The 46,507-nt window shown below is 40.8% G+C and carries 73 protein-coding genes; all 73 read right to left on the reverse strand.

What is annotated here, in order from left to right:
* Positions 1-1,623, reverse strand: a 1,623-nt coding sequence (locus tag DWZ61_RS15195; protein WP_147354725.1) for a recombinase family protein, incomplete at its 3' end; no start/stop codon positions are given.
* A gap of 236 nt (positions 1,624-1,859) precedes the next feature.
* Positions 1,860-2,774, reverse strand: coding sequence for a LysM peptidoglycan-binding domain-containing protein (locus tag DWZ61_RS15200; protein ID WP_118539479.1), 915 nt, complete (start codon positions 2,772-2,774; stop codon positions 1,860-1,862).
* A gap of 74 nt (positions 2,775-2,848) precedes the next feature.
* Positions 2,849-3,112, reverse strand: coding sequence for a phage holin family protein (locus tag DWZ61_RS15205; protein WP_118351700.1), 264 nt, complete (start codon positions 3,110-3,112; stop codon positions 2,849-2,851).
* 78 nt (positions 3,113-3,190) lie between these two features.
* A complete protein-coding gene (locus DWZ61_RS15210) occupies positions 3,191-3,505 on the reverse strand; it encodes a hypothetical protein (RefSeq protein ID WP_015517589.1) in 315 nt (104 codons plus the stop codon).
* Positions 3,506-3,561: 56 nt separating this feature from the next.
* The gene (locus DWZ61_RS19955; RefSeq protein ID WP_330361641.1) at positions 3,562-3,687 is read right to left on the reverse strand and encodes a CD1375 family protein; all 126 of its coding nucleotides are present in this window, start codon (positions 3,685-3,687) and stop codon (positions 3,562-3,564) included.
* Between the two features lie 52 nt (positions 3,688-3,739).
* On the reverse strand, positions 3,740-3,850 hold the full coding sequence (locus DWZ61_RS20425; protein ID WP_015517587.1) for a CD1375 family protein: 111 nt from the start codon (positions 3,848-3,850) through the stop codon (positions 3,740-3,742).
* Between the two features lie 17 nt (positions 3,851-3,867).
* A complete protein-coding gene (locus DWZ61_RS15215; RefSeq protein ID WP_118539481.1) occupies positions 3,868-4,161 on the reverse strand; it encodes a hypothetical protein in 294 nt (97 codons plus the stop codon).
* The gene (locus tag DWZ61_RS15220) at positions 4,109-5,359 is read right to left on the reverse strand and encodes an RNA-directed DNA polymerase (protein ID WP_118539583.1); all 1,251 of its coding nucleotides are present in this window, start codon (positions 5,357-5,359) and stop codon (positions 4,109-4,111) included. The genes DWZ61_RS15215 and DWZ61_RS15220 overlap by 53 nt, the downstream gene beginning before the upstream one ends.
* A 500-nt stretch (positions 5,360-5,859) precedes the next feature.
* On the reverse strand, positions 5,860-7,665 hold the full coding sequence (locus DWZ61_RS15225; RefSeq protein ID WP_118539483.1) for a phage tail protein: 1,806 nt from the start codon (positions 7,663-7,665) through the stop codon (positions 5,860-5,862).
* A 19-nt stretch (positions 7,666-7,684) separates the two neighbouring features.
* A complete protein-coding gene (locus tag DWZ61_RS15230) occupies positions 7,685-8,557 on the reverse strand; it encodes a putative phage tail protein (protein WP_330413758.1) in 873 nt (290 codons plus the stop codon).
* Positions 8,550-9,614: a baseplate J/gp47 family protein gene (locus DWZ61_RS15235; protein ID WP_118351705.1), complete on the reverse strand. Its 1,065-nt coding sequence runs from the start codon at positions 9,612-9,614 to the stop codon at positions 8,550-8,552. Before DWZ61_RS15235 ends, DWZ61_RS15230 begins: the two co-directional genes overlap by 8 nt.
* Positions 9,607-10,023, reverse strand: coding sequence for a DUF2634 domain-containing protein (locus tag DWZ61_RS15240; RefSeq protein WP_012744431.1), 417 nt, complete (start codon positions 10,021-10,023; stop codon positions 9,607-9,609). The genes DWZ61_RS15235 and DWZ61_RS15240 overlap by 8 nt, the downstream gene beginning before the upstream one ends.
* On the reverse strand, positions 10,024-10,440 hold the full coding sequence (locus DWZ61_RS15245; RefSeq protein ID WP_118351706.1) for a DUF2577 domain-containing protein: 417 nt from the start codon (positions 10,438-10,440) through the stop codon (positions 10,024-10,026).
* A 1-nt stretch (position 10,441) separates the two neighbouring features.
* Positions 10,442-11,395 (reverse strand): hypothetical protein, encoded by a 954-nt coding sequence (locus DWZ61_RS15250; protein ID WP_243002174.1) that lies wholly within the window; start codon positions 11,393-11,395, stop codon positions 10,442-10,444.
* Between the two features lie 12 nt (positions 11,396-11,407).
* A complete protein-coding gene (locus tag DWZ61_RS15255; protein WP_118351707.1) occupies positions 11,408-12,031 on the reverse strand; it encodes a LysM peptidoglycan-binding domain-containing protein in 624 nt (207 codons plus the stop codon).
* Between the two features lie 18 nt (positions 12,032-12,049).
* Positions 12,050-15,220: a hypothetical protein gene (locus DWZ61_RS15260; RefSeq protein WP_118539485.1), complete on the reverse strand. Its 3,171-nt coding sequence runs from the start codon at positions 15,218-15,220 to the stop codon at positions 12,050-12,052.
* Positions 15,221-15,434: 214 nt separating this feature from the next.
* The gene (locus tag DWZ61_RS15270; protein ID WP_015517579.1) at positions 15,435-15,914 is read right to left on the reverse strand and encodes a hypothetical protein; all 480 of its coding nucleotides are present in this window, start codon (positions 15,912-15,914) and stop codon (positions 15,435-15,437) included.
* 78 nt (positions 15,915-15,992) lie between these two features.
* The gene (locus DWZ61_RS15275; protein ID WP_012744438.1) at positions 15,993-16,427 is read right to left on the reverse strand and encodes a phage tail tube protein; all 435 of its coding nucleotides are present in this window, start codon (positions 16,425-16,427) and stop codon (positions 15,993-15,995) included.
* Between the two features lie 14 nt (positions 16,428-16,441).
* Positions 16,442-17,545: a phage tail sheath subtilisin-like domain-containing protein gene (locus DWZ61_RS15280; RefSeq protein WP_118351710.1), complete on the reverse strand. Its 1,104-nt coding sequence runs from the start codon at positions 17,543-17,545 to the stop codon at positions 16,442-16,444.
* Positions 17,546-17,558: 13 nt separating this feature from the next.
* Positions 17,559-18,035 (reverse strand): DUF6838 family protein, encoded by a 477-nt coding sequence (locus tag DWZ61_RS15285; protein WP_118047225.1) that lies wholly within the window; start codon positions 18,033-18,035, stop codon positions 17,559-17,561.
* Complete coding sequence (locus DWZ61_RS15290) at positions 18,032-18,508, reverse strand: HK97 gp10 family phage protein (RefSeq protein WP_118044076.1); 477 nt, start codon at positions 18,506-18,508, stop codon at positions 18,032-18,034. The genes DWZ61_RS15285 and DWZ61_RS15290 overlap by 4 nt, the downstream gene beginning before the upstream one ends.
* Positions 18,508-18,855: a hypothetical protein gene (locus DWZ61_RS15295; RefSeq protein ID WP_118539487.1), complete on the reverse strand. Its 348-nt coding sequence runs from the start codon at positions 18,853-18,855 to the stop codon at positions 18,508-18,510. The genes DWZ61_RS15290 and DWZ61_RS15295 overlap by 1 nt, the downstream gene beginning before the upstream one ends.
* 3 nt (positions 18,856-18,858) lie before the next feature.
* Positions 18,859-19,257 carry a phage head-tail connector protein gene (locus tag DWZ61_RS15300; RefSeq protein WP_118539489.1) on the reverse strand — a complete coding sequence of 133 codons (399 nt, stop codon included), beginning with the start codon at positions 19,255-19,257 and terminating at the stop codon, positions 18,859-18,861.
* A gap of 13 nt (positions 19,258-19,270) precedes the next feature.
* Positions 19,271-19,588, reverse strand: coding sequence for a hypothetical protein (locus DWZ61_RS15305; RefSeq protein WP_118539491.1), 318 nt, complete (start codon positions 19,586-19,588; stop codon positions 19,271-19,273).
* Positions 19,589-19,612: 24 nt separating this feature from the next.
* Positions 19,613-20,527 carry a DUF5309 domain-containing protein gene (locus DWZ61_RS15310; RefSeq protein WP_118539493.1) on the reverse strand — a complete coding sequence of 305 codons (915 nt, stop codon included), beginning with the start codon at positions 20,525-20,527 and terminating at the stop codon, positions 19,613-19,615.
* 46 nt (positions 20,528-20,573) lie between these two features.
* Positions 20,574-21,248, reverse strand: a complete 675-nt coding sequence (locus DWZ61_RS15315; protein WP_118539495.1) for a hypothetical protein — start codon at positions 21,246-21,248, stop codon at positions 20,574-20,576.
* A gap of 273 nt (positions 21,249-21,521) precedes the next feature.
* Positions 21,522-21,728, reverse strand: a complete 207-nt coding sequence (locus DWZ61_RS15320) for a hypothetical protein (RefSeq protein WP_118539497.1) — start codon at positions 21,726-21,728, stop codon at positions 21,522-21,524.
* Positions 21,728-23,707: a minor capsid protein gene (locus tag DWZ61_RS15325; protein ID WP_118539499.1), complete on the reverse strand. Its 1,980-nt coding sequence runs from the start codon at positions 23,705-23,707 to the stop codon at positions 21,728-21,730. The genes DWZ61_RS15320 and DWZ61_RS15325 overlap by 1 nt, the downstream gene beginning before the upstream one ends.
* A 34-nt stretch (positions 23,708-23,741) precedes the next feature.
* Positions 23,742-25,301 carry a phage portal protein gene (locus DWZ61_RS15330; RefSeq protein WP_118539501.1) on the reverse strand — a complete coding sequence of 520 codons (1,560 nt, stop codon included), beginning with the start codon at positions 25,299-25,301 and terminating at the stop codon, positions 23,742-23,744.
* Positions 25,302-25,360: 59 nt separating this feature from the next.
* The gene (gene terL, locus DWZ61_RS15335) at positions 25,361-26,851 is read right to left on the reverse strand and encodes a phage terminase large subunit (RefSeq protein WP_118539503.1); all 1,491 of its coding nucleotides are present in this window, start codon (positions 26,849-26,851) and stop codon (positions 25,361-25,363) included.
* 51 nt (positions 26,852-26,902) lie between these two features.
* Positions 26,903-27,091: a hypothetical protein gene (locus DWZ61_RS15340; RefSeq protein ID WP_118539505.1), complete on the reverse strand. Its 189-nt coding sequence runs from the start codon at positions 27,089-27,091 to the stop codon at positions 26,903-26,905.
* Entirely contained in the window at positions 27,085-27,249 is a 165-nt protein-coding gene (locus DWZ61_RS19810) for a hypothetical protein (protein WP_012744452.1), read from the reverse strand. Before DWZ61_RS19810 ends, DWZ61_RS15340 begins: the two co-directional genes overlap by 7 nt.
* Positions 27,242-27,790 carry a hypothetical protein gene (locus DWZ61_RS15345; protein WP_118539507.1) on the reverse strand — a complete coding sequence of 183 codons (549 nt, stop codon included), beginning with the start codon at positions 27,788-27,790 and terminating at the stop codon, positions 27,242-27,244. Before DWZ61_RS15345 ends, DWZ61_RS19810 begins: the two co-directional genes overlap by 8 nt.
* Complete coding sequence (locus tag DWZ61_RS20430; RefSeq protein WP_012744454.1) at positions 27,790-27,921, reverse strand: hypothetical protein; 132 nt, start codon at positions 27,919-27,921, stop codon at positions 27,790-27,792. The genes DWZ61_RS15345 and DWZ61_RS20430 overlap by 1 nt, the downstream gene beginning before the upstream one ends.
* 59 nt (positions 27,922-27,980) lie before the next feature.
* A complete protein-coding gene (gene thyX / locus DWZ61_RS15350; RefSeq protein ID WP_118539509.1) occupies positions 27,981-28,625 on the reverse strand; it encodes an FAD-dependent thymidylate synthase in 645 nt (214 codons plus the stop codon).
* A gap of 63 nt (positions 28,626-28,688) precedes the next feature.
* A complete protein-coding gene (locus tag DWZ61_RS15355; RefSeq protein WP_118539511.1) occupies positions 28,689-29,198 on the reverse strand; it encodes a DUF3310 domain-containing protein in 510 nt (169 codons plus the stop codon).
* Between the two features lie 155 nt (positions 29,199-29,353).
* Positions 29,354-29,824 (reverse strand): hypothetical protein, encoded by a 471-nt coding sequence (locus DWZ61_RS15360; protein ID WP_118044088.1) that lies wholly within the window; start codon positions 29,822-29,824, stop codon positions 29,354-29,356.
* A gap of 329 nt (positions 29,825-30,153) precedes the next feature.
* Entirely contained in the window at positions 30,154-30,489 is a 336-nt protein-coding gene (locus DWZ61_RS15365) for a hypothetical protein (RefSeq protein WP_118539513.1), read from the reverse strand.
* Positions 30,465-31,058, reverse strand: a complete 594-nt coding sequence (locus tag DWZ61_RS15370) for a ParB N-terminal domain-containing protein (protein WP_118539515.1) — start codon at positions 31,056-31,058, stop codon at positions 30,465-30,467. Before DWZ61_RS15370 ends, DWZ61_RS15365 begins: the two co-directional genes overlap by 25 nt.
* A gap of 136 nt (positions 31,059-31,194) precedes the next feature.
* On the reverse strand, positions 31,195-31,416 hold the full coding sequence (locus DWZ61_RS15375; RefSeq protein WP_118539517.1) for a hypothetical protein: 222 nt from the start codon (positions 31,414-31,416) through the stop codon (positions 31,195-31,197).
* On the reverse strand, positions 31,403-31,654 hold the full coding sequence (locus DWZ61_RS15380) for a hypothetical protein (protein ID WP_118539519.1): 252 nt from the start codon (positions 31,652-31,654) through the stop codon (positions 31,403-31,405). Before DWZ61_RS15380 ends, DWZ61_RS15375 begins: the two co-directional genes overlap by 14 nt.
* Entirely contained in the window at positions 31,655-31,978 is a 324-nt protein-coding gene (locus DWZ61_RS15385) for a hypothetical protein (protein ID WP_118539521.1), read from the reverse strand.
* A gap of 25 nt (positions 31,979-32,003) precedes the next feature.
* Positions 32,004-32,240 (reverse strand): hypothetical protein, encoded by a 237-nt coding sequence (locus tag DWZ61_RS15390; protein ID WP_118539523.1) that lies wholly within the window; start codon positions 32,238-32,240, stop codon positions 32,004-32,006.
* 66 nt (positions 32,241-32,306) lie between these two features.
* Positions 32,307-33,068 carry a transglycosylase SLT domain-containing protein gene (locus tag DWZ61_RS15395; protein WP_118539525.1) on the reverse strand — a complete coding sequence of 254 codons (762 nt, stop codon included), beginning with the start codon at positions 33,066-33,068 and terminating at the stop codon, positions 32,307-32,309.
* Positions 33,049-33,363 carry a hypothetical protein gene (locus DWZ61_RS15400; RefSeq protein WP_118539527.1) on the reverse strand — a complete coding sequence of 105 codons (315 nt, stop codon included), beginning with the start codon at positions 33,361-33,363 and terminating at the stop codon, positions 33,049-33,051. Before DWZ61_RS15400 ends, DWZ61_RS15395 begins: the two co-directional genes overlap by 20 nt.
* 114 nt (positions 33,364-33,477) lie before the next feature.
* Positions 33,478-33,963 carry a hypothetical protein gene (locus DWZ61_RS15405; RefSeq protein WP_118539529.1) on the reverse strand — a complete coding sequence of 162 codons (486 nt, stop codon included), beginning with the start codon at positions 33,961-33,963 and terminating at the stop codon, positions 33,478-33,480.
* 286 nt (positions 33,964-34,249) lie between these two features.
* Positions 34,250-34,567 (reverse strand): hypothetical protein, encoded by a 318-nt coding sequence (locus DWZ61_RS15410; RefSeq protein WP_118539531.1) that lies wholly within the window; start codon positions 34,565-34,567, stop codon positions 34,250-34,252.
* A 223-nt stretch (positions 34,568-34,790) separates the two neighbouring features.
* Positions 34,791-35,222 carry a hypothetical protein gene (locus DWZ61_RS15415; RefSeq protein ID WP_243026432.1) on the reverse strand — a complete coding sequence of 144 codons (432 nt, stop codon included), beginning with the start codon at positions 35,220-35,222 and terminating at the stop codon, positions 34,791-34,793.
* A gap of 202 nt (positions 35,223-35,424) precedes the next feature.
* A complete protein-coding gene (locus tag DWZ61_RS15425) occupies positions 35,425-35,790 on the reverse strand; it encodes a hypothetical protein (protein WP_118539533.1) in 366 nt (121 codons plus the stop codon).
* A 16-nt stretch (positions 35,791-35,806) separates the two neighbouring features.
* Positions 35,807-36,088 carry a hypothetical protein gene (locus DWZ61_RS15430; RefSeq protein WP_118352184.1) on the reverse strand — a complete coding sequence of 94 codons (282 nt, stop codon included), beginning with the start codon at positions 36,086-36,088 and terminating at the stop codon, positions 35,807-35,809.
* Positions 36,075-36,284 carry a hypothetical protein gene (locus tag DWZ61_RS15435; RefSeq protein ID WP_118047151.1) on the reverse strand — a complete coding sequence of 70 codons (210 nt, stop codon included), beginning with the start codon at positions 36,282-36,284 and terminating at the stop codon, positions 36,075-36,077. The genes DWZ61_RS15430 and DWZ61_RS15435 overlap by 14 nt, the downstream gene beginning before the upstream one ends.
* On the reverse strand, positions 36,271-37,083 hold the full coding sequence (locus tag DWZ61_RS15440; RefSeq protein WP_182427132.1) for an MmcB family DNA repair protein: 813 nt from the start codon (positions 37,081-37,083) through the stop codon (positions 36,271-36,273). Before DWZ61_RS15440 ends, DWZ61_RS15435 begins: the two co-directional genes overlap by 14 nt.
* Positions 37,084-37,180: 97 nt before the next feature.
* The gene (locus DWZ61_RS19815) at positions 37,181-37,354 is read right to left on the reverse strand and encodes a hypothetical protein (RefSeq protein WP_012744474.1); all 174 of its coding nucleotides are present in this window, start codon (positions 37,352-37,354) and stop codon (positions 37,181-37,183) included.
* 10 nt (positions 37,355-37,364) lie between these two features.
* Positions 37,365-37,553 (reverse strand): hypothetical protein, encoded by a 189-nt coding sequence (locus tag DWZ61_RS15445; protein ID WP_118352182.1) that lies wholly within the window; start codon positions 37,551-37,553, stop codon positions 37,365-37,367.
* A gap of 8 nt (positions 37,554-37,561) precedes the next feature.
* On the reverse strand, positions 37,562-37,762 hold the full coding sequence (locus tag DWZ61_RS15450; protein WP_012744476.1) for a hypothetical protein: 201 nt from the start codon (positions 37,760-37,762) through the stop codon (positions 37,562-37,564).
* A gap of 12 nt (positions 37,763-37,774) precedes the next feature.
* Complete coding sequence (locus tag DWZ61_RS15455; protein ID WP_118539537.1) at positions 37,775-38,347, reverse strand: hypothetical protein; 573 nt, start codon at positions 38,345-38,347, stop codon at positions 37,775-37,777.
* Between the two features lie 43 nt (positions 38,348-38,390).
* Entirely contained in the window at positions 38,391-38,831 is a 441-nt protein-coding gene (locus DWZ61_RS15460) for a hypothetical protein (protein ID WP_118352180.1), read from the reverse strand.
* Between the two features lie 9 nt (positions 38,832-38,840).
* Positions 38,841-39,050, reverse strand: coding sequence for a helix-turn-helix domain-containing protein (locus tag DWZ61_RS15465; RefSeq protein ID WP_118352179.1), 210 nt, complete (start codon positions 39,048-39,050; stop codon positions 38,841-38,843).
* A gap of 46 nt (positions 39,051-39,096) precedes the next feature.
* A complete protein-coding gene (locus DWZ61_RS15470) occupies positions 39,097-39,936 on the reverse strand; it encodes a hypothetical protein (protein ID WP_118539539.1) in 840 nt (279 codons plus the stop codon).
* 2 nt (positions 39,937-39,938) lie between these two features.
* Positions 39,939-40,094 carry a hypothetical protein gene (locus tag DWZ61_RS19820; protein WP_012744481.1) on the reverse strand — a complete coding sequence of 52 codons (156 nt, stop codon included), beginning with the start codon at positions 40,092-40,094 and terminating at the stop codon, positions 39,939-39,941.
* A gap of 23 nt (positions 40,095-40,117) precedes the next feature.
* Positions 40,118-40,606, reverse strand: coding sequence for a hypothetical protein (locus DWZ61_RS19825; protein ID WP_182427134.1), 489 nt, complete (start codon positions 40,604-40,606; stop codon positions 40,118-40,120).
* 140 nt (positions 40,607-40,746) lie between these two features.
* Positions 40,747-40,956 (reverse strand): helix-turn-helix transcriptional regulator, encoded by a 210-nt coding sequence (locus DWZ61_RS15480; RefSeq protein WP_118047161.1) that lies wholly within the window; start codon positions 40,954-40,956, stop codon positions 40,747-40,749.
* Complete coding sequence (locus DWZ61_RS15485) at positions 40,953-41,963, reverse strand: recombinase RecA (RefSeq protein ID WP_118141845.1); 1,011 nt, start codon at positions 41,961-41,963, stop codon at positions 40,953-40,955. Before DWZ61_RS15485 ends, DWZ61_RS15480 begins: the two co-directional genes overlap by 4 nt.
* A complete protein-coding gene (locus DWZ61_RS15490) occupies positions 41,947-42,435 on the reverse strand; it encodes an ATP-binding protein (protein WP_118044109.1) in 489 nt (162 codons plus the stop codon). The genes DWZ61_RS15485 and DWZ61_RS15490 overlap by 17 nt, the downstream gene beginning before the upstream one ends.
* Positions 42,425-42,679: a hypothetical protein gene (locus tag DWZ61_RS15495; protein WP_118539541.1), complete on the reverse strand. Its 255-nt coding sequence runs from the start codon at positions 42,677-42,679 to the stop codon at positions 42,425-42,427. Before DWZ61_RS15495 ends, DWZ61_RS15490 begins: the two co-directional genes overlap by 11 nt.
* 2 nt (positions 42,680-42,681) lie before the next feature.
* Complete coding sequence (locus DWZ61_RS15500; RefSeq protein ID WP_118539543.1) at positions 42,682-42,945, reverse strand: hypothetical protein; 264 nt, start codon at positions 42,943-42,945, stop codon at positions 42,682-42,684.
* Positions 42,946-43,173: 228 nt separating this feature from the next.
* On the reverse strand, positions 43,174-43,725 hold the full coding sequence (locus tag DWZ61_RS15510; RefSeq protein ID WP_118539545.1) for a hypothetical protein: 552 nt from the start codon (positions 43,723-43,725) through the stop codon (positions 43,174-43,176).
* The gene (locus DWZ61_RS15515; RefSeq protein WP_118539547.1) at positions 43,722-44,078 is read right to left on the reverse strand and encodes a hypothetical protein; all 357 of its coding nucleotides are present in this window, start codon (positions 44,076-44,078) and stop codon (positions 43,722-43,724) included. The genes DWZ61_RS15510 and DWZ61_RS15515 overlap by 4 nt, the downstream gene beginning before the upstream one ends.
* The gene (locus DWZ61_RS15520) at positions 44,062-44,292 is read right to left on the reverse strand and encodes a hypothetical protein (RefSeq protein ID WP_147354726.1); all 231 of its coding nucleotides are present in this window, start codon (positions 44,290-44,292) and stop codon (positions 44,062-44,064) included. The genes DWZ61_RS15515 and DWZ61_RS15520 overlap by 17 nt, the downstream gene beginning before the upstream one ends.
* 163 nt (positions 44,293-44,455) lie before the next feature.
* The gene (locus tag DWZ61_RS15530; protein WP_118539553.1) at positions 44,456-44,929 is read right to left on the reverse strand and encodes a Holliday junction resolvase RecU; all 474 of its coding nucleotides are present in this window, start codon (positions 44,927-44,929) and stop codon (positions 44,456-44,458) included.
* Positions 44,919-45,977, reverse strand: a complete 1,059-nt coding sequence (locus DWZ61_RS15535; protein WP_118539555.1) for a hypothetical protein — start codon at positions 45,975-45,977, stop codon at positions 44,919-44,921. Before DWZ61_RS15535 ends, DWZ61_RS15530 begins: the two co-directional genes overlap by 11 nt.
* Positions 45,977-46,174, reverse strand: a complete 198-nt coding sequence (locus tag DWZ61_RS15540; protein ID WP_118044116.1) for a hypothetical protein — start codon at positions 46,172-46,174, stop codon at positions 45,977-45,979. The genes DWZ61_RS15535 and DWZ61_RS15540 overlap by 1 nt, the downstream gene beginning before the upstream one ends.
* Positions 46,174-46,323 (reverse strand): hypothetical protein, encoded by a 150-nt coding sequence (locus DWZ61_RS19830; protein ID WP_182427137.1) that lies wholly within the window; start codon positions 46,321-46,323, stop codon positions 46,174-46,176. The genes DWZ61_RS15540 and DWZ61_RS19830 overlap by 1 nt, the downstream gene beginning before the upstream one ends.
* Positions 46,324-46,507 lie beyond the last annotated feature (184 nt).

The following is a 46,507-nucleotide window of genomic DNA, read 5'->3' on the forward strand; positions in this document are numbered from 1 at the left end:
TTTCTCCCTAGATACATACTGAGTTTTCTCTACTACTATCCCCTCGCTCAATATCGGTACTATAACTATAACCTTATCTGGGAATATCTGTACCTGCTCTAAGTGCTCTAAGAGGTATTCTACTTTTAATTTCTCATTACCATCTACATATCTGGCTACCTCCTCATCTATGTTAGCCAGCACCTTATCTATCTCTGCAATATCTCCAGAGTTAGCCTTATTCTTTTCTGTTTCTGTCTTAAGCTGGATGATCCTCTCATCTAACTCCTCTGCTTTTTTCTGGTATTCCTGTTTATTTAGGATCCCATCTAAGTAGGCATCCAGTAGCTTACTTTTTCTGGAGAGCTCACGCTGTAGATCTGCCTCTGTATGCCCTCCATTTGCCTCTAGGAGCTGTTTTCTGAGTTTAGTAAGCCAATTTATCATATCCTGCTTTATTGTGTCTGTATTTGCCTGTAATCGTTCTGATACTACCCCCATTATCTCCATGAGGGAATTATAAGAGATATTTTCATTATCACAGCCTAAAGGATTTATCTCTCCAGCTTTTCCCATCGTGCTATCTCTTTTTCTGGTTCTCCTGCCTTTAGTCTGTTTTGTACTGCATACCCAGTACTCATCCTTAGATACTCTCTGTTTCCTCCAATAAGGAGCCCCACAGATACCACATACCAGCTTACCACTAAAAGAGTATCCGCTGGTTTTCTTGCCTCTCCTGTCGGATCCTGTGGCTATTACTCTCTCCTCATGGATCTTACAGATTAGATCCCACTCCTCCTGTGTGACTATTGGAGGGAGAGCGTTTTCTACATATACCCACTCCTCCTTAGGGAGTTTTATAGTTTGCTTACTCTCAAAATCGTGTCTTTCTTTGTTTATAATCATGGTACCTACATTTTTACAATCATATACAAATTTAGGTATATCCATAGGTTTCCACGGTTTCCCTACCGTGTTACGGTATCCAGCATCATTAAGCTCCTTAGCTATGAGGGTAGAGCCTTTTCTTGCCATAATTCCCTCACACATGAGCCTCCTTACCTTAGCCTGTTCTGGATTGATATAATATTTACCATCTTTTTTATCCCATCCATACACGTTACCGCTACCCTGTAAGGCTATCTCCTGCCCCTGTCTGGCTTTCTCTATTCTGTGATCGTGGTAGTTATGGAGTTTTTTACTAAGATTTCTACTAAACTCCTCCGCTATGATCGCTCGTACACCTGTGATAAGAGCATCATCTGGGGAGTAAAATTTCCCATCCATGTACATAAACAGGAGCTTTCCTGTCTGTACTACCCTGTTAATAAAGAGGTACCAATCCAGAGTATTTCTCTGGAGCCTCTCTTGATCCTTGATTACTACAATATCAAATAGATCCTCATACAGATCCTCATAGAGCCTCTGGTAATCATCTCTTCCCTTTACCATCGTACCGCTCTTACTGCGATCAATATACTCTCCTACCAGTTTCCAGCCATGATCCTTAATACATCCTCTATTCTCCTCAATCTGGAGTTCTATAGCGTTTAGCTGTTCCTCCTCCGCTGTAGATACTCTGGCATAAAATACCGCTCTCATACCAATAGTATCTCTTATATCCGTTATTTTCCTGTATGCCATCCTGTTTACCCTCCTGTAATAGTCCTGTGAGCTCCTGTGTGCCTCATACAGCCACTTTTATATATTAGGTGTAGACTTCTTTACCCTCGATAAAATAGAGGGCTTTATGAGGCTGTTTTCAGTTCCTATCTATTATACACCCCTTATATACTAGATACAACTAAAAAATGAGGGCTACCAGCATTTTACAGCCAGTAGCCCTCTATATGAAAAAATATTAAGGAGTGCCTAAAGGATTAAGGTAACTTGATTACCTGTCCGATGTTAATAAGGTTTTTATTTTTGATACCATTGAGCTTAACCAGAGTATCTACAGTAGTTCCGTACTTTTTAGCGATCTTGCTAAGAGTATCTCCCTTAACTACTGTGTAGGTCTTAGCGGATCCTCCGCCTGTCTTACCAGAAATATCTCCAGCATTTACCCAGCCATATACAGTAGAGCCCTTACCAGAGATAGCCTGTAAATGATACGGATGTACCGCACCCTCAGCCTTGTTAGTTACCTTAGCCTGTCCTGCTTTACAACCGTATGCAACGCCACTAGCTGTAGAGCTGGTATAGTGGAGGCATCCTGTAAAGTTTACAATATCTCCAATATTGTAAGAGCCTCCTCCGTTACCAGATGGCTTAGGAGCCTCCTCTTTAGTAGCCTTAGAGCTGTACTTAGGAGTAACAAAGCCTCTGATATACTTACCGTTTACAGCAAGCTCTCTATAGCCTACAGCGTTACTCTTGTTACCCTCGATAACCTTAATAACGCCTCCAGATACAGATACTACAATACCGATATGATCCGCACTACCTGTATTATCTCCTACTCCGTTATCATCCCAATCATAGAGGATCATATCTCCAGCGGATGGAGTGTAAGCATCATTCTCTACCCAGATACCCATATTCTTAGCAAGCTGGATAAACTGATTACAGCTACACTCTCTAGGGATAATATCTGTAAGTCCTGCCTTAATACCTACAGCGGATGCAAAAGTAGCACACCACGCATCTGTATATTTTACAGCATAACTTCTAGGGAGTGGCTTACAAGCGTTATAAGTATCAATAATCTTTTTATGGGATCCGTCACTCTCTTTACAGCCTAACCAACCCCTAGCGATCTCAACAACCTTTGATCTGATTTCTTTCTCTGTCATAATAATACCTCCGATCTAAACACTTAAAAAGGAGAGCCCTGTAAAGGCTCTCCCTGTCTGTCTGATAAATATATTTACTGTGGAGCTGTATAGCTCTTTGCTCTGGCACTATCGCCTAATCCCTTTGTAGTCGGATCGTTCAGAGTGTTCCAAACCGATACCGCCACTAAAGAGAGTACATAAGGATTAGAGATAGCTCCTACAATGAGCTCCCCTACCTTACTCCATGTGGTAAGATCCTGTGCTGTAAGTCCTGCATACGCAAGCACAGGAGTTAAAATACTAAGTACAATCTGTACCCAGAATACAGGATTTTTTACTCTAACTTTTAAATTCATACTGTACCTCCTTGTGAGTTTGTTAATAGTTACTACGATACCTCAAAATGAGGTAAAGAGATAAATTGGATCCCCTCCTTACTTTAATCCTACAGAAACCGCTAAGTATCCTAAGATAAGTGTTACAAGCCCTGTTACAATAAGCCACTTGAATTTATCCCACTTATCCCCATCCTTACCCTCCAGCTTGTTAAGCCTCTCAACGGTTTCATTCAGATCCCCACGCATATACTTAACCTCAGTAGCCAGCTCCTTTATAGCTCCAATCATCTCACTATTGCTTTTGAGTATCTCATCATGCTCATTAAGTCGATTAGTGTTACTCTTTGCTCGCTGTTCTACCTCAGTAAGTCTATGCTCGATGTTAATATCTGCATCTGTAGCCATATCCATAAGATCCTCCTTTCCGCCATAATAAAAGGGAGAGCATTTAGCTCTCCCCCTGTGGCTTACTCTGCCAGCTCTGGTAAATCAAGATCAATGAGGATCTGCTTAACCTGCTCTCTGATTACTGGCGGTACATCATTGATCGTCTTTTTGCCCTTTACAATAAGGGTAGCGTAAATTACTGCCATAGCTTTTACCTCCTTTCTGAGTATTGTTTTTAAGATAATATTGAGTAACATACTACTCATTATCTCCGTCTAAGATTTTTTGTACGGCTTTTCTGAGATCCTTTGGTATATTATCAATAGTCCTTAACCCTTTGCGGATCAAAGTAGCGTAAACCTGTGCCATAATCTTTCTCCTCCCTCTTAGTTAGCTGATAACCCTAACATCTGCTCATACACATCTGCTAAGGCTAACTGTAAATCTGTAGCCTGCTCCTCTAAGGAGCTGTTTTTCTCTGCCATGAGCTGGATGTACTCATCTTTCTCATAGATCTCCTGTGTTTCAATTTCAAATCCATCAAACCCAGAGCTAAGATCTCCCTCCTTAGCCTCCTCATGGATCTCTTTGATACCTGTATTTACATATACATGGTAATCATCAATCTCAAGAGGCTTTACGCTCTCCGCTGTAGTTCTTACGTTTGCAAATTTCTGCATTACCTTTTACCTCCTTTAAGTAATAATTGTGCATATACTCTACATTAGGCTCTACATATTTCTGGTATAGCCTAAAGCTATCACAATGCTGTAGCCAGCCCACATAGCTATTAAATGAGCACCACTCACTATAAGTAGGGCTCACATTGTTTTCTCTTTTACTGGAGATGCTAAGCATCCTACGCTTAAATGTTTTGCAAGTCGATTTTCTGAGTAAGGTATACTCTCCGAAAAATCTATAGCCTACAAAATCTACACCTCTTACCTTAGTAGGAAATACCTGCCAGTTATGCTTAAGCACCTGCTTAAGATTTACCGCCATAAACTCATCTAACTCTCTTTTGAGTTTGTGTAATTCCTCTTTACTGCTACCGAAAATAACCATATCATCCATGTATCTAAAGTAGTACTTAACGCCCTTAACCTCTTTGAGCCAGTGATCTACTACAGATAGATTAAAATTACCGTCATACTGGCTAACATAGTTTCCAATAGGAATACCTACGCCATCCACAAATTCTCTACCGTTATCGTCTATGATAATATTTACCGCCACACCTAGCCTCTGGAGGATCTCTATATTTTCCTCTGTGGCTGGACAAGTACTAATACTATCTATGATCTCATCCATTAACCAGATAAGCTCCTCATCCTTAAAGAGCTCTCTATACTTAGCCTTTAATACATCGTGTACAATGCTGGGATAATATTTTCTTACATCCAGCTTTAAACAATACTTTGTAGCCTCTGGATCCGATACTAAAATACTGGGTATCCACTTCTCCGCCACTACTTTTCCATCTTTCTTAATCTTTTTCTTATACCATCGTAATTGATTGATAATAGGCTGGATCCCTCTGTTAGGGATTGCACTATAGGTATCTTTTGTCATGGAATTAAGTAAGTAGGGCTCTATAACCTGTAAGATAGCCCATTGACATATACGGTCTGGATAGTACGGTAACTTATAAATCTCCCTCTCCTTACTTCCCTCTTTTCTTACAAAAGTTTCATAGTCGGAGGTATGATACCTGTGTTCTATTAGATTTTCCTGTAGCCTCCTTAGGTAATGATCCAGATCTTTCTCTATACGCTTTACCTCTGCATACCACCCTTTACCTCTCTTTGCGTTCTTGTGGGCTTTTCTAAGATTATCCATATCGCATATCTTAGAAAATAAATCTCCAGTATCTTTCATGTGTTTTGGCACCCACCTTATCATAATTTTGTATGTGCATAAGAGGGAGCTAACTACCTGTTGTAGTACCCCTGTGCTATCGTTCACATAACAATCAGTTCTTAGCTTGCTAGGCTAACATGGTTTACGGATCTCTCCGCACATAAGCACCCTCTTAGCTATTTTTTACCGCTCCTCATAGAGGAGTTTTATGTTCTGGCAAGAGCCACGGTAGCTGTTACTCACTTAATGTAAAATAAGTGTCACAGTGAACACATATTTCTCTGATTTTCTTTTATTTTTATATGCACATATAGTAAGTGACTGCTGATATTACGATTGCGATTACCAGAGGTATTATTACCATTCAGATTGAAACTGCAATTAGAGCCATTATTCCATTTACTGCCTAATTTAGTAATTAAGAAACCTTATCAGCTACCGACAAAAAGGGTAATAAAAAAGAGCTTTCCAGCCCCTCCTATTACCCTTTTTGATTTTATTTATTTTTCCTCAAAGATTTAAGCAACCTTTGTTTGAGGCACATACAGCAAGCGACCGCCGAAAGTACGATCGCGAGCACCAGAGGCATAATTACCACTCAGATCGAAACCGCAAGTAGAGCCACCATTCCACCCACCGCCCAATATAGCAATAAAGAAACCGTTGTAGGTGTAATTCTGCCATACATAGTTACCTGTGAATACATCCGATCCACTAGCCTCTGTAGGGATAAGTAACTCTGGATGCTCTGGATCAATACCAAAGGCACTTTGATAGCCGTTACTATGGCTCCAGTGATAGCCTAAGCTCTTGTATCCTGTGGTAGTATCGTCTGCTACTGTAGCTCCGATCTCATGCACAAATACCTCATTCTGTCCTTTAGCTAAGATATTTACCTTATCCAGCCAAGTCCAAATATTGCCCCAGAGGTTTTCCTCTCCTCTGTAAGATACTGAGCACTTACCATCTACGCCACCGTTAGGATCAATACCAGATCCATTACCTAATCCAGAGGTAGCACCTGTTACTACAGCCATATTAGTTTTACCATCATCGGTAAAATCACAAACGCCTCTACCTACTTTACGCTGAGCATCTAAACTAGCATACTCAATCATAAGGAGCCACTCTGTAACCGCCATAGCAAAAATACTATGACTTTCCCAGCCTGCACCTCTGTTAGCACAGAGCTTTCTTACGTTTGCTCTAGTGAGGTTCTGTGTAAGTCCACTGGCTGGCTTAGCACCTGCGATAGATGAGAGCATATCTGTAGCAAAATCCGCTACCTGCTCATCCGCTGTAAGATACTTTTTAGCATCTGTATCATAAATACAGCCCTCAAACGCTGAGAGATAGATCTTATCCTGTACAATACCGTGATTATCGTAAAAGGCTCTAGGAGCTGTAAATCCTGCCTTAGGTGTAGGGCTGATATAAAATCTACCCTTAGTGTACTGCTTACCCTTACCGCTGGTAGCGTTCTTAGAGCTTACAGGTACAGCCTTAACATAAAATACAGGCTGTTCTACCATTACCTGTACCTTAGTACCGCTAGCATAGGTTTTTTCTGCTCCGTCTACTGTCTTTTTAAGCTCTACAGTAGTAGCTCCTGCCTCTGTGTATCCTGTTTCTCCTCTGTATGCAAGTACTGTACCATCATCAGCTAATATACATCTCTTTCTACCGCCCCACGGATTGAGCTTATCAAAATCAGCTCCAGCGGTAAGATTTTCTGCTCCTGCAATTCTGGTAAACCGCCTATTAGGAAAATCAATCTCCACACCGTATACATCGGAGCTCTCATAGCCTACAAAGCTCTTAACATCGTCAATCTGCTCCTGTAAATTAACGATCTGGGCTACTGTGGCTCCAGCGGTAGGATCTACGTTTACCTTTACGCTAGAGGCATTAGATACCGCTGTTACAAGATCCACCATAAGGGAGCTTACACCGATACCATTAAATGGAGGCATATAATCCGCTGTAGCGGTACTCTCATCTGCTACTGAGATACTGTAGAGGATCTCTCCAGCCTGTGGATCATTTGCATAAAGTCCTAAGTTTCTTACATAATAACCCTGCCCTAAGGTCTGATTAGAGAAACTAGCGGATACTGTAACATTAGATCCATTCTTTCTCACTACAGAGGCTACCTTTTCCTCCTGTTTGATAGTACCGATACCTGTCATACTTGCCAGATCCCCAGATAACTTAGTATCGGATACCTTGATCTTAGTAAACTCCAGCTTAGTAGTACCTGCTACCACTTTTGCTAAGAGTTCCTGTCCTTTTTTTGTGATTACTGCACTCTTAAAAGCACCCATTTTATCACACTCCTTTTCTTTAATTTATTGTAATAACTGTAGCTGTGTTTACAGGGCTTGCTACAGTAGTATTACCGCTGTTAGTTGCTTTGCTGTTAATATCGTGAGTAATGATTTTTGTAAACGCCATTCCAACGCCTACTCCCTCATAATGAGGGCTTTCTACCTCATCCTTTACAGCTATATCCATTGTGATAGCTCCAGAGGAGCCTCCTGTAGATAACGCCTGTGCTACATTGAGATCTGAGCTCTGATTTACAGTACTCTTTATATCGTGAGTGATAATGTGAGTACCAGCTTTGCCTAAGCCTACACCGTAGTACATAGGGCTCTCTGTAGCCACCTTAGGGTTAATATCGTTTGTGATCTGATACCTCATAGCTACACAAGATACTACTGCCACACTAAAAGGAGTTGTATTTCCCTCCTCCAGAGTGTTTTTAAGATCCAGCACCAGATTACATGGGATCATATCCTGCAAAATAGAGGAGATCGTATCAAACGCCCCCTCTATCCCTAAATGAGTTATAATCTCTAAAAAATAATTTTTATAATCTGGATTAACACTAAAGTTATCATCTCCACAGATACTAATAAGCCTGTTATAAAGCTCTTTCTCCGTATAAGGTACTTTATCATTCCACTTAACCAGCACATTAAAACGCCTTGTTTCTAGGCTGGCTCCTGCCTCTGGGTAAATACCCATCATATCCTCAAAACGCTTAATACCGTACTCATCCGCTGTTTCAATAAACATATTGTTAAGAGTACGCTCAATCTGTTCTAGGATATACTTAAGCTCTGGCGTTTCCGCCTTTGCTATCTCCTTAAACTCTTTAAGCTGTCGGAGTACAGGCATCCAATAGCCTAATAAATCAATCTCTCTAGCCAATATAAACACCTCCTAACAGAGGTATCTCCTCCTGTGCTAAGGCTAAGTTACTGGCTACATCGTTTAGCTGTGTATCTGCCACATCTAAGATCCCATCCAGATTAAGGAGCCTGTTTTCTATCTGAGAGATACGCACTACTAAGTTACCTTTCTCCCAGTTCTTACGCATTTCTAAAAAATACGCCTCCAAAGTTTCCTCCGCCTTAGGTTTTACCTGTAACCACTGGTAGCCATCATTTAGAGTTATTCTGGATTTTATGCTTACTGTCTTACCCACAGCGGATACTACTGTTACGGTATGCCCTATAGGAGCTATGCCACTACCTGTACCCTGTGGATCTGGATCTATAGCCTCCTGCACCGCTTTTACCAGTGTGCTAGATGCTACTCCAAAATCACTATTGATAATGATTAACTTAACAGTGCCTCCCCCATTCCACACAGGGATAACCACTGTACCACCTACACCATCCAGAGCATCGGTTTTTTCTACATAATCCTGCTTATTACCGCCAAAAGGGTTACTATCAAAGGAGTTAAGGTATCGTGTCCTTAGAGCCTCTGTATCCTCCTCATCCTCCGCTGGGATAAGGAGCTCTGTAAGCTCTCCAGTAAGATCCTTATCAATGTACTCAATGGAGCTAAGATCTCCAAAAAACTTATTACCATTAGTACCCTCTGTTTCACACTCCATCTGGTAATAAAAATAGCCATCAGCACTCTCCATAAATGCTGTGGCTACATAGTTAAGCTCATTCAGATTAAATCTGGATCCTATAGGGATCTCCATATTAAATTTACCCTTTAGAGTAGCCTTAGTAGCCTCATAAGGGATAATACCTCTCTCCTTACAGCGGAGGATTAGAAACTCTCTTACTGCGGTATCTGCATACCCATTATTTACGATATTACCTAGCTGGATATATACATCTGCGTGCTCTGCGGATACAGGGGCTATAGCGTTCATAATAACGGAGCCCTCACGCTTATCTACATCACTTGCCACCCTTGCTAGGGATCTATCTAATATATTTTCGTATGTCTGATCCTCATACATCCATTTCCACCTCCTTACTACCTACATCTGTTACCAGAGTAAATTTTATATGGAGTACATCTTTAATCTGAGATACCTCCAGATCTTGTACTCCTGTTATATGCTCATTCTCAAATAAGCACTCCTCCATATACCGCCTTACCTCACTGTTAAGGTATTCCTCACTGTAGCTATATCCGATAAGATCATAAACCTCATCCCCATAACCCCAGCTATAAATAATCCAGCGGTATCTCTTAGCCTTAAGAGCTAAGTAAGCCCACACACAAAGAGCATCTACACCAGTTACTATCCTCCCTGTGAGGGTGCCTTTTTCAAAGTCGATCTCATACTCACGGATAGAGGAGGCTGTTACCTCTTGATCCGCTAGAGTGAGATCCTCTGTTGTTGCAAAAGGAAATAAACTCATTTACGCCTCCACCACCCTTGCTATGATTACATACTTGTTATTATCATTAAGTTTCTGTACCAGCACCATATCCCCAGCCTTAAGCCCATCGGTATAGGTTATCTGGCTCTGTTTCCATACCCTAGTATCTGGATCTGGGTTATCCTTACTAGCAAAACCGTTACTCTGTGTAGTATCCACAGATACTCCAGCTACATAAGGTACTTTAATTTGTCTGGTATACCCTGCTACTAAGTAATCTGCTATATACAGATCCTCAGCATTGAGTACCAGATCATCTATCTTTACGCTGTTAGAGCTTTGCATTACTCCTATCTGGGCTAAGGTGGGATTATCTTTAGCTCCCTGTGATCTCATCATCTCTAGTACTTCTGCATATTGATGATCGTTTTTCATGTTATCCCCAGTACCAGCCATGCTATCCCTCCTTAGTATCCATCATTTGTTTTAGAGTTACTGTTAAGCTCATAGTAGCTACTCCATTCTGCCATGTGTGAGTATCTGCATCTATCCACACTACACCGCTGAGCCCTGTAGAGCTATCTCTTACTACCGCCCCTGCTCCTGTTACTGCCTCATTGAGGTTTACACATTCCAGAGTAAAGGTTTTCTCAACCGTCTTAAACATACTCTTAGCTGTGGTAGTAGCATCCTTGCCCTCCTCTTTAGTGTAGGTCTGTTGGAATATACCATACTTTTTCACATCTGCATCATTTTGTACTACTCCCTGTGGCTTGCCCTCTCCGTCATATATACGAACCTTATTAACCATGTTAGTAATGCTTTCTTTATAGTTGGAGCTGGTAATATTGCTATCCTCCGTGATCTCAATACTGCATACCACCTTACCCATTTCCTCTACATTGAGGTAGCCTTTTTTAGCTACCACTCTGTAGCTTACTCCGTTCTGTTGGTACGCCTGTGTATAGGCTCTCATAATAATCTCATAGATAGATACATTCTGTACTATGAGTTTCTGTGTTAGCCCTGTCTGAGCTAAGGAGCCTACAGGGATCTCCATATCATCACATACCATCTGAGTTATCGCCTCCGCTGTTTTAGAGCTAAAATTATAAGTGGCGTTACTCTTGATGGTATAGAAAAGAAGATCATAACAGGTATAAGTAACCGTACCTGTGGTACTGCTTGCCTCCCTCTCTACTACAAAGCCTCTAAAGAGCTCTGTTTTTCCATCATCCTCAAATAGATAAACAGGATCCGCTAAGTTGATGGTAAGAGGAGTAATATTTTTATCTAGGGGAGCGTTGACTATATGGAGCTCCAGCTTTCTAGCTACCTCCGATCTGCTACCTCCCCAGCTCATAGAGGATACATACTCTGTAATGTCTGTATCCTTATGTACTACTATCACTCTTACCACCTCCTAAGGGATCGTTAATACTTGATTAGGATAGATAAGATTAGGATTTTTTATCTTATCCCTGTTAGCATTGTAGATCTTAGTGTACTGAGCTCCGTTACCGTAAAACTGTTTAGCTATCTTCCAGAGGCAATCCCCACTTTTTACCGTGTATGTTCTGGCTGTACTAGCCTGTGGCTTTGTAGCCCTTACTGTAGGCTTTACAGTAGCTATAGTAACGGTAGCTTTTTTTGTCTTTATCTTTTTGTACTCCTTTAGATTACAGGTATAATAAATATCTCCTGTAGCATCCTGCTCTCCCCACACAAAGCTCTCTACTGTAGCCTCCATGTTAAGAGTGCCTGTAATGATAACCCTAATAGGAGTACCAGACTTTCTCCAGCTCTCGATCTTCTCTACATAAGTTAGAGGCTGTTTACGCCCTGCATTATTACTAAAGTTATAATCTTTTGCTGGAAAAAAAGACTTAAGAGAAATTTCTCTTAAGCCTGTGTTACCGATAAGGTTTACATCTCCCACCTGTATTACATTTACAACCGTATTTTTATGGGATACGGTTACTGTGTAATCGGAGGGCTTAACTGGGAGTTGAAACTTATCGTTATTCTGTTGTAACCAAAATTCCATTAAGTATCCTCCTCCCTATTAAGTCATATTAGGTAACAACTTTTTGAATTTTGCTACCATATCAGATACCACCTTATCGGTATCTGCCTCTTTCTCAATGATTACCGTATCCGCTAACTTTTCAATGGTTACGGATCCGATACCACCGCTCTTAGGCGTATCTCCATCCTGTGGATTTCCTTTACCTCCTGTACCGCCTTTATCATCCTGTGGATCTGGATCTCTATCTATAGGCTTAACATCACTGAGCTGTACGCCCCTTGTGCTCATCGCCCTATCATATTGATCCGCTTGATTTCTTGTTAAGACTTTCTCTCCTTGATGGAGGATAGCTGGGTAGTTATCGTATGGTACTCGGTCTTTACCATAGGCAAAACCTAAAGCACTCTTAACCTTGCCTCCGATACCTCCTACAAAGTCTTTAGCCTTTGAGATTGCACCACCGATCTTATCTACAAAACCGCTGATAGCATCTATTGCTCCGCTTATCACACTCGTTACGGTTCCGATCGCTGTTGATACCGCATCAGAGATACCACCGAAAATAGTGGATACCGCATCGAATAAGCCTTGAAATACGCTCTTAATGGTTTCTACGATAGTTGTAATCGTGGAGCTCGCACTGTCGAAAAATCCACAGATGCTCTCCCAGATCTGCTGTATATATGGGGCTAAAAAGTTGAACACAGTTTCAATACCAGTAAGGAGCCCATCGACCACTGTTAAAATCAAATCGACCACAGCCGAAATTACAGGGGCTAGAGCCTGCCAGACTGTAGAAACCACTGTAACCACCGTTGATACAATAGTCTGGAATAATCCCATGTGATTTCCGATCACAGTAAGTACCTGCTGGATCACACCGCCTACAAAAGTGAAAATAGAGCTCAGTGTAGGCATGATCGCTACAATCGCATTTACCACCACAGTTATTACCTGCTGGATAATCGGCATCGCTGTTACAATGATGTTAGTGATAGTCTGAATTACTGGGATAAGATACGGTATGATCTGAGCTACACCGCTCATAATCGTACTAATTACCTGCCCTACTACAGGGGCTATCTGCTGTACCGCTGAGATAATCGGAGGGATGATAGGTAAGATCGTATTGATCGCCTGTACAATTCCATCCTTAAGCCCAGAGAACATACTAGCAATACCGCCACCGTCTACCTTTACACTAAAAAGCTGATCGAAAATAGCTTGTAGTGCTCCAGTATCAATACCGATATTACTCAGCCCTGTAAAGATTGCATCCTTGATAGATGTAAGGAGTGGTAAAATATTCTCCTTAATCTGAGGAGCTACCTTTTCTACCGCTGTTCCTATTGCTGTAGGCAAGTTGCTAAAAATTGTCTGGAGCATCGGTATAAAGTTACCAAAGAAAAAGGTACTTGCACTCTCTACCAGCTCTCCCATACTTCTAGCTACTGCCTCTCCATCCCCTACAGATAAGTTACCTAAGAGGTTAGTAACAGAGGCTTTCATCATCGCAAAAGATCCGCTAAAGGTCTGCTCTGCCTCTCTTGCTGTGGTTCCTGTGATATTTAATTTATCCTGTATTACTCCGATAGCTGTATATACATCCGCTAAGTTGTTTAGATCGTACTTAGTACCAGTGATAGCCTGTGCATCCTTAAGGAGCCTCTCCATCTCCTCCTTAGTACCACCATAACCCAGCTTAAGGTTATCTAGCATCGTGTAATTTTGCTTTGCAAAGCCTTGATAAGCGTTCTGGATGGATCCCATATCAGTACCCATCTTGTTAGCGTTATCCGCCATATCTACCATAGCTTTGTTAGCAATCTCAGCGGATTTATTTGTATCTCCTGCACACGCACTCAAAAGAGAGGCACTAAATGAGGTAACATTTTCCATATACTCATTAGCGGATAAGCCTGTAGTTTTATACGCTTGATTAGCGTACTGTAACATCTTATCTACCGCTGAGGTATCTGTGCTACCATCGCTATTAGTCTTTGTGTACAGTGTTTCCACACCGCCTATACTTTGCTGTAGTTTAGCTCCCTCTCCTAAGGATTTACCCATAAGAGCTGTAGCTCCTGCTCCTGCAATTCCTACAGCGATTGTTACGCCTTTTGCAAGGCTCTTAAGTGTACTACCGATCTTACCCAGTACAGCACTAGCTCCATCCTTTACCGCTACCATAGCCTTTACAGACATATTACCGATGGATTTTAAGCTACTGCCTATACCGTGGAGGATCTTACTAGCACCGTCTTTTACTGCTATCAAAGGCTTAGCTACTACCTTACCTACAGTTTTCAGTACACCGCCAACCTTACCTAGAGGAGCACTTGCTTTATCCCTCAAAGTAACAAAGGGCTTAGCTACTGTTTTCCCTACGGATTTTAGGGAGTTTCTAACCTTTGTAATCCCTCTAGTGGCTCCATCCCTAACAGAGATAAAAGGCTTAGCCACTAGCTTTCCTACTGTTCGTACACCTACCCTTATTTTATTTAATCCAGATGTAGCTCTATCATGGATCCCTACCGCTACTGAGGTTACTTTATCTCGTAGCCCCCCTAAGGTATTTTTAATCTTAGCTAAGCCCTGTGAGGCTAGATCTCGGATCTTTACAATAGGAGTAAAAGTAGTGGCTATTTCTTTAAGCCTCTGCTTAATTTTTCCCACTGTACTAACCGTGAGATCCTTTAGCTTAATCACTGGAGAGAATACCTTTTTAGTAAGATCCTTGATCCTCTGGGTTATTCTCTCTACCTTTTCTGTAGCTTGATCGTCTACCTCCGCTCTGGTTAATGCTCTCACATTCCCCAGCCTATGCACTCTACTCTCTACCTCGCTGATAGTAGGAGAGGCATTATCCTCTACCTCCACCTCTGGAGTAGCTGTGGTAGTATTGACGGTATCTAAGGTATCCTGTATAGCACCAATAACCCCAGAGGCGTTATCCTGTAAGGATACCTCTGGGGATACTGTTGTATTGCCTACATTCTCTACAGTTTGTCTAACGCTCTCTACTACTCCAGAGGCGTTATCCGTAGCATTGATAGTAGCATTAACCCTTGTACGCCCCATCTGTTGCATACTCGCATTAGTTTTATCTACCTGCTCCGAAAATTCACGCTGTAAACCTAGATTTTTTTTAAGGGTAGCATACATATTATCTTTTAAATAAAGTTTTGCACCAAACTCTACCGCCATATATGCCACCTCCTCTATGTGAGTAGATTGATATTGTACATAACACTATTACTCTTATTTGCCCTCTCTAGCTCTTTGTTATTATCATCTATCTCCTGCTCATAAAAAGCCTGTAATACTAAGAGCTCTCCTCTAGGCAATTTATAAAATACAGATGGGAGTACTCTACCGTGTTTCCAGTAGTAATACATCATCTGGGTAAGCCCATCTGTACTTATGAGTTTTTTACTTCTTTAACCGCATTATCTCCGAAACCTGCCAGCTCAGAGATCTCTCCGTAAATCTTAGCGATCTCTCCAGAAAGTAAGATCGCTCTTACCAGATCCTTAGGAGTAGATACCTTAAACTTACTCATAAGCTCCTTGTTTTTAAACATCGGAGCACCTGTAGCATCTACTACACCCTCGATTACTGTAAAGAGCTGGAGCTGGGTAATATCAATATCTGCATCCTTGCCCTTTACATCAATGCTCATATCCTGTATCTCCTCAAACTTAGCTGGAGTAATCGCCTTAATAGTGAGGATAAACGGAGCACCGTATACCTGTGATAATCTGGTAATCTCTACCTCCTTAGTAGGGAGCTTAATCTCTCCTACATCGGAGCCTAAGAGGAGATCTAAGATATTAACCGCCTCTTTCTTTTCTGTTTCCTCTGCCTGTACTGCCTCTGCATTTACATTCTTTGTAGCCATGTTATAGCCCTCCTTAATTTTTCATATAATAAAAATAAGGGGAGGTTTTACCCTCCCCAAACTGCACTCTTATAACTCTTACTGAGGAGTAATCTGATCTAAGTACTCGTACCCTGTAAAGGTAAACGGAGCTTCTGTTTCAAGAGGTTTCTGAGCCTCCCAATCAAAGAGAGTAAGATCATCCATCTGTACTCCTGTGATAGATACACGCTCTGCACCGTAAGCATCTGGATCCGCTAACTTACTGATAAGCGTAAAGCGTACATCCTGCTTATTTCTAACCATGTTAGCTACCTTAATAGCCATTCTGGAATTTACCTTGTGCATAGTGAGAGATCCTGTACCCTTACATCCGACAACCTTGTTATCAGTGAAGAAAGTACCGCACTGTTTAATCTCCTCTTTTGTAAACTCTACCTTTGCCTGTGCCTTATAGCACTCTCCTACATAGTCTCCATCTAACCAGAGCTCTCCAAAGGTACCGTTACAAATTCGCTTTGTTTCTACTGCCATCTGTAATTACCTCCTTAATCCTTATTGATGAAAATATCTACATCCTCGATAGCATCTAAGATAGAGATAGTACCCTTAAGGAATACATGAGAGCCTGTATTAGCCTCCTTAATAGCCTGCTCATCCATCTCAGAGGTATCTACTCCGATACTCTCTAAGTACTGTTTCTGCTTAGCTACATTGATCTCCATAGTAGAGCTATCAGCCTTAAGCCAGCCCTTACCGCCCTCTGTAGCCTCCAGCCCTCTAAGGTAGCCCTTGATAGCTGTAATCAGTAAGCACTTATTATCATAAGAGTTACTGTAGTTACCGATGTAGCTCTTGTTAATAGTGCTGTAAATATCTCCCTCAATCTGATCCTGTATAGCGTTGATCTTGATTTTCTGGAGATCCGCTGTTTCTACCTCCGTAACTGTAGTGAGTGAGTTTACACCTCTTGCAATTACAACACGCTCTCCATCGTTATAGAGAGTGAGCTTACCAGCATCAATAGCGGTATCTACTTCCTCATCGCTATCTACCAGAGGGATAGCTGTTACCTCAGTAAGAGGCTTATAGGTAGCGGATACTCTAAGATCTAAGCCAGCTAACAAGCCAGCAATTCTACTACAGTACTCCGCCTCTGTGTACTGCTTTTCTCCTACCTCGATCTTATCTGTAGCGGAGCTGTTTACTACCTCAAAGTTAATAACGCCCCTACTATCTCCAGCGGTCTTAGGGAGTACTGCTACAGGTCTGCGTACAGAGTTCTTTCTGATACCCTTAACCCATGTAGCCAGCTTAGTAGCCTCCTCTGTGGTAAGATCTGGAGCTCCTACAATGTAATTTACTTTCTGTGTAGCAAAATACTTTGTAGCCTCATCGTAACTCTCTGCTGTTGTATCCATCGTGTAGATAATTACCTTAGATGGAGAGCCGATAAACGCTCTCTCAATATAAGTGGTATTCTCTGCACTAAAAGCACTATCTCCAGTAGGGATCTCATCCACACTACGGAGCACCATAGCCCCCTTGTTTTTGGCATCCTTAAGCATAATACCTACAATGCCTGTAGATCCGTTCTGGATGGCTGTTACTGCCTTTTTGGAAAACTCAATAATAATATCTGGTAATCCCATTCTGTTTAACCTCCTATCCGTTTGTTACTGTCTTTGTTTCAATATCCACATCTCCAATAAGCTCATAGTTATCCTCTACAGGTACATCCTCTGTAAAGTTGAGAGTGATCTTTACATATAAAGCTCCCTCACTAACCCTCACATCATCGGAGTAGTTTTCTATCTTTGCATATCTAGGCTTTTCCTTTACTCCAGCTAAAGGGATCACAGGTACAACCCTCTTAAGGAGGAAAAGCCTTTTAAGCTCCTCCTTTACCTCATAGAGTTTTTCCGCTACCACTTGATTAGCCTCGTTTCTTTTCGCAAAGTAAACAATCTGGAATATCGGATCATCCTCATACACATTGATATTTTTTAGCTCGCTACTGCCTGTAGCCAGCGTTACATAAAAGCTGTTACGCTCAAAGTTATTAGGAACCTCCTCTATATGTACTGGCACCCCAGAATAAGCGGAGGCTATAACCCTGCATACGCTATTAAGCAATCTCATAAGCTACCTCCCTCTATCTCTCTGCCTATTTGCTGTAAAAAGCTCTCTACCAGCCTGTTAAGTCTGGGCTTAGCATCCTGCATACCTTTTTCCATAAAAAAAGAGCCATTTACATAGCTCTCTTTTAACATGATCCCTTTTTGGTTCCTGTTCTTAAGGTATTTAGCTTTTCCGCCTACACTCAGCTTATCCGCTGGTAAAAATCTCTTATGCTGTACATGACCATCATTTACATACAGAGCATACTCTACATTAGTTCCCACCTCTACAAAATCGTGAGGTATCCCCTCTCCGAAAATGGTAATACTATCTACTAACCGTGAGGTATCTACTGGCACATGAGGTATAACCTCGCCATGATAGATATTAGCCATCCTCTGGAGGAGGATCTTTTTCTTATCCGCCCATTTATCCACAAACTTACTAAAGTTCTCTACAAAATCATCCCAGCCCTCGATAGTAAAGCCCTCCACTATACATCCTCCTCACTGAGGAGCGATACAATGAGCTGAGTACGCTTTTTGTAAGGCTTATCTGCAATAGCCTTAAACTCCGTACTCATAATAGGCTTATCGTACTCATCCAGCTCATAGATATATAAAATATCTCCCCTTTTGATAGGAGCCTCTGGATCTGTGTAGAGTGTAAGATCTGTGGTATTCTTTTTCTGTGGCTGGAGCTGTGCTGTGGTAGTACTACTCTCTGCGGTATGGCACTCATAAGTACCAACCTCTACAAGAGTTTTATTAGGGCGATTAAACTCTCCTAAAGTTGAGGAGTATCTTTTTACTACCACTTGCTTATCATAGAGAAATTGCATACCTTAGCCCTCCTTATATCCGCCTACTGGATCATCCAGCGTATAGGATCTAGGGAATAACTGGCGGTATGGGTACAGCTTTTTTTCTACTGATACAGGTAATGGATCATCAAAGGTTACACTCTCATCCGCTAAGGTATAAGAGCTCTCCCCCTCAGCCCCCAGCTTTCTAAATCGCTGGATAGCTAAATCCTCCTGCACATTCTTAAGCTGTTTAGGGAATACATCCGTATATCCTGTAATAATGCCCTCACTGTTAGTAAGAGGCTCTATAAAGGTATCTCTACAAAATGCCTCTATATCCTCTCTTGCTTTCTCTAAGAGCACACTCAATAGCCCCAGCTTTTTTGTGTTATCCTCCGATATTCCACAGAGGATCCTACAACGCTCTAAGCTATCCATAGGAGATCCCTCCTTATTCCTCTACAAGCTCTACGCCCTCTAATCCAGCCAGATACTTAGCTACTGCTAAACTGTCTGTACTAGCCTTACCATCACTGAAATACACGCCTACAGCGGATACAGTTAAGTAAGGATTTTCAGAGGTAAAGTGATACACCTTTTTAGGCTTATCCTCTTTCTTTTCCTCCTGCTCTGGAGTTACCTCTGGGGATACAGCACCCTCTGTAGGAGCCTCTGTACCCTTTTCCTGCTCCTGTTTTTCATCGGCTGGAGCATTTACCGCCTCTTTCTTTTCCTCCTGCTCTGGAGTACTCTGTGCTTTTCTAGGCATATCCTTTTACCTCCTTACCAAAAATTAAAGACTTGCCTCTGTGATAGAGATCTTAGATCCTGCATGGCTGTTAAGGAGCTTGATTGTACTCTCATTAAGTACATGACCTTTGAAATAATCTCCAGCCTTAGGGAGATCCTCATAGAAAGTACCTCTAAGCTCTGCGATCTGTACCTCTCCTAAGTCTACTGTAAGGATAGTCTTAGTATCAGCGTAACGATCCAGTACTAAAGAGATTTCTCCAAAGTCTGTTACGATCTTCTGTACTCCGATACCAAGTACGTTCTGCATAGATCCGTTATCTCCTAAGAAACGTACATTGTTACCTGCCTTAGCAAGATTGTTAATCATACGCTTAACATTTGCATTTACAAAAGAGAAATACTCTCCCTGTGCTCCATGCTCCCACATCTTCTGGAGGGCATCTAAGAAGTGCTCCTCTGTAAGGGATCCCTTAGTTTCTACCACGTTTCCAGATGCTACCAGATTAACAAGTCCGTTCATCTGTCTAGGAGTAGATCCGCTCTCCAGAGCCTTAGTACCGTTAAGGAAATACCACTCCATATCTCTCTTAGTTTCTACTAAGCGATCCTGTACCTCAGAGTTAAATACATCGTTGATACCCTTAGGATTGAGGGATCTAGCTGTACCGGATACCTGTGTTACCTTTTCGATAATCTGACACACGTTAGAGAGAGTTTTTCTGCTAGATGTAATAACATCTCCTGCCTCAGCACCCTCTAACTTAAGAGTACCTCTATCAGAGTTAAGCTCCTTTTCTCTCCATGTTACTGTAATATCGTTTGCTGGTACTACCTGCCCTCTACCCATGAGCAAAGTAGTAAGCGGAGTATCTGTAGGAGATACCAGCTTAATCTCCTCTGTGAGGTCTACAACCTCATTCTCCAAAAAATCAGCTCTTTTAACCATTCCTGCCATTGTTATTTACCTCCTGTTTGAGTTATTTTTGTTTTGAGGAGCTGGCTTACTCCTCATTTTCCTTGTTTCTGTATGCCCCTAACTTCTCGTTAAGCATACCCTTTACATTTCCAGCCTTTTTGTACGCATCATACTTAGTTTCATCTTTCTTGTTATTAGATGAGGATCCTGTAGCTGGAGTGGATCCTTTGAGAAACTCAGCTTTAGCCTTTGCAACTTCCTTAGCTACCTCAGCATCAAAGAGCTTTTTCATACCCTTTACTCTCTCAGTGAGCTTAGCTTTACGCTCATCCTCATCTGTGATAGTTGCTAAGTCCTCTACAGCGATAAGATTTCTAAAGCCAGCATCCAGCCCCATCTCCTGTACTGCATCTACTACATCCAGCTTTAAGCCCTTGATAGTAAGATCCAGATCTCTCTTAGCCTGTGCCTGTAAGCGTTCCTGCTCCTCCGCCTGTCTACGCTCATCCTCTGTCATTTTTTCCTTAGCCTGCTTATCCGCCCACTCTTTTTCCTTTTTCTTGATGGCATCCGTTACTCTCTTATCTGCCATCTTTTCATACTCTTTCTGGAGTTCTGCTCTGATCTCCTCCTCTGTCTTTACCTTAGTAGTAGTATCTGCACCTGCTCCAGTAATGTTAGCGTTAGCTGTGGTATTAGTCTGGGTACCGTTACCCTGCTCCTGTGTCTGTGTAGCTGTGTTTGTGTTTACATCTGCCATAGTTGTTATCCTCCTTAAAATGAGTTATATAGTGCGGATCCCTCGTAAGTTATCTGCAAAATATCCCTACTGTTTCTACATATAACAAGCCCACAAAAACATAAGAATAGTGTACTGATTTCAACGAAATACGAACTTTTTTACATAAAAACACGAACAAAAATACATAGTACTTACATATATCTTTCAACATTTCTACAATCAGTAAAAATTTATTTTTAAACAAAAAAAATAGGCTAACAAGTTTTTACACCTGTTAGCCTCTCCTGTGAGTTAATCCCACATATCATCCTCTGGTAGATCCTCCAGCACTTTATAAAAGTTAGGGATCTCTTCTATCGTCTTACCCTCTTTAATCTGAGTAAGTACCTCTATCTTTTCATCTAAGAGCTCATCACTATCTAGATTAAAATATTTCATCTCTGGAATACTGATAGCATAAGATAAAAGATCCATGATCTGTATTTTCTTCTCCTCCATTACTTAGGCACCTCCTTTAACATAGCCTCCACACATCCTCTCAATGCTGTTACAATCTCTGGATAATCCTCAGCTAAAATATCTATAAGCTCTGGATGTCCTACGCAAAGAGAGGCATAGTTAGCTAAACTCTCTGAGCAATTAGGATTAGTCCTACGCCTATCTGTATAATAAGCGGATCCATGACCGTATGTAACCTGTCCAGTATCCCTAAAAGTTCCCTTACTTACTGCATCGTAAATATCCTGCAATCCAGATACTCCGCCTCCAAAGAGAGCTCTACGCTTATTATCCGCCTCCTCATTAACCTCTTTTTGCAATTTCTTAAAAAGGCTGTTGTACTTTTTCCAATCAATCACTCCAGATCTATACTGCTCCTTAAGTTTCTCATGCTGTATATCAAAGGCTTCTTGTTTCTCTTTATATATTATATCACACTCTTTAGCAAAATCCTCAAAGAGCTTTTTAGCCTTATCTCCGATAACTGGAGTAGCCTTATCAAACGCCTCTACAAGAGGTTTATAAGACTGTGAAAACATTTTACTAGGTAGCTTATCCTTATTATCCTTAACAGTTATCAGCATATCTAAAAAGTGCATCTCCTCATGTAGGTTAGTATCATAGGTGCCGATATAATTAGGGTTTATTTTAGGGATACCTACATCAAAAACATATTCAAAATTTCTATTCCATGATCTCTTAACCCTGTGCTCTCCATGTGTTACCTTTAATACTACCTCATCGGATAGCCCATCACACAATTTATCCATCTTAGTATATAATGCTACCACATTAGGATCTACGGATGTTTTAGAGTTCATATAATCTAATAGAGCTTGTGTATTTTTAGCCTCTGGCTTAGTTGCGTAAAAAACTTGTGGGTAATCTGTGAGCTTAATCTGCTCTTGTACAGGAGTAGGATTTTCTTTAAGCTCTTTCTCTACTGTCTTTGTATTAACCTTTTCTACAGGTTTTACCTCCTCCTGCTTTTTAGCCTCTGCCTCTCTCCACTTCTCATAGTTCTCAGCACCTCTAACGGATCCTGTAAGCTCATTAAGCTCATTATCCTCAAAGGTATCACTTACTACAGGAATATATACACATCTACAGTTAGGATGTCGTGGGAGAGTAGGCTCCTCCCCTCTCTTAAATACTTTACCATTATCAGCCCTGCAATACTGGCAAGTTCTACTATCTCCACCATTAGCACAGCGGTATTTAAGCTCCTCTACTCCAGTATCTTTATATACATCATCGTGAGCACAGTAAGTAACTCTCTTTGTTTCTGTCCTTGCTACCCTCTCAGCGTTATATCTAGCTGTATCTATGCCCTTATTGATCCTATCCGTGATCTGAGGTATTCCCTCTCCTAAGATCATGCTCTGAGTAAGTCCTGCACGGAGATTTCTACCCAGCCTCTCCTTATCCTGCCAGAGCCTATCTGAGAACATAGCACCGCTCCACGGATAATCTAAGGTTTTCTGTATCAGATCTGGATTAAGCCTGTTAAAATTAGCCTTTACCGTTATGCTCTGCCCCAGATCGTACACCTGTCTTAAAAACTGATCCGTATAGATATTACTAAGCCCCTGCCTAAAGGTAATCTGCTCTTTCTGTCCTAAGGCTTTTATCTGCTCTCCGATCTGCTCAAATAATCCTCTACTCCGTGTGAGTGCTGATTGATTAGCATAGCTCCAATCTCCTCCAGCCTTTTTAACCTTTGCTATGGTTTCTGTTACACTGGCAAGGATCTCTTTCTGACAACTAGCATAAATAGAGGCTAAGACTTTCTCCATCTTAGCCTCATTCTCAAACGCTTTGAGATTATTTTTAAGTACTGCCTCCTCACGCTCCTTAATGAGCTTAGCTCTCCTCACACTGTCCTCATGGAGGATCTTTTTCTGCTCTGGAGTAAGCTCTGAGTATGGGATACCGTACATTTTCGCCACTTCTTTGTTTATATAGCCTACATTAGCCACTCTTTACACCTCCTTACAGCCTTATATAGCCCTTTTACTGTTCTGGCTGAGGAATTGTAGCCCCCTGTGCATTTAAAGCCTCCTGTGGGCTATTCTGTGCGTTAAGGTTAGGGAATAAATTATTGCTATCCTCTGTAACATTCTGCATAGAGTAAGGATCTGTACTCTGTCTATCTCTTTCCTTGTCTGCCTCTAGCTTTTCCAGCACTTCCTTAGGGTTATCAATGAATGGGAGTAAGCTGAGGAGTGTTTCCTTATCCACTTTTCCATCCAGCTTAGTTACTGTATCTACAATTTCTGTAAGATTGTTAGGTACATTTCTACTAAACTCCACTTTGAGGTTAAGTACATCCACCTCACGCCCTGTATTTACATGGATAGGCACACTAAGCACTCTTACCAGCTCCTTTATAGCCTTTTCCATCTTTCTCTCTTTGATAATACACTTAGTTTCCAGCCCAAAGAGCTTAAATCTGATAGCTACACCGCTAAGATTTCCTGCAAAGTTCTCATCTGAGAGATCTGGTACAGCGGAAAACTTGTGGATATTCTTCTCCAGCCTGTTAAGATGGTTCTCTAGTGCCTCCGTCTGGATCTCCTTAGTGATAAATTTAACATCTCCATTCTCCATTACCTCAATAATGCCCTCATCTTTGAGTTTTTGGATATTATCCCCACTCGCTGTCATATTTTTAAGCATTAAATAGGCGTTTCTAAATGCCTCAAACTCATTAGACACATCGGAGAGCACCTTATCATAATCATTTACCAGAGTTTCTATCTTTTCAAGATCGCTCATCTGCTCCTCATTGTTATAAACAGTGATAATAGGGATCCTACCGTAGATATGAGGCTTTTCCTCCACAAACTCATAGCTTGCAAACTGTCTAGCCTTACCCTTGCCTGTAGTAGCACATGAGCCATCATCTACACTCTTAAAGATTTCCACCTTAGTAGGGCTATACACCTCCGCATAGTGGGTAGTTTTCTTAGTATCCTCTGTATCAATATCATACAAACGGATCTTATAGGCTGGCTCCTTTGTGGAGCTATTCTTATACACCACAATAAGATCCTCTGGAGATACTCTCATCATCTTAGTATGGCTCTCCTCATCTTGATATACTAAGATATGGGATAAGCCCTTAATCATAGCCTCCTTACCCCACTCTATAAAAAGATCGTCTTTATCGTTATCGCTACAGATCTTATCTAACTCATCCTGTACCGCTGTATCCTCCAGCTCTGTAAGGTCTACTCCTACATCCGCTGGATCTGCCTCTACAGGTGCCTTATCCTTTTTAGGCTCTGTATAGTTAAGTACAATAGGATTACCAAGAAAGTAGCCTACTGTGTTATCAATCGTCTGTCCGAAAAAGTCATTTACCAGCTTGTTATTAGGCTTGTTTTTATCTTTTCTCGGTCTGTTCTGGATCTTATGCTTACCCTCATACAACTTTTGAAACTTTATATATCTGGGAGCGATTTTATTTACATGAGTATCTACCAGATCATTAAGAAATTTTGTACTAAATCTGCCTCCCTCAACTTCTACATTAAACTCTCTATCTATCGGTCTGCTAAGCTCTGCCATATTGCTTATATCCTCCTTTTCTGCATAAAAATAAGCCCTCACTTATTAGGGCTTTTACACTAAATTCTAAAATCTTCTCTTTTAAGTACTCTGATCTCATTACCGCCATCTGCCATAGTCATAGCAAAATCTAGGGCATCAAATAAATCATCGTGATCCACCTCTGGGAATAACAGTAAGCACTCCTCCAGATCATCCATACCCTCTCTAAAATATACCTTGTGGTTTTCAAAGTTAGCCGATCTCCTCATAGCTCTTGTTACTTTGTCCTTAGAGGTATTGATATTGATAATAGGGAGTAAAGATAATCTCCTAAGCTCCTGTGCTAAGGATTTCTGGTAAGCTACTGTTTCTACTCCGATCCGCTCTACCATAGGGAATTTATTTCTACCATAGTCAATAATGGTATTAAGCTGGGTATTAAAGGTTAATCTCTCTTTCACATAATCCAGTACATACACATTGTGATCTGCATCTACCCCTATTACCATGAGTACAAAATAATCTCCTTTATCCTGCTCTTTCTCAGATATTGCTAAGTCACAGCCAAAACAAAGCCTTACCTTGATCCACTGATCTATACCATCCTCTGTTTTAATACGCACCTTAGCGGTCTGAAAATCATAATCAATCTTATACTCCTCGTAGTATCTGAAATACTGAGCCTTGAAAATCTTACCTTTTGCCAGCTCTGTATCATTTTGATACTGCATATTGAAAATGATCTTACCAGATTGCTTAAGAATAGCCTCCAGCCTCTCTAAGCTAAACTTTTCCTCCCAGAGAGATACTTTTTTACCGTTTACCACTCTTATAGCTCTCTGAGTATTTACCACATAATCCTTACTCTTTATCAGATCCTCATACAGATCCAATGGGTTATATCGTGTACCCAGTATATGGATCTCCCCATCTGGCTCTAGTGTAGGAAAAAGAGAGCTATAAAACCACTCCTTAAGGTTACTCCTCTGTTTTTCTGTTCGTGCATTTTCCAGCCCTACTAAGTCATCGCCTATAATTACATCAAAGTGCTTAGAAATAACCGCTCCAGAGGCTCCTAGTGCTGTTAGAGTAGCCTCTTTCTTAATAATGCTACGCTTATTTACCGTAAACTCTCTATCATTCCATACATTATCCTTACTGGTTTTCCAATCTCCGAAAATCCTAATAAGATCCTCATTCTGCTCAAAGTGAGTACGAACCTCTTTAAGAAACGCCTCTGCCTGTGTCTGTGTTTTGGATCCTATCATAATACGGATATTAGGATCTCTGAGGATCCTTGTAATACAATAATCCACATCGCCTACAGTACTTTTACCGAAACCTCTAGGGGCTAGATCCAGCGTGCTCTTACTATTCGATATGTTAGAGATAATGCTCTTATGGAGATCCATTACATTTCTCTTAGTAATGTAGGTGCATACCAGATAATACGCTATCTCAAAATCTGCCTCCTGTATGAGGTACTTTATCATAGCATCTCTTTCTCTCTGATCCTGTACCTCCCCTAGCTTATCCTCTACTAGGGATACTACTTTATAATCTAACACATCCGCCTAACCTCCTTTCTACGCATAATAAAAGGGAGCCTGTTAGCTCCCCTACATCGTTACCAGCTTGATAATAAGTACTATAGCTACGATCCACAGCGTAACCACATTAAACGCCTGTACATTCTTATAACGGTTACTCTCTGGCATAGCATTAAACCAAAGTGTATCTACTACCGATAATCCTACTACCGCTACGGTACAGAGAATAAATACCAGCTTTAATAATCCTGCTACCATGTTCTACTCCTCCTCTCACGCTCCTTATACTCTGCCTCCTCTCTGAGGTCTTTATAAGTCCTACCACAATATCTACACCTCCAGCCCCAGCCTTTTGTATATTCTGGCTTATGCTTAAGGATATAGAGTGTATGTTTGCATCTTCCTAAATCACTCATCACAGTACGCCTCCTTATATGCTCTCTGGATCTTAGGGATCTGTATAGCCATCCAATCTATCATCTCCTCATTTTTAGCCCAGCACTTACTACCGTAGGCATTTTGCCATAAACCACTCTCATAGAGAAAAGCGTGTACTATCTCATGGCGGAGTACCTTTTTCTGATATGCTATCAGATCCTTTACACTCTCTGCACTCTGCTTATAGTTAAAAATGAGGATCTCCTTTACACTAGGATCACACCATCCATCCGCCTCTCTATCATATCTGTAATCATCCTCATCTATGATACGGATACTGTATCTGGTTCCTAAAATATGTACCTCACTATTAAAAGCTCTGTGAGGCTGTGTACTGCCTGTACTCTCAATATCATCTAAAGATACGGTTATCTCCAGCCCTGTATCACAGAGCTTTACTGTAGCTGTACCCTTTTCAGTGCTATACCCTGTTACCTCTCCTACCATCTGCTTATATGCCTTAAGATATACAATCTCTCCAGTAATATCTCTGGTTATATCTCCGCTTACTATCTGCATTACTCTTTATCCTCCTTTTGCCTGTTCTCCAGCTCTAAGCTACTGTTATGGCTTGCCACACAAAGGCTCATCATAACAATTCCCACTACTGCTCCTGCCATAAAGCATCCGATCCCTACTAAGATAATCATATAATCCTCCTAACTGAAAAGGAGAGCCTTTTACAGCTCTCCCTCCCTAACCTCTGCCTTTATTTAACTGTTTCCCACTCCATAGGCTCCAGATCATCAAATACCACAGGTACTCTCTCTCTAAGCTCCTTTAAAAGCGGTACTGCTACCTCTAACATCTGTGGATGAGGCTTTCCTGTAGATCCGCAAGCTCTGAGGCTTAAGAAGTGCCTCCACTCTCTAAGGTTAGCTGTCATTACTACCTCTGTTTTGAGGCTGTTAGGTAATACAGATCTTGCCTCCTGTGAAGTTCTTCCCTCACTAATCAGATAATTATAGGTTTTCTCTGCTCTCATACAGCTATCTACCCAGTTATCCATCTCTGGAGTATCCTCTGCAAAGAATACAGGGCGGATAAAAGCTACATCTCCGCTCTTATTGTAATTACAATACCTTGTACTTTCCTGTGCATAGCTGGCTACTCTGTGGCGTACAATCTCATGGGATACGCCTCTATCACAGATAAACTTTACACTAAAAGAGTAGTGCTCCAGCATCGCCATGTGATTACTCTTAATGAGAGCCCTTACCATCTTCTCAGCGGATCCCTCTGTGATCTTATCCTCACTCTTATAGCATACTCTGGCTACTCTCTCGATCTTCCTTAAGATTTCCTCCCCATTGAGGGGATCTAAGATCTCATATCCTGCATCTACGATTTTCATTATTTACCTCCGTTTTTCCGCCATAGGTGTACTCTATACTTTTGCGAACAAATGACACACTTTTTACAGCACCATAGCTAAGCGATCCTTAAGCTCTCGCTCAATGTACTCTCTTACCTCAATCGGATTAGCATTACCTGTAATATGTACCTCTGTGTAGCCTTTTCCCTCTTTGATCTCCTCCAGCTCTACTCCTGCCATACCAGAGATAATATCTTTAATGGTTTTATCTACGATCTCAGCAATCTCCTCATCGGTCTTACCGTTTCTCTTGCCTGTGATCTCGATATGCCCTACAGAGCCTCCAAACAAACCTCTTAACATAGCATCCATAAAATCCTCATGCTTAGGCTTATCTTTTCTCTCCGCTCTGGCTCCCTCGATGGCATCAATCTCAAACTGGATAAACTCCAGTGCTTTCTTAAGATCCTGTACAATATCATCCTTATGCCCTGCTCTGGAGATGTACTTTACAGCACTCCCTAAGTTGAAATTTAATCCCCACGCTCTGATTACATCCTTAGGCTGTGGGTTCAATCTGTTATAGTGTTCTGGTTTAATAGCATTACTCATATTATGCTTACCTCCTTATGTTTGATAAGTAACATAATCACATAAACCTTAAAAAATTAGATTTATTTACCTTTTCTCTTTTCCTTTGTGCAATTCTTACAAAGGGCTCTGTATTTTCCATAGGGAAAAACCTTATACCCATTGTGCAATCTGCACTACTTCTTAGCACTTTTCATAAGCTGAGCGATCTCATCTAAGCGATCCTTAGCATCCTGTGAGAGTTCCTGTGTACCGCCACGCTCTACACGCTCTGTAGCCTCTCCCATAAGGAGCATATCCAGCTTAACCAGCCTCTCAAAATCGTTGATATTCTTTACTTTTACCTTGCCCTGTGCAATATCCTTACTAAAATCAGCCATAAGGTTATTTATAAGGATACGGTACTTAGTCCGTACATCCGTTAGCTCCGCTGTGATCTTAGCCTCGTTACTGTTCTGAGCGTTCTCTATATTTCTCTGTGTTACTCTGGCTACCCAGTTAAAAGCCCTGCTCCAGCCTGCTACCGTTCTCTCCGTTCTTCCTATGGTTTCTGCTACCGCTCTAAGGGATCTCTTATCTCCTAAGCCATAATACAGCTCAAAGGCTTTTCTCTGGAGCTCATTCTCTTTACTCAATGTATTAGGCATTACTCCGCCTCCTTTCTCCTCTCTTATGAGGCTATTTTCCTTGCTCTTTGTGAATGAGGGGGATTTTCTACAGTTTTACTTACATTCCTGTTGTTATCTGTTAATTCCCTCTATTTTCTTCCTATCTATCTTCCTTACTATGTTTTCTTTTATAGTACTGAAATTAGTTTTTATATTTCTTTGTTATTACTGTAATATCTACTCTTATTTGTTTATTTAGTATTATTACTGTATTTAAGCCTCTTTTCCGCCCTTTTGCCCTTTTCTCCGCCTTTTACTCATTTCATGGAGATTTCAGTACATAGAATGAAATTAAATAGAGCTACCTCTTACAGTAGCTCTTTCTCTCTTATATGAGTTGTTAATACTCTTACGATAGTTTCTTTCTCCGCCAGCTCCGCCTTTACGCCTCTTACCTCTCTGTATACTTCATCTCGGATCTTATTACAGGTATTTCCATGATCTGTAAGCATCTTGTTATATTTCTGTGTCATTCTATCTATAACATTCTGATCTACTCCCAGATCTGCCAGATTTCTTATCTCCTCTGCTAAGGTCATTTCTCTTACACCGCTCATAACCACTTTTACGCCTCTCTTTCTCAGCATCTTCTCCAACACATCCATGTAAGATGTTTTTACTATAAGCCTCTCTTTAATAGCCATGTAATAAAGCCATCATCTGGAGTACACTCTACATACTCATTGTATCGGTTACTAAGCATTACCAACTCATCCTCTGTAATCCTCACGCTGTTAGATCCAAAACGGAGCATAGGGAGAGTAGTTTTCTCCTCTTTCTTCTTTTTCTCCTTAGGTACTTCTTTCTCTGTAAAGATCTCTTTAAGATCTATCTCTGTAAAGCCCATTACCTCTAAGGAATAATCTACCGCCTGTAACTCAAATAACTCTTTTTTGAGTAACTCATCATCCCAGTTACTTAACTCTGCCAGCTTGTTATCTGCAATACGGTAAGCCTTTACCTGCTCTGGAGTGAGATCATCTCTTACTATGTATGGTACTCTATCCAGCCCTGCTAAGATACTAGCCTCTCTCCTCGTATGCCCTGCGATGATAACCATATCTGCATCTACGATAATCGGATTAGTAAATCCGTACTCCTTAATACTCTCCATAACCTTTTTTACTGCATAATCGTTAATTCTAGGGTTATTCTCATAAGGGATCAGATCCAGCGGATCAGTGTACTTTACTTGTAAATCCTTTTGCTCCATTTCTCATATCCTCCTTAATTTCATTATGATTTTCATTTACCATGTAATTACTCTGTACTTTTTACAGAATTTCAATGGAGATTATCTGTTACATATAACAAGCCCACAAAACCTCTAAAAACGTGCATAACCAGCCCTAATACTTATCGTATTCTATACCAGCCTCTTTACTCTGATTAAGAGATAAGCTACTAAACGGTATCTCCATATCTCTCCTCCTAGCCTCCTGCTTAGGAGTTTCGTAAGGTCTATCCTCATGCTTTCTCTTAAAATTTGATTTATCTAAATAATAAGGATCGTGCTCTCTTAACCACTTATCCGCCTCATCTTCTTCTCTTAACCACTTACTCAATTTCATCCACCGCCTCTCTGCATCTCTTACACACCATAGCTCCCTCTGGTATTATCTCTCCACACATTACACACCTGCTATCTGTGGAGATCTCTTTACTCCTTACCGCCTTATACTCATAAATCCTTATGGTATCGTGTACTACTCCGCACTCATCTATAAAGCATGGAGGAGTTTCTCCTCTCGGTTTTCTCAATTCTATGTAAGATCCGTTTTCATCAGTTCCACATTTTATTAAACTCATCTAATCCTCCTCCAGATACGCCTTAAGCTCTCTCTGTATTTTTTTAACCCCACTGTCAATATTTTTACTGATAACACTACGATCCACGCCCATTACAAACGCTAACTCATCCTGTGTATATCCCAGTACCAGCACATACGCTATACTCATATACTGATAGTGGCTTAACTTTCCTTTTCTGTACGCCTTAGTAAACTCTGCTCTATCGCTTTTATGGTATTTATCCAGATCAATAGCTGTTACTGTCTTAAGATCTGTGAGGATACAGGTAGCTACTGTATCTCCTTTTTCACTTAAGCCCTCTAAGCCTCCCCAGTTTCTCAAAAATCTCTTTATATTCTTAGGATCCTTATAGCTCAGCCTTAGTAATTGATCGTTTACTATATTTCTTACAATCGCTCCCAACGCTACCGCCTCCTCTCATTGCTTTTTCTATGTATCTTAGGTGTACCTCCGCTGTAATACCGCTGTATAACCCAGTGCCTTTTACTGTAGCTACACTCTTTCTAAGAGCTGTAATCTCTCCATAGGTATAATCATTATCCAGAGGACACATCCACTTAATGGCATCGCCTACCTTAAACATCGTGTACCTCCCTTTTAACAAGAAAAAAGGAGTATAGTTTTTCCTATACTCCTGCTTGATCCTGTATTATTCCTGTGTTAGTTCCTGTCTTAATTCCTGTGCTCTTGCTATTACCTCTCTGCTATATGCTGAGCTATAAATATCTTTAGCCCACAGCTTTTTAGCTCCGCTCTCGCCCATGTTATATACCATGAGTACACAATTTTCTCCGCTGGAGGCTAAATACTTATCCTGTATCTCTCTTAAACAGTTAAGCCCTACTCTGATATTTTGATATGGATTAAAGAGATCTGTTACTCCCTCCACCTCCATCCGCTCTGTATGCCATTTCTCGTATATCTGCATATAGCCCTTACTGTTTCCGTTATCTCCTACCTTATCCCAGTGATAACCGCTCTCCCTCTCTATGAGGGCTAGTACCGTATAATAATCTACTCCATACTCTTTACACTCACACCAGAGGTAAACCTGTACTATTTCTGGAAAACATCCTCCAGCATCCTTATACTCCTGTGGGATCTCATAATATCTAAATCCCTCCTCATATACCTCAGCTCCCCAGTCTGCACTCATCGTATTATACGGATATGTATAGTTAAAATCGTGCTCCAGCTTTGCCTCCTGCTCTGTTTCCGTTACTGGCTCTGTATTCTCAGCTTGCGGAGTTTCTGTAATATAAATCTCCTCAGTAGGAGGCTCCTTATCTGCTCCTTTGAGATTTACACTCATTACCACAGTAATTACTCCAGCTATTATTACTCCTGCCAGTATAAGAGGCTTTATATTTACTCTGGCTCTCCTCTTTCTTCTAACTCTCCTTTTGCTCATCCTGCACCTCCTGTAAGATCCTATTTAATCCTGCTATTACTTTCTGCATATTATCCACTTGCCCTACTAACCTGCTTAGGGTAGTGGATATATCATCTGGATCTCTGGAGTACCAGTAACCATAAGTAGAGCTACATATAGCCTCTCCATTCTGCCTCAGATCGCTTACAATGTTTCTTAGCTGTTTCTCATGCACATTAAACAGTACACACAGCTCTCTAGCCTTTACCGCTTTTCCCTCCGATGTATGAAACTCTTTAAGGTACTCAACTATATCACATCCTACCTCTGACACGGTTTTTACCTCCCTTTTAAATTGATATATAACCTAATCACTTTTGAGGAGGATTTTTAGATAAAATAGAAAAAAGTGGTACATCTTTTCTTACAAAATGTACCACTCTCTGTATTATTCCTCTACGATCTCTCCATCTTCTGTAACTTCTACAATTTCTCCCTCGATACAGCGGTAGTATGTATCCTCTTTGATCTTCTCTCCATCTACTACTACCATCTTAGCTCCTGTAAGCTCCCAGCTCTCCTTATCATAAGGATCCATATAATCTCCATCGCTATATCTGACTCCTACATATTTCCAATCAGAGAGGATAAGATGAGCTCCCTTACAGCCCTTAGCTCTTGCCTCATGCCCCCATGCAACCGCTACACCAGTAGGATCACTAACAGATGAGGCTCCTTTATACCCTGTAGCAGATGAGGCTCCACAATCCCCTGTAGCAGATGCAAAACCGTGTCGCTCGTCTGATCCTGCCTCTTTGTTTACCTTATTCATAGTAAAATCAATAGCCATCTTTACAAGTCCTGCAATAGATAATCTAGCTCCGATCTTAATATCAGTAGCACATACCTTAGTATTATCTCCGCTCTTATCCATCTCTCCAGATAACTCTACCTCATGGAATACGCTATGTGCTGGATCATAATATCCGAAACAATCTAACGGATACTCACAAGCGTGAAAACCTGTATCACAGCACTCCGCTCTTTCTGTGTGAAATTACTTACCCTCCTCATACTGATAACCTCTACAGGTAAGATCCTTGTTAAATCCCTTAAATGCTCTCATAGATTTTTCTCCTTTTCTATGTGTGTTATTTTTTATTGATAAATAACTTAATCCTCAATATGAGGAAAATTTAGATAGTTTTTGAAAAATATTTTTATTTACTGCTTTCCATTCTTTCTCTGGTACGATTTACCTTAAAGGTCATAACCGCTAAAAGCTCATCCTCTGGGATCTGGAGGAGATACTTTACCTGCTCCAGCATTAACTCTACATCTGCAATCTCCTCTACTAAGTTATCTCTGGCAATAGCCTTTTTATCCTCCGCTACAGGCTGTCCTAAGCCTGTTTCTACTCTGCGGTACTTGTTTACCGCCTGTATGAGCTCTGCACACTCCTCTACTAACTGGTTACTCTGTGCCTCATATCCATAGTACTTAGCTGTTTCTAAGTTCATTTCACTAATTTTACACATAATATTTTCCTCGCTTTTTATAATAATCTCCAGTTCTCTAATACCTTTTCCATACTGCTATACGGACACCACGCCTTAGAGTTTTTATCGTATACACATAAACACGGTACAGGATCCGCTCTACTGGTTTTACACCTCTTTACCATCTTACAGGCTGTTTCTATCGTGTATATCTGCCCTGTAATAAAGCCCATAGATGTTTTACCGATAAACTCAGCTCTCACTATTCTAAGTGCCTCCTTATCAATGCTCTTATACCGTTTCCTGTTAAGTTATCCAGATCCACTAAGCGATCATCCAGCCCTCCTAAGGCATCTATAACCGCTCTGAGTGCCTCCCTGCTCTTATACAGATCCTCCATTAAAGTATCCTCAATGAGGTAATACTCCTTAGGATCTCCAAAGGATACCGCTATGGCATAATCCTCTTTTCTCATGGCTAAGCTCTGCTCCTTAGCCTTATCTATCCAGCCTTTTTTTACTGTAATACTCTGGCTAGGGTTCATTTTTGTTTTAGCCTCAATAAAGAGTTTATCTACCACTACATCTCCTTTTAGAAACGGAGTGGATCCAGATCCTACTACCTGCCTACCGCCCATAGCCTTAGCTATACGCTTTTCCTGTATGGAGCTCTTAGCTCTTGTACTATCTTTCATTTACCCTTACCTCTTTTCTTTTTAGGTTTTACTCCCCAATATCTAATACACTGAGATCTATTAGGAGATATTAAGTCAAAATAAGTACAATACAGAAAACCGTGTTTTTTATTACTGTGCTTACATCGCTCACAGTCACACGCTACTCTCTTGGGCTTTTTCATTTTATGAGTTACTGTAGATACCCCCAGCTTTCCTCTCATTACTCCGCCTCTCTTTCTTCTAATCTCACTCCGCCATACTCCCATAGATCCTTTTTCATCTCATCCATATCTAGCTCTCCATTTTGCCAGCGTTCATAGTACTGTAATACCAGCTCTGTAAACTCTGGTATCTTCTTTGCATAGGTCTTTTTCCAGTAGTGATCCATGAGTACCTCCATAGGGAGTACTAAGAGTAATGTCATAGCTGTATTTATGGCATCCTCCATAGCCTCCTGTTTAATCCTCTTAAGATCCTCCTCTGTTACCTGCCTTACTGCATTATGGATCTGTGATCTGGTTAAATTATAGGTTTTTACCTGCTTACTTTTTTGCTTTTCAAGCCTACGCCTCTCAGCTCTACCCACACTTAGCACTCCTCTCTCATATAAATCTTACTGGCTCTCCTACCCTTTTTACCATTAAGAACCCACTTACTGAGTTATCCTCTATCTGAGGTAGTGTATTTACATAAAGCTCTATACCTAACTCCTCTCGGAGTTCTCTGTTTATACTCTCTAAAGGAGCATTTACAAGATAATTCAACTCACTCATAGTAGTAGCTGTAAAAGGCTTTCCTATAAAATCTCCCATTACACCTACTCCCTCATCTCTTACCCTGCTCCACGCTTCCTTAAGCAAAATCATTAACCTACTTACATCCATGATATACCGCCTCTACTTTCCATCGCTTAAGAAACTCCTCTAGGCTACCGTAATGCACCCAGTATCTAAAACGCTCTCCAAAAGCTACTCTTAATCTGGGCTTACCATTCCACATTACAGAAATTGTTTTGATCTTATATACTTTACCGCTCTGTAAGAGTTCATTATCTACCCCTATGTATCTAGCTTTTATCATCCTGCTCCTCCTGTACCTGCATAGCCTGTAATCTGTTTAATAGTCTATTGGTATCCTTAATGGCTAACTCCAGATCCATAGGATCCATCTTTCCATTAAGCCTCTGCTCCAGATCTGTTATCCAGCTATCGTTATCCCACCAGCTCCACGGTAAAATACCAGCATTTTCTAATACTGTTTTAACATTTTTCCATGCCTGTAGCTCTTTCTCTGCACTCTGGAGGCTTTTTAACCTCTTTTCTGCATCCTCTAAATCCTTTGCTAACTTTGTGCCTAATCTCTGCCCTATGGCACTCTTTACTACCTTATCCTCCAGATAATCCTTACAGTACTCCGCCCTGTCATTGTAAAAGGGGATCCTATCCTCCTCCAGCCGACTAAAGATAATGTACTTATACACACCTACAGGCTCCTCTATCTGCCTGTACAATGCTTTTTTAACCGTTCTCAGAGCCTTAGTATCTGGATTGAAATAGATAAGCCCTACATGATCTGGGAGCTCCTCCTTCTTTACCAGCCCCTTAGGTACTACAAAATAAAACTCATTACAGTACTGTAGGTATAAATGCCATTTATTATCCTGTAGAAAATCATTTCTACTCACTTTGATCTCATAGCCGATAATATTAGGCTTTGTATAGCTCTTTGTGATAGCCAGCCCATCAAACTTAAGTAGCCCCTGCGGATCTGGAAAATAGGTACTACAGGTTTTACACTCTGTTATAAAATAACTGGGCTTTCCATTATGAAACTCTTTAAGAGCCAGCTTTATATCTGTACTGGTTACTTTCTGTGCCACTCTGTTTACCTCCTTTGTTGTGATACTTAACTTAATCACAATCGGTAAGTATTTTTAGAATAAAAAAAAAGAGGATCCTAAGATCCTCTCTCTAGTATTAAAACTCCAGCACATTCTCCTCTATGAAAATATCCTTATGCACATCTGCCTTAAATGCTAAGAGTGCTCTGGAGGCTCTCAGCATTACCTCCTCATCTCCCATCATTTTAGCCCCTGTGTAGGTATTCTCCAGAAAGTCTATTACCTCCTGTTTCTGCTTTTCATTATCCATAGATACCTCCTTACAGAAATAGCTCTAATAACTCATCTATGAGCCTCTGTGTTTCCTTTATTTTCTCCTCCAGAGTTTTTACCGCCTCTGGATCCTCTGTGTGATCTTTCTGCTCCTCCATCTTCCCTACTCTATTTGAGTAAAGAGAGATCCTCACAGCTCTATCATAAGGTGTCATATCCTTAAATCTTTCCTCCATACGCCCTCCTATTTGAGTAAATCTTTTACTCCTACTGTGGTTTTCTTATACACAGCATTTTTTACAGCTCTCTTAGGGTTCTTTGCCAGCCCTACACCCTTTTTACCATACAGAGGATTAACTGCTTTCTTTACCGCCCTCTTAGCCTTACCTGTAGTACTTGCTTTGATAGCCTTTTTAAGGCTAGGTTTTCTTACTCCGATTTTCATATAATCCGCCTCCTACTCTATAGATCCATAGATACTCATATACTCTATATCTCCGTCAAATTTGCTTGTTTCTGTACTAAATCCATCAAACTCTATAACCCTCGTATCATCCGCTAAAACTTGCTCCCAGCATTTCTCTATATCGGTATCACTAAAGGGCTTTACAAACCTTAGAAACGCCTCCTTATACTGCTCCAGATCCTTATACTCTAAATATACTGTTACCTTAGTTCCTGTAGCTGATATAGTAGTTTCCTCTGTTTTGAGTTTTATCTGGTTCTTATGTACGCTACCATGATGCTTATAAGGCTCAAACTGATCCGCTGTTATTTCCTGCCCCACATTAGCCTCATTATATCTATTCAGATATAAATTGATCTCCTCATCATCTGCATAAATTACAGGTAGCTCCTCCGCCTCCTCTGTGGCTGTTTCTGGCTCCTCTGTTACCTCTGGAGTACTTTCTATAGCCTCCGTTACTTTCTCTGCCTCTGTGGGCTCATTTACCGCCTTACCTGTATTTCCACAGGCTGATAAGGATAGTGCAATACCTAAAGCTATTACTACGCTCAATCTCTTTATCATGTAACCACCTACCTTTTTATATAGTGGTTATATTATAACTCATTTATGAGGCTAACTCAATAACCATCCTAGCCCATGCTCTAGCATCATCCTCCCCATACATCCTGTACATACAATCCTTATAAGGGATCCTGTAATCCGCCTTAGGATCATTCTCTACCAGTAAATACTTATACTGTGGCTCCCTTGCCTTGTTTTGTAAGTGGTGCCTAAATTGATGGAGAAACCCCTCTAAGGAGGGCTCCCCTAAGAAAATCTCCTTTGTAGAGTGTACATAGTTATCATCCCTTACCCACGCTGTAATAACAGGGATCTCTACGCTATATACCTCCGCCAGCTCTGTATCTAGCTCTCTGATTATCTCTAATCTCTGGAGAGGTGTAGCGGATTTATAGCCCTTTGCCAGAGCCATACTAACAGGCTCCAGAGCTTTACACTCCTTAAACATTACCTTATAGCTTTCTACTCTTTCTATTAGATCCATACGCTCCTCCTACTCTACCCACTCTAAACCGCCTGTATATCTGCCTCTGTGGGTTATTAACTTATCTGGATACACTCTCTTTAGATACGCTATATCCGTTCTAAGTGTTCTCCTAGATACTCCTAACTCCTCTTGTAGCTCCGCTGTGTTTGTACACTTAGCCTCCTTAAGGATATTTATTATCTGGAGCTGTCTAGCGTTTACTCCATGTATACTCATCTCTTAGCCCTCCTTATGGAGGAGTAATTAACTCCTCCCCCTGTTTTTATAGTTTTACTGCATCCACTTTACATCTCTGTAATATAGTCTGCTTAGTACCTTTATAATCGCTGTGCTCCTTTACGGTTCCTCTCAACCTTACCTTTGATCCCTCCGCTATGTTAAAAAATGCTGAGGTGCTTTTCCAGATAAAACAATTACCAGCATCATCTCTAAATACATTGATCCCTACCGTATCTGTACCCCATCCTGCATAGCTAGGGATCTCATAAGTAGATCTTTTCTTAAAAGTTACTACCAGATCTAACCTCTCTCCTACCTGCCCCACATACTGGCTAGGATCCTCCTCTGTAGGGATCTTACTGTTAAGTACTGCCTGTACCTCTGTAAGGTCTTTCCAGCTCATTGTACCGTACTCTGGATAGATATTAAGGCACTCCTCATAACTAAGCTCTATTGTAGGGTATCTATCCTGTTTCTCTAAGAAATACCAGTTAATCCCTCCTCTATACTTTGCTCCTGCCTCCCTAAGCTCCTCACGGATCTCATAGGTGTTACCTGTTACTACATAGATCTTACCCTCTGGATTAAATCCGTATTTCTCAGCTATTGCTAAACGATTGTTATTAAACTCCTCTACCTGCTTAGCCCTCTTAGCCTCTGCTCTCTTTCTAGCTCTCTCATCCAGCTTAGCTCTATACTCTGGAGTATATTCTTTTTCAATAACTGGAGTAGAGCTTTCTCCAGTTCCTCCGCACTCATAACAAGTCCAGCCTGTAAAAGCCCATTTATCAGATCCTCCAGCTCCTCCACATCTAGGGCAAGTGTAATTAGCATAATACTTAGTACCGTTTTTATCGGTTCTCAGATAAACGATCTTAGCCATCTTTACGCCTCCTCATAATCCATATCCCATACAAACTCATTCTCATCTACCCACTCCCAGCCATACTCTCTACAAAAGCTCTCAGCCTCCGCCTCTGTTTCAAACTCTGTAAAGTATTTCTTTGTGCCTCCAGCACTCTTAAGATAAACTGTAAACATATTTCCCTCCTATCTGGGAGCCCTTAGGCTCCCCTGCTATATGCACAATCCATAGTACCGATCCCTTTATACATAGGGCTTTTCTTTATTACATGGCTCTTAATTCTGAGCTTATACCAAAGTGTAGGATCATCTACCGTATAAATCTTATCTACAACCCAGATAGCATTAAAATTTCTGTATGTATCTCCCTCCTGTAATCCCTCTACCATTCCCTCTGGGATCTCATCATCTACTAACTCGATCTTATCTAATAAGGTTCTCCAGTAAAATACTCTGCCATCATCTGTTACTAAAAACTCCTTATGGAGCTTGCTGTTTTCCTCTGTGAGATCATAGGCTCTACACTTAACACATTTTCCGTCAATGTACTCTACTGTATAATCCTCAAACTCTGCATTTTCTTCTAAATAAGAGATAAAGCTCTCAACTGTGATGGCATCCATGAGCTCCTCTGTAGCTCTCATAAAGTTTACTCTGTATCTATTATCATTATCCTCTTTATATCTCATATTGTTTACCTCTCTTTCAGTTTGTATCTAGTTCCTTACCTCACTTATAATATACACCCCCTATATAATAATGTCAATTACTTTTTATATAACCCCTATATAAAATAATAGAGGAGGCTTTTTACTGCCTCCTCCTGCTCTTATTTCCAGAAAAATCTATCTACAGATACTCCATAGAATTTAGCCAGATTATAAAGTACTGTAGCCTTAGGGATCCGTGTACCTGTTTCCCACCTGCTTATACTTACCTCTGTATATCCTGTACCTTTTACCACATCTTTTAGAGTGTAGCCCTTTTTCTCTCTTACCTCTCTAAGGTTATGTGCTAAGGTTTCCTCTACTTCTCTCATACCATCCCTGCCTCATATACCTGTTTTCTAAGATACTCCAGCTCCTCCAGATCGTTGTAATAAAACTCCTGCACTCCGTTAAATCCCTGCATTTTCTGCTCTTTTCCATCTTTAAGAGTAGCCTTAAACCATGCTCCAGCCTGTGAAATGATCCCCAGCATAATAGCCAGATCTAAGGTATCCTTAATCTCATCAACTCCTGTACTGTAGTTAAGTGTGTAAGTCTGGAGCCTACGATCATTTTTAGTAACCTTATTTTTCTCCACTTTCACGCTTACCAGATTACCACTAGGGTTAGCATATCCGCTACTTACCTCTTTATACTTCTCATCCAGTAAGGATCCCTTTGTAAACCATAAGATCTGTGAGCACGCATGAGCTATTGCTGTACCGCAAGGAATTTTATAAGGCTTATACGGATTTCCAATATTCTCTCTGAGTTGGTTAATCATCAGAAAAGTACACTCCACTTTCTTACAGAGCGGTACCGCCTTATCACAAAAGGCTTTCATAAGAGCACTGTTACCGCCATAGCTTTTCTCATCTAAGCCTTTTTCCTGTACTGCTTTAGGAATAATAAAGGGAGCACTATCTAATACTGCTAAGCCGATCTTACCAGATCTTATGTAGTCTAAGAGCATATCTAAGAGCTCCTCTCCATACTCACTCTCTGGCTGAATGAGTATTACCTTACTCCAATCTACCCCCAGAGTTTCTCCCCACTCCTTATCTATTGTATTTTCGGCATCCAGATATACACAGTACTTATCTGTGTACTTTTTCTGGAAATTAGAAATAATATCTAAGGCTGTGGTAGTCTTTCCGCTTTGCGGTAATCCCACTAGCTCTATGATCCTCCCTACAGGTACTCCGCCTCTGGTTAAGTAATTCATCATAGGAGAGGTATAGGGGATAAACTCTATCCCCTTAAGATCCGATGCTTTACGAATTATATCCGTTTTATACTTCTTATTTACCTCTGCTATGAGGTTATCTATCTCCGCCATCGCTATTCTCCTTTTCATTCCAATTTTTAACTACTCGTATCTCATCCCAGCCCTCAGCAAAGGTAGGAGGCTCTAAAAATCTTTTCATTCTATCCATAGCCTCCTTAGGTACTGTACGCTCTCTTTCCTCGTTACGCTTAACACACACCTCAAAAGGAGTATCTACAAACACACAAACCTTTTTGCAATTTAATAATTTAAGAGTATCCAAAAACTCCACCCTATAGCTTGCTTTTAAGTTTGTAGCATCGTACACTACATCCTTACCATGATATAGATCCGCCCTAACCAAACTCTGTAAGATGGTAAATACAGCACCATTATTTTTCATATCATTTATATCTCCACAGAGTTTATCTCTAAGATAATCAGAGGATCTAACAATTACATCTCCCAGCCTATCACTCTCAGAGCTTTTACCGCTGGCTGGCAACCCCACTAACATATAAAATACTGGTTTATTATTTTCCATCCTCAGATCCTCCTAACTCCTGCATAATGCCTACCTCCGTATTAAAGAGGTTTACATCTGCATCCGTGATACCTAAGTTGTAATTTAACTCAATTACATTTCTGATAATAGCTATATCTACTCCGCCCTCATCATTAGGGCTAAAAAGTACAATCCCATCATCACACTTAAAAGCTGTTTCTCCAGAGATTTCTACACCGTTTTTCTCCAGATATGCTAAAAACTTATCTAACTTTTCCTCCATCTCTAACACCTCGCCATAACATCTCTCATCATATCCAACTTTTTAAGCTCCTCTACAATATCGCCCTCTGGCTCCATTACAACTACTGGCATCAATAAAGCCTGTATAGCCTTAACATCTGGAGAGTAATACTCCTTATTATCCACAGTAGTTACACTGTATCCCATTATCTCCTCTGAGCTCCTGCTCTCCTCCAGCTTTGCTATCTGGTTCACATTAAGCCAGATAGTAAGGTTTCCGCTCTGATCCTCAACTCTTATAAACATCGTCTTTTATGCCTCCTTAAAATATTTCTACACTGTACATAGAGATCATCATCTATATTTCTGAGCTCATGGAGATCTCTATGTAACTGGCTCTTACTAATACAAAATTCTCTAGCCATTTTACGGATACTGTCCTTAGGATTATCTATTAACCACTGTGCCTCCTGCTTACATCTATCCTCTATGGCTTGTCTCCTAAAGTACTCATAAGCCCACCGCTCCATAGGCTTAATCCTCCATAGGATCCTCTGGCTCTCTGGTATATTTATCCTTGCTAAATCTATCCAGATCTACCTCAGCTATCCTCTTTGAGAGAGATTTCTTTAATCCGCTGTAGATCTTCTCAGCCATCTCTAACTTAACTTTGAGGCTGTTATAAGCTCTACGATAAATAGCCTCTACTAAGGCTTTATCCTCCGTGAGCTGTTCTACTCTGGCTTTTTTCTCCTGCACAGTACCAGATACTTTTACCATCGCCTCATTTTGAGCACTTTTCTTAGCGTTAGAGGCTAGATCTACCTGCATACCCAGCTCCTCTACTCTCTGCCCTGCATAGTACATAAGAGCTGGGATCTTAACACAGTAGTACTCTATCTGGCTATCTGGTATATCCTCTATAGAGTTTTCTCCGATGCTTTCCATAATCATATCCAGCTCTGAGATAGCACTATCAAGCTCCTTACTAAAATCTGCTATTAACTCATTTGAGAGGGTTATTACAGGGGAGCTCTCCTCTTTTACCTCTGCTATGATTTTCTTTAACTTATCGCTCTGTATCATTTCTCCGCCTCCCTTATAGCTCTGTTGTAAAGAGTTATCCTCTTTGTGAGGCTCTTATACCCATCTGATCCAGCCTTATACTTAGCTCTTAAGCTCTCAGCCTCCGCCTTTTGACTTTCTACCCAGCTTTTAAACTCTGAGAGCTCTTTATCTAAATGATGCTTTTTAATAAGCTGTATGATCTTCTTTATTCTCTGCCAGCGTGTGATCTTTACCTCATCTGGATCTGGCTCATAATCTGGTAGTTCTCTGTATTCAATTCCACAAAATACCTCATACAGATTTATTTTCATGCACCAGCTAGTAGTAAAATCATGGTATGTAAGAGTAAGTATGTTATCCTCTCCTATCACGGTTTTTCTCATCCTCCTTTACCAGCTCATCTCTAAGGCTCTCAGAAAAGATCCGTAACTGTTTAGCATGGCTACTAAAATAATCATCATATCTACCTCTGTGAGCAAAATGAGCATCAAACTCTAAATATAAGCAAATACTACTAAGAGTTTCTAATACCTCAACCTCTATTAACTTTTGTCTGCGGATCTTTTCTTTCAATTTTCTAAACACTTATCTCCTGCCTCCGCTTTGATCTCTTTTACACAATCAGAGCAATAACACCCCTCATAGCCCTCAATCTTGTATAAAAAGCACATCCAATTCATATTCCATTTTCCATTATCAGAGCATCGTTTACACGATCCCATACCCTCTCCTGTACACTGAGTTACTTTCATTTCACACCTCCAAAATATCTACTTAACCAGCTCTCCAGATCGTAGCTGTATCTCACTCTTTTCTTTTTCTGCTCTATCTTTACTCCGTGATCCCTGCACCACTCTACAGGTATACTCTTTCTCTCCTCTGTCTGAGTAAACTGGATCACATCCTGTACAGTTATGTAATAGGTTTCCTCCAACTCCCTAAAATTGATTAAAAAGCCTCCATACACTCCCTCATACTGAGTAGCTTTCTCCATTCCCTGTATCTGGTTAGGTCTGATCTTAGCTATCGGTATGCTCTTTCCCTTATGAGTTTTAAGCTCTACCAGAAAGAGATAAGGAGATCTGAAAAGGATATAATCACATGGATTAGATACTCCATAAAATCCGCTTGTATCATCCTTTAGGCGGTACAGGTAATAATCTGGAGGTACACACTCCTTAAACTCCTGCTCAAAGGTTTTACCGATGTTATTACTTGCCATCCTGTACCCCCTTAAATCTGCTAGGAGTAAACTTACATTTCTTTCTGCGATCTACATACATAGATCCATCTTTATCAATGCTACAGTAGTAAGCTCCCAGCTCTCTACCACAATGCTCACAGTTACCACATACCGCTCTCAACGCTGTATTTTGCCCTGTAGAGGCTTTTTTCTTTTTACCTGTAGACTTATTAGCCTTTTTTCTGTTTGTATCTTTCTGGGCTGTCTGAGGCTTTTCTGGAGGGTTAGGATGTACCCACTTACCAGCATCCACTAAAGCACACTCATTTTTATATCTACAATAAGTACACTTGCTATCATCCTTTTCTGGAGGGATCCCTGTCTTACAAGCACTGTTTACAGTTCGTATCTTGTTAAGTACTGCCTGTTTCATCTCATCGGTTATTTTCCAGAGGTACGGTTTCTTTTTACAGAAATTTCTATCCTCATAAAAGAAAAGGATATAATCTATTCCCAGCCCCATACCGTAACAAGTAGCTTGCCACTTATGATCCGCCTTAGGTTCATAACGGTTACTAAACTGGTAAGTACTCTCTGTTTTAATCTCTAAGATTACATCCTTACCATTAAATCTAATAACTCCGTCTGGCTGGAAATAGATAGAGAGCTCATCATTTTTACACCTGCCCTCTGTATGATCCTCATTCCAGCCTACAAACTCTGTTTTAATGCCTTTAGCCTGTGCCTCTTTTACCATTTCCTCCAGATCTAAGCACTCTACGCCCTCCATACGCTCTACTATATGCTGTATGTCTAAGTGCCTATCTGTACCGCTCTGGCATATCTCAATAAGATTTACCTCACTCTGCTCTCCGTTCTGGGAGCCTCCATGTACTCTCTGGAAAAATAACATACGCTCACAGCCATACATAGAAGATGGGCGGATATACTCAGATGGGGCTATCTGCCTCTCCTCCAGCTCCTTAGCCTTTACAGCCTCCTCATAGTTTTTAAGAAACTTATCCTCAAAGGATACGCTCTCTGCATTTTTACCTTGTGCTACTGCTATTAAGCTCTTTAATCCCATTACTTTTCCGCCTCCTCTCTGGCTTTTTCAATATTTTTATTAAATCTGGCAAGCTCAAAAGCTAAATACATCTGGGATCTGCTTTCTCTTATCCTTAGAGGTCTGGTTTCTTTATCTCTCTTTACCTCAATTACCAGATTTACGATAGTAACCACTATGTAGCCAACTAACAAAAGCCCTAAAATTACATTTCCCATTAGTGACCTCCTAACATAACTCCGATGATATAGAGCTCAAATAAAAATACAGAAATACTTACAACTCCAATAAAATCTCCTACCAACTCACAGCCCTCTCTATGAGTTCTGTAAAATCTTCTCCATTTTCTTTTAATCTGTCTTACCATCCTTGATCCTCCTGTTTTGATTGATAAGTAACCTAATCACAAACGGTAAGTAAATTTAGATAAAAAAAAAAGAGGAGGCTTTTTACACCTCCTACAATTCTTATACCTCATTTCCCCAACAATCCCATCCATCTATACACTGTCTTGCAAAGAGCTCTATTTTAGGTAGCCCCCCCCCCCCCCC

This window comes from Clostridium sp. AF34-10BH, from assembly GCF_003478095.1.
Classification (GTDB): Bacteria; Bacillota; Clostridia; order Lachnospirales; family Lachnospiraceae; genus Acetatifactor; species Acetatifactor acetigignens.

Excerpts from the sequence above, each read along its gene's own strand:
- DWZ61_RS15200 (WP_118539479.1), bottom strand. The coding sequence starts at position 2,774 with ATGACAGAGAAAGAAATCAGATCAAAGGTTGTTGAGATCGCTAGGGGT.
- DWZ61_RS15205 (WP_118351700.1), bottom strand. The coding sequence starts at position 3,112 with ATGAATTTAAAAGTTAGAGTAAAAAATCCTGTATTCTGGGTACAGATT.
- DWZ61_RS15210 (WP_015517589.1), bottom strand. The coding sequence starts at position 3,505 with ATGGATATGGCTACAGATGCAGATATTAACATCGAGCATAGACTTACT.
- DWZ61_RS19955 (WP_330361641.1), bottom strand. The coding sequence starts at position 3,687 with ATGGCAGTAATTTACGCTACCCTTATTGTAAAGGGCAAAAAGACGATC.
- DWZ61_RS20425 (WP_015517587.1), bottom strand. The coding sequence starts at position 3,850 with ATGGCACAGGTTTACGCTACTTTGATCCGCAAAGGGTTAAGGACTATT.
- DWZ61_RS15215 (WP_118539481.1), bottom strand. The coding sequence starts at position 4,161 with ATGCAGAAATTTGCAAACGTAAGAACTACAGCGGAGAGCGTAAAGCCT.
- DWZ61_RS15220 (WP_118539583.1), bottom strand. The coding sequence starts at position 5,359 with ATGAAAGATACTGGAGATTTATTTTCTAAGATATGCGATATGGATAAT.
- DWZ61_RS15225 (WP_118539483.1), bottom strand. The coding sequence starts at position 7,665 with ATGGGTGCTTTTAAGAGTGCAGTAATCACAAAAAAAGGACAGGAACTC.
- DWZ61_RS15235 (WP_118351705.1), bottom strand. The coding sequence starts at position 9,614 with ATGTATGAGGATCAGACATACGAAAATATATTAGATAGATCCCTAGCA.
- DWZ61_RS15240 (WP_012744431.1), bottom strand. The coding sequence starts at position 10,023 with ATGAGTTTATTTCCTTTTGCAACAACAGAGGATCTCACTCTAGCGGAT.
- DWZ61_RS15245 (WP_118351706.1), bottom strand. The coding sequence starts at position 10,440 with ATGGCTGGTACTGGGGATAACATGAAAAACGATCATCAATATGCAGAA.
- DWZ61_RS15255 (WP_118351707.1), bottom strand. The coding sequence starts at position 12,031 with ATGGAATTTTGGTTACAACAGAATAACGATAAGTTTCAACTCCCAGTT.
- DWZ61_RS15260 (WP_118539485.1), bottom strand. The coding sequence starts at position 15,220 with ATGGCGGTAGAGTTTGGTGCAAAACTTTATTTAAAAGATAATATGTAT.
- DWZ61_RS15270 (WP_015517579.1), bottom strand. The coding sequence starts at position 15,914 with ATGGCTACAAAGAATGTAAATGCAGAGGCAGTACAGGCAGAGGAAACA.
- DWZ61_RS15275 (WP_012744438.1), bottom strand. The coding sequence starts at position 16,427 with ATGGCAGTAGAAACAAAGCGAATTTGTAACGGTACCTTTGGAGAGCTC.
- DWZ61_RS15280 (WP_118351710.1), bottom strand. The coding sequence starts at position 17,545 with ATGGGATTACCAGATATTATTATTGAGTTTTCCAAAAAGGCAGTAACA.
- DWZ61_RS15285 (WP_118047225.1), bottom strand. The coding sequence starts at position 18,035 with ATGAGATTGCTTAATAGCGTATGCAGGGTTATAGCCTCCGCTTATTCT.
- DWZ61_RS15295 (WP_118539487.1), bottom strand. The coding sequence starts at position 18,855 with ATGCAATTTCTCTATGATAAGCAAGTGGTAGTAAAAAGATACTCCTCA.
- DWZ61_RS15300 (WP_118539489.1), bottom strand. The coding sequence starts at position 19,257 with ATGGATAGCTTAGAGCGTTGTAGGATCCTCTGTGGAATATCGGAGGAT.
- DWZ61_RS15305 (WP_118539491.1), bottom strand. The coding sequence starts at position 19,588 with ATGCCTAGAAAAGCACAGAGTACTCCAGAGCAGGAGGAAAAGAAAGAG.
- DWZ61_RS15310 (WP_118539493.1), bottom strand. The coding sequence starts at position 20,527 with ATGGCAGGAATGGTTAAAAGAGCTGATTTTTTGGAGAATGAGGTTGTA.
- DWZ61_RS15315 (WP_118539495.1), bottom strand. The coding sequence starts at position 21,248 with ATGGCAGATGTAAACACAAACACAGCTACACAGACACAGGAGCAGGGT.
- DWZ61_RS15320 (WP_118539497.1), bottom strand. The coding sequence starts at position 21,728 with ATGGAGGAGAAGAAAATACAGATCATGGATCTTTTATCTTATGCTATC.
- DWZ61_RS15330 (WP_118539501.1), bottom strand. The coding sequence starts at position 25,301 with ATGGCAGAGCTTAGCAGACCGATAGATAGAGAGTTTAATGTAGAAGTT.
- DWZ61_RS15340 (WP_118539505.1), bottom strand. The coding sequence starts at position 27,091 with ATGGTAGCAGGATTATTAAAGCTGGTATTTATTCTCTGTACCGTAGCG.
- DWZ61_RS19810 (WP_012744452.1), bottom strand. The coding sequence starts at position 27,249 with ATGAGTGATTTAGGAAGATGCAAACATACACTCTATATCCTTAAGCAT.
- DWZ61_RS15345 (WP_118539507.1), bottom strand. The coding sequence starts at position 27,790 with ATGCAGATAGTAAGCGGAGATATAACCAGAGATATTACTGGAGAGATT.
- DWZ61_RS20430 (WP_012744454.1), bottom strand. The coding sequence starts at position 27,921 with ATGATTATCTTAGTAGGGATCGGATGCTTTATGGCAGGAGCAGTAGTG.
- thyX (WP_118539509.1), bottom strand. The coding sequence starts at position 28,625 with ATGAAAATCGTAGATGCAGGATATGAGATCTTAGATCCCCTCAATGGG.
- DWZ61_RS15355 (WP_118539511.1), bottom strand. The coding sequence starts at position 29,198 with ATGAGTAATGCTATTAAACCAGAACACTATAACAGATTGAACCCACAG.
- DWZ61_RS15360 (WP_118044088.1), bottom strand. The coding sequence starts at position 29,824 with ATGCCTAATACATTGAGTAAAGAGAATGAGCTCCAGAGAAAAGCCTTT.
- DWZ61_RS15365 (WP_118539513.1), bottom strand. The coding sequence starts at position 30,489 with ATGGCTATTAAAGAGAGGCTTATAGTAAAAACATCTTACATGGATGTG.
- DWZ61_RS15370 (WP_118539515.1), bottom strand. The coding sequence starts at position 31,058 with ATGGAGCAAAAGGATTTACAAGTAAAGTACACTGATCCGCTGGATCTG.
- DWZ61_RS15375 (WP_118539517.1), bottom strand. The coding sequence starts at position 31,416 with ATGAAATTGAGTAAGTGGTTAAGAGAAGAAGATGAGGCGGATAAGTGG.
- DWZ61_RS15380 (WP_118539519.1), bottom strand. The coding sequence starts at position 31,654 with ATGAGTTTAATAAAATGTGGAACTGATGAAAACGGATCTTACATAGAA.
- DWZ61_RS15390 (WP_118539523.1), bottom strand. The coding sequence starts at position 32,240 with ATGTTTAAGGTAGGCGATGCCATTAAGTGGATGTGTCCTCTGGATAAT.
- DWZ61_RS15395 (WP_118539525.1), bottom strand. The coding sequence starts at position 33,068 with ATGAGCAAAAGGAGAGTTAGAAGAAAGAGGAGAGCCAGAGTAAATATA.
- DWZ61_RS15405 (WP_118539529.1), bottom strand. The coding sequence starts at position 33,963 with ATGGATAAGAGCGGAGATAATACTAAGGTATGTGCTACTGATATTAAG.
- DWZ61_RS15410 (WP_118539531.1), bottom strand. The coding sequence starts at position 34,567 with ATGTGTAAAATTAGTGAAATGAACTTAGAAACAGCTAAGTACTATGGA.
- DWZ61_RS15415 (WP_243026432.1), bottom strand. The coding sequence starts at position 35,222 with ATGAAAGATAGTACAAGAGCTAAGAGCTCCATACAGGAAAAGCGTATA.
- DWZ61_RS15430 (WP_118352184.1), bottom strand. The coding sequence starts at position 36,088 with ATGGATGTAAGTAGGTTAATGATTTTGCTTAAGGAAGCGTGGAGCAGG.
- DWZ61_RS15435 (WP_118047151.1), bottom strand. The coding sequence starts at position 36,284 with ATGATAAAAGCTAGATACATAGGGGTAGATAATGAACTCTTACAGAGC.
- DWZ61_RS19815 (WP_012744474.1), bottom strand. The coding sequence starts at position 37,354 with ATGGATAATGAAAAGCAGAAACAGGAGGTAATAGACTTTCTGGAGAAT.
- DWZ61_RS15445 (WP_118352182.1), bottom strand. The coding sequence starts at position 37,553 with ATGGAGGAAAGATTTAAGGATATGACACCTTATGATAGAGCTGTGAGG.
- DWZ61_RS15450 (WP_012744476.1), bottom strand. The coding sequence starts at position 37,762 with ATGAAAATCGGAGTAAGAAAACCTAGCCTTAAAAAGGCTATCAAAGCA.
- DWZ61_RS15455 (WP_118539537.1), bottom strand. The coding sequence starts at position 38,347 with ATGATAAAGAGATTGAGCGTAGTAATAGCTTTAGGTATTGCACTATCC.
- DWZ61_RS15460 (WP_118352180.1), bottom strand. The coding sequence starts at position 38,831 with ATGGATCTAATAGAAAGAGTAGAAAGCTATAAGGTAATGTTTAAGGAG.
- DWZ61_RS15465 (WP_118352179.1), bottom strand. The coding sequence starts at position 39,050 with ATGAGTATACATGGAGTAAACGCTAGACAGCTCCAGATAATAAATATC.
- DWZ61_RS15470 (WP_118539539.1), bottom strand. The coding sequence starts at position 39,936 with ATGGCTAAGATCGTTTATCTGAGAACCGATAAAAACGGTACTAAGTAT.
- DWZ61_RS19820 (WP_012744481.1), bottom strand. The coding sequence starts at position 40,094 with ATGTTTACAGTTTATCTTAAGAGTGCTGGAGGCACAAAGAAATACTTT.
- DWZ61_RS19825 (WP_182427134.1), bottom strand. The coding sequence starts at position 40,606 with ATGAGATATAAAGAGGATAATGATAATAGATACAGAGTAAACTTTATG.
- DWZ61_RS15480 (WP_118047161.1), bottom strand. The coding sequence starts at position 40,956 with ATGAGAGAAGTAGAGGAAACCTTAGCACATAACCTTAGAGAGGTAAGA.
- DWZ61_RS15485 (WP_118141845.1), bottom strand. The coding sequence starts at position 41,963 with ATGGCGGAGATAGATAACCTCATAGCAGAGGTAAATAAGAAGTATAAA.
- DWZ61_RS15490 (WP_118044109.1), bottom strand. The coding sequence starts at position 42,435 with ATGGAAAATAATAAACCAGTATTTTATATGTTAGTGGGGTTGCCAGCC.
- DWZ61_RS15495 (WP_118539541.1), bottom strand. The coding sequence starts at position 42,679 with ATGGAGGAAAAGTTAGATAAGTTTTTAGCATATCTGGAGAAAAACGGT.
- DWZ61_RS15500 (WP_118539543.1), bottom strand. The coding sequence starts at position 42,945 with ATGTTTATAAGAGTTGAGGATCAGAGCGGAAACCTTACTATCTGGCTT.
- DWZ61_RS15510 (WP_118539545.1), bottom strand. The coding sequence starts at position 43,725 with ATGATACAGAGCGATAAGTTAAAGAAAATCATAGCAGAGGTAAAAGAG.
- DWZ61_RS15530 (WP_118539553.1), bottom strand. The coding sequence starts at position 44,929 with ATGGCAAGTAATAACATCGGTAAAACCTTTGAGCAGGAGTTTAAGGAG.
- DWZ61_RS15535 (WP_118539555.1), bottom strand. The coding sequence starts at position 45,977 with ATGGGATTAAAGAGCTTAATAGCAGTAGCACAAGGTAAAAATGCAGAG.
- DWZ61_RS15540 (WP_118044116.1), bottom strand. The coding sequence starts at position 46,174 with ATGGGAAATGTAATTTTAGGGCTTTTGTTAGTTGGCTACATAGTGGTT.
- DWZ61_RS19830 (WP_182427137.1), bottom strand. The coding sequence starts at position 46,323 with ATGGTAAGACAGATTAAAAGAAAATGGAGAAGATTTTACAGAACTCAT.